This window comes from Agromyces sp. Marseille-Q5079, from assembly GCF_051016555.1.
Classification (GTDB): Bacteria; Actinomycetota; Actinomycetes; order Actinomycetales; family Microbacteriaceae; genus Agromyces.
In genome coordinates this window covers 1-55,281 of sequence record NZ_JBPEJF010000002.1, presented here as the reverse complement: position 1 = coordinate 55,281, position 55,281 = coordinate 1, and the positions used below count along the sequence as shown (strand labels likewise).

The following is a 55,281-nucleotide window of genomic DNA, read 5'->3' as shown; positions in this document are numbered from 1 at the left end:
TCGAGGAGTTCGGACTCACCGAGGCGGCCAAGCGCCCGCTGAAGAACTTCTCCGGCGGCATGCGCCGGCGCCTCGACCTCGCCGCGAGCCTCATCGCCCAGCCCCCGCTCATCTTCCTCGACGAGCCGACCACCGGCCTCGACCCGCGCACCCGGGCGCAGATGTGGGAGACCATCCGTCGCCTCGTCGCGACAGGCTCCACCGTGCTGCTCACGACGCAGTACCTCGACGAGGCCGACCAGCTCGCCGACCGCATCGCGGTCATCGACCGGGGCCGGGTCGTCGCCGAGGGCACGGGCGACGAGCTCAAGGCCTCCGTCGGCGAGTCGAGCCTCGAGCTGCGCCTCGTCAACGAGCACGACCGCGAGGACGCGCGCGTGGCCATCGAGCGGGTGCTGGGCGTCGCGCCCACGCTGTCGCCCGAGGCCGGCCGCATCACGGCCCCCATGCACGACCCCGACCTCGTCGCCGACCTGCTCATCACGCTCCGCGACGAGGGCATCCACCTGGCCGAGATGAGCGTGCAGAAGCCCACGCTCGACGAGGTGTTCCTCACCCTCACCGGCCACGGCGTCGAAGAGGAGACCACCGAGGCGAGCTTCGAGAGCGACGCCGAGCTCGAAGGGAGCCGCGCATGACCACCATCGCACCAGACCAGGCCACCGGCGCGCCGAGCGCCATCGGCACGACCACCATCACGCCGGGCGCCGAGCGCGAGCTGTCGAACAGCGTGAGCCTGCGCGAGACGATCTCGCACACGTTCACCATGGCCCACCGGGGCCTGCTGAAGATCAAGCGCACGCCAGAGCAGCTCATCGACGTGACGCTGCAGCCGATCATCTTCACGCTGATGTTCACCTACATCTTCGGCGGTGCCATCGCCGGAGACGTGCAGAACTACCTGCCGATCATCATCCCCGGCATCCTCGTGCAGACCGTCATCTCCACGTCGATCGTCACCGGCGTGCAGCTGCGGGAGGACATGGCCAAGGGCGTGTTCGACCGGTTCCGCTCGCTGCCGATCGCGCGCATCGCCCCGCTCTCGGGTGCGCTGCTCGCCGACACCGTGCGCTACCTCATCGCCACGACCCTGACCTTCGTGATGGGCTACATCATGGGACTCCGGCCCGAAGCCGGCATCGGTGGGGTCGTCGCAGCGGGCCTGCTCGTGGTCGTCTGCGCCTGGAGCCTCTCGTGGATCTTCGCGTTCTTCGGCGTCATCGCCCGCAGCGCCTCGAGCGTGCAGGGCATCTCGATGATCGTGCTCTTCCCGTTGACGTTCCTCTCGAACGCGTTCGTGCAGCCCGACACGATGCCGGCGCCGCTCGCGTGGTTCGCGAACATCAACCCGGTCTCGCACCTCGTGACCGCCGTGCGCGACCTGGTGAACGGCGTGGGCATCGGCGCGGACTTCGGCTGGTCGCTCGTCGGCGCCGCCGTCATCGTCGCGGTCTTCGCCCCGCTCACCGTGAGGGCGTACATGCGCAAGGCGTGACGCCTGCTCACACCCCCGGAACGGGCTCCGCGATCAACGCGCGAGCCCGTTCCGTGCGTTCGGAATTCGAGAGCGCGGATGCCGCGGCGCGCGCGGCGGCGAGGCGCTCGGCGCCGGCGTGGTCGGTGATGACCTCGGCGACGTTCTCGAGGCGCAGGGCGGGCATGTCCTGCCGGGAGTGCAGCACCTCGGCGAGCGCGAACGTCTCGACGGCCCGCTCCGACAGCGACGGATGCCGCACCGCCCACGCGCTCCATCCGGCGGCGACCGTGCCGAGCACCGGCCGATCCGTGAAGACGTCGCCCCGGACGCGCAGCGCCGCGACCGTGCGCCGGCGCATGAGCTCGGCCCATTCGGCGATGACGGCCTCGGGCCAGCCCGACTGCACGCCGCCCGCGACGAGCGCGGCGAGCGCGATCTGATACCACGGCGACGATCGCTGGCGCGCCTGCGTGAACTGCGCGAGCACCTTCGGCGCCCGCTGGAGCGCGAGGGCGGTCTCGCCCCGGAGCCGGGCGACCTCCACGAGCCCGAGCTGAGCGGTCATCGTCTGGGGGATCCCGTCGCCCGTGATGCGATCGTCGGCGGCCTGGATCGCCAGCCGCTCCTCGGCCTCGTCGAGGCGGCCGGCGGAGATCAGGTGGCTCGTGACCATCCAGTCGATCTGGAGCAGGTCTTGAGTCGCCTCGAGGCGCACCATGCCGGCGCGCGCCTCGGTCGCCCATTCGAGGGCTTCGTCGGAGTCGCCGCGTTGCCCGGCGAGTTCGGCGAGCATGAGCGCGGACATCGCGGAGGCCCAGGCATCGCCGACCTGCTCGGCGAGGCGGTGCGTGCGCAGGGCGTACTCGGCGGCGAGACCCGGCTCGCCCTCGTTCTCGGTGAACTGCGACTGCAGGATGTTGGCGATCAGGGCGGTCTCGGGGTCGTCGGACTCGGTCATCGACGCGATGAGGGTGCCGGCCAGTTCGAGGTCGGGCATCGCGAGGAGGAACTGCGTGATCGCGTCGATCCACGGTGCTCGCGCGAGTCCGAGCTTCGCGACGGCGCGCAGGCGGGCGAGGGCGCGCAGGCCGATGGGCGTGTCCGCGGCGAAGTTCGTCCCGGCGATGAGGATGAGGCCGAGCATCGCCGCTTCGCCGTGCGCGGCATCCGGCCGCGTGCCCCGCGTCGCCTCGAGCACGGCGTCGCTGAGGCCGAGGATCTCGGCGTGCGCGCTCCTCACGGTCCAGAAGTAGCCGAGCGCGGCGAAGACCGCAGTGACCGTCGGTGCGTCGCGGTGCTCGATCGCCGTGCGCAGCACCGCGACGAGGTTGTCCTGCTCGATCGCGATCGAGGCGAAGGTCCGCAACTGCGCCGGTCCGCGCACATGACCGAGCGAACGGCGCGAGAACTCCGAGGCCCAATCGGCCATCGCGGCGGTGACCTCCGCCCGCTCGTCGGCGTCGAGCCGCACCTGGCCGAACTCGCGCACGGTCTCGAGCATGCGGAACCTCGGTTGCCCGAGTGCGTCGTCGGCGACGGCGAGCAGCGACTGGGTGATGAGCCCGTCGAGCACCCACACGGCGTCCGCGGTGCCGAGCACGGCCTCCGCGGCATCCGCGCCGAACCCGTCGACGAACCAGGCGAGCCTCGGCAGCGCGGCCTGCTCGGCCGGCGTCAGCAGGGCCCAGCTCCACTCGATGACCGCGGCGAGCGTGCGCTGGCGTTCCGGCGCCGATCGGTCGCCGCTCGCGAGCAGCGTGAACCGGTCGGCGAGCCGCGACTCGATCTGCTCGACGCTCATCGACCGCACCCGGGCCGCGGCGAGCTCGATCGCGAGCGGCAGTCCGTCGAGGCGATCGCAGAGGCGCTTCACGACGTCGAGGGGGAGGGATGCCGCAGGGCGCGCCGACCTCGCACGCTCGAGGAAGAGACGCACCGCCGGGCCGGGCTCGGCATCCGGTCCGCCGGCCGCGAGGGTCGCGAGCGGGTACACCTGCTCGGCTCCGATGGCGAGCGGGCTGCGGCTGGTCGAGAGCACCCGCAGGGTCGGGGCGGCAGCCAGCAGGTCGGCCGTCCACCTCGCGACGCCCTCGATGATCTGCTCGCAGTTGTCGAGCACGAGCAGCGTGGGCCGCTCGGAGAGCTGCTCGATGATGCGCGAGCGGGCGTCCCGGCGCACGACGGCCGTCTCGGCGAGGCGCTGGCTCGTGCTGGCCTCGCGGATGCCGAGCGTCGAGCCGAGCGCGAGGGCCACGTCGTCGTCGGTGCGCACGCTCGCCAGCTCGACGACCACGACCGTCGGCGCCTCCGACCGCAGTGCGATCTCCTGCGCGAGGCGGGTCTTGCCGAGCCCGCCCGGTCCGAGGATGGTCACCAGCCGGTGCCGGGTCATCGCGAGTTCGACCGCGGCGACGTCGTCGTCGCGCCCGATGAGCGCGTTCGGAGCGGCCCGCACCCCGATGCGGCGACGCGGGCTCGACGCCGTCGGCGGCGCGGGATCGTCGCGCAGCAGCTCGGCGTTCACGGCCACGAGCTCGGCCGACGGCGAGACGCCGAGCTGGTCGGCGAGCCGCTCGCGGAACGCCGCGAACGCGGCCAGTGCATCGGCACGGCGCCCGGATGCCGCGAGCTCGCGCAGCCGGGCCGCGACGAGCTGCTCGTCGAGCGGGTTCATCGCGAGCAGGACGTCGAGGTCGGCCGCGGCGCCGGCGTGGTCGCCGGCGTCGGCGCGGAGGTTCGCCCGGCGCCGGAGCAGGGCCGACCTCGCGGCGGAGGCCCGATCGGCCAGCGCCTCGGCCGCCGGGGCGTCGCCGAGGTCGGTGCCGGGTTCGCCACGCCACATGGCGAGGGCATCGTCGAGCGCGGAGGCATCGGCCGAGGCATCCGCCGCGAGCGCCGCGGCCCGGGTGAGGTCGAGCCCGGCGGTGTCGACGCCGAGCGCGTAGCCGCCCGGGACCGAGCGCAGGAGTCCATCGGCCGCGACGGCACGCAACCGGCTGACGAGGGTCTGCAGGGCGGCCTTGGCATTGCGCGGCCGCACCTCGCCCCAGAGCTCGTCGATGATCGTGTCGACGGCGACGCCTCCGCCGGCCTCGCGAGGGAGTGCCGCGAGCACGGCGATGAGCGCCTTGGCCAACGATCCGGGAGGTTCGACCGGGACGCCGTTCGGGCCTTCGATCGAGATCGGGCCGAGCACCGACACGCGGGGCGGCTCGGGGGCGTTGTGCACGGCACGAGCCTACCCGGGGGGTTCCGACGGAGGCGGCCGGCTCGGCGCGTCCTCGTCCGCGGCTGTCTAGGCTGGGGTGGAGGGGGCGACATGAGGGCACATGCGGGGGCACTGATCGGACTGTCGGGCGTCTTCATGCTGACCGGATGCGTCATGCCGGGCGGTGCACCGGGCGGACACATGGACGGCGGCAGCACGCAGGTCTCGTGCGCCGAGTCCTCGAGCGTCACGCTCGACGGCCGGGGCACCAGGTACGACGTCGACGGCGACTGCGCCGAGGTCGTCGTGCGCGGCGAGGACCTGACCGTGCGGCTGGCCGGGAGCACGTCGCTCAGCATCGAGGGCCGGGACAACGACATCGAGTCCGGCGCCGGCCTCGGAGCGGTCACGATCCGGGGCGACGACAACAATGTGGAGGCGCGCACGATCGCGTCGATCACGATCGCCGGCAACGACAACGACATCGAGGCCGCCACGGTCGGCTCGGTCGAGATCGCGGGCGACGACAACGGGGTCGAAGCGGGCAACGACCCGCAGCCGGTGCGCCTCTCGGGCGAGGGCAACACCGTCGAGCGCCGCTGAGCGGGCGCGACGCGGGCACCCGCTGGCGCACGGACACTCCGCACCGTTCTGCGAGACTGGTGGGATGACGACGACTGCAGCGCCCCGCCCCGACCGCACTTCGACGGGGCGACGAGCAGTCCGCGTGATCGTCGCCGTGATCGCCGTGCTGGCCCTGGTCGTCGTGGGATTCCTGATCTGGGCGAAGACCGTCATGCAGGGCGAGCGGCCGGCGTCGCTCGAGGCATGGACCGACGACCGCGTGAGCATCACCTCGTACGACGACTCGATCGTCATGGCGCCGGTCGACGCGGCATCCGATCGCGGGCTCGTCTTCATCCCGGGCGCCAAGGTCGACCCCTACGCCTACATGGCCAAGCTCGTCGACGCGGTCGCCGAGACGGGCACCACGGTGGTCATCACCAAGCCGACGCTGAACCTCGCGTTCTTCGACCAGCGTCCGCTCGACACGTTCACGAGCCACGCGCCCGACGTGACCGAGTGGTACGTCGGCGGGCACTCCCTGGGCGGCGTGCGCGCGTGCATGATGGCGGCCGACGAGGATGTCGCGGGCATCGTGTTCTTCGGCTCGTACTGCGCCGACGACGTGAGCGACACTGACCTCGCCGTGCTCAGCATCTCGGGCAGCGACGACGGGCTCAGCACGCCCGACAAGATCGAGGGGTCCGCGCACCTGCTGCCCGCCGACGCGACCTTCGTCGAGATCGAGGGCGCGAACCACGCGAGCTTCGGCGACTACGGCGTGCAGCCCGGCGACGGCGTCGCGACGGCCTCCGACGACGAGGTGCGCGACGAGATCACGCGCGCGCTCGCCGAGTTCTGGGGCGCCCCGGGGGAGTAGCCGCGTCGTCGCGATGCGTCGCGGCCAGATTGAGCAACTTAGGTTGACAATGCGAGGTAAGCAACATAGGTTGCTTGCATGACCCCGCACATCCCAGATGCCACCGGAGCCGAGGCCGACGACCTCGCCGCCGTCGTGGCGCTGCGCGACCTCGCCGACCGACTCGAGGACGCCGCCGTCGAGCGCGCCATGAAGGCCGGCTGGAGCTGGACGCAGGTCGCCGAGGCCCTCGGCGTCACGCGCCAGGCGGTGCACAAGAAGCACCTCCGACGGCTCGAGGCCGCCGGCGTCGAACTGAGGAGGCGCAATGCCTGAGCTGCATGAAGATCTCGGCGTGACCCTGAAGTCCGTGGTCGTCCGCTCCATCGACGAGGCCGCGAGGCGCGGCGCCGCCAAGGTCGAGGCCGAGCACCTCCTCCTCGCCATCGCCGCGAGCGGCGACCTCGCGGCGGACTCCCTCGCCCAGGTCGGACTCGACCACGCGGGCGTCGAGACGGCACTGCGCGTCGAACGCGAGCACGCCCTCGCCGCCGCAGGAGTCGAACCGGTCGCGGAGGAGCGACTGCTCGCCACCCGCGACAGCCGACCGGGCTGGGGTGCGTCGGTCCGCGACGCGCTGCGGCGGGCCGACTTCCGGGCCCGCCGCGGGCGGCCTCGCGCCGAGCGCGAACGCCTCGCCGTCGCCGACGCGCTCGTCGGGGTGCTGCGCGCCGATCTCGGCACCGTGCCCCGGGCGCTCGCGTACGCCGGCGTCGATCGTGCCGCGCTCATCGCGCGGCTCGAGGCACTGCGGTGATCGAACTCGAGCAGGCACTGTCGCCGGTCCTCTGATTCCCACTCGCCGGTCGAGGCCCGCGAACGGTCATCATGTGTCGGAATGGCGCCCGCGGATACCGCAGGTATCGACCGCTCGGCGAGCGCAGGCGGCGTGTCGCGTCAGGCCTCTCCCGCAGCAGCGGTGAGGGGATGACGCGGCGAACGACGGATGCCGCGGCGAACGACGGATGCCCCGGAACCGAGCGGTTCCGGGGCATCCGGGGTTCGAGACGTGACGCGCCGCCCTACCGGATGGTCTTGCGCGCCGTGATCTGGCCGGTGTCGAAGCCGAGCAGGTGCAGGCCGCCATGGAAGCGGGCGTGCTCGACCTTGATGCAGCGGTCCATGACGACGGTGAGGCCCTGCTCCTCGCCCGAGTACGCGGCATCCTGGTTCCAGATGCCGAGCTGCACCCAGATGGTCTTCGCGCCGACGGCGACGACGTCGTCGATGACGCTCGGGATGTCGCTGCCGCGGCGGAACACCACGACGATGTCGGGCACCTCGGGCAGGTCGGCCAGGCTCGCGTAGGCGGGCTGGCCGAGGATCTCGGTCTCCATGGGGTTCACGAAGTACAGGCGGTAGTCGCTGGACTGCTGCAGGTACGTGCCGACGAAGTAGCTCGAGCGCTGCGGCTTCGGCGAGGCGCCCACGATCGCGACCGACTTCGCGGCACGGAGGATCGCGAGGCGCTGCTTGGCGTCGGGCCCGACCCACGTGCGCTGCGACTTCAGCAGCTTGGCGAGGGGCGAGCTCGCGGGCAGGTCGCACGAGAGCCCGTTGACGAGGCGGACGGTCTCGGTCGACGCGTCGCCGTCGGCGGCATCCGTCGTGGTGGTCGTGTCGGTCACGGTGCTCATCGTGCTGCTCCCGTCGCTGCGGTGAGGGCCTGGTCGAGGTCGTCGATGATGTCCTCGACGTCTTCGATGCCAACGCTAATGCGCACGACGCCCGGAAGCACGCCCGCGTCGACGAGCTGCTGCTCGGTCAGCTGCGCGTGGGTGGTCGAGGCGGGGTGGATGATGAGCGTCTTCGCGTCGCCGATGTTCGCGAGGTGGCTGGCGAGGTTCACCGACTCGATGAGCGACTGGCCGACGGCGCGGCCGCCCTTGACCTCGAAGCTGAAGACCGAGCCGGCACCCTTGGGGAGGTACTTCTGCGCACGGTCGTGGTGCGGGTGGTTGGGAAGGCCCGCCCACCAGACGTTCTCGATGCGCGGGTCGGAGTCGAGCCATTCGGCCACGGCCCGGGCGTTGTCGATGTGCGCCTGGATGCGGTACGGCAGCGTCTCGACGCCCTGGGCGAGCAGGAAGGCCGAGTGCGGCGCCAGCGCGGGGCCGATGTCACGCAGTTGCTCGGCGCGCAGGCGCGTGAGGAACGCGTACTCGCCGAAGTTGCCCGCCCACTCGAGTCCGCCGTAGCTCGGCACCGGCTGGCCGAAGAGCGGGAACTTCTCGGAGTGCCAGTGGAAGCGGCCCGACTCGACGACGACGCCGCCGAGGGTCGTGCCGTGCCCGCCGAGGAACTTCGTCGCCGAGTGGGTGACGATGTCGGCGCCCCACTCGATGGGGCGGTTGAGGTAGGGCGTGGCGATCGTCGAGTCGACGATGAACGGGATCTCGTGGGCGTGCGCGACGTCGGCGAGGCCCTCGAGGTCGGCGATCTCGCCGGACGGGTTCGCGATGGTCTCGACGAAGAGCGCCTTGGTGTTCTCCTGGATCGCGGCCGCGTAGTCGGCCGGGTCGGAGGATCGCACGAACGTCGTCTCGATGCCGAAGCGGCGGAGGGTGACGTCGAGCTGCGTGATCGAACCGCCGTAGAGGTTCGCCGACGCGACGATGTGGTCGCCGCTGCCGGCGAGGCTCGCGAAGGTGATGTACTGCGCGCTCAGGCCGGAGGCGGTCGCCACGGCGCCGAGTCCGCCCTCGAGGCTCGCCACGCGCTCCTCGAAGCTCGCCACGGTGGGGTTCGCGAGGCGCGAGTAGATGTTGCCGTACTTCTGCAGCGCGAAGCGCGCCGCGGCATCCGCGGTGTCGTCGAAGACGAACGCACTCGACTGGTAGATCGGGAGGGCGCGCGCGCCCGTCACCGGATCGGGGATGTTGCCCGCATGGATGGCGCGGGTCTTGAAGCCGTATTCGCGGTCTGCCATGCAGCAACGCTAGCCGCGCCGCGCGGGGCGGCCGCCCACGGGCGTAATGCAGTGCAATCAGACCCGGCGGTGGACCGGCGCCCGCGGCTAGGCTCGGTCCGTGATCCTCGAACATGCGGTGCTGCCCGTCGTCCCCGGCCGCGAGGCGGCGTTCGAGGCGGCCTTCGCCGAGGCGAAGCCGCTCATCGCCTCGAGGCCCGGATTCGTCGACCTGCGCCTCTCCCGGTCGCTCGAGACGCCGAACGAGTACCTGCTGCTCGTGCACTGGCAGAGCGTCGAGGCGCACGAGCAGGGCTTCCGGGGGTCGCCCGAGTACGAGCGGTGGCGGGAGCTGCTGCACGGCTTCTACGAGCCGTTCCCCGTCGTCGAGCACTTCGCGCCCGTGCACAGCGCCTGATCAGCGGGCATCGCTAGCCTGAACCGCAGGTCGCCGAGCGGCGACTCCGGACGAGGGCACCCAGTACCCGGAACGCGACAAGACTGGCTCAGGGAGTGAGCTGTCATGTCATGGATCGTCCTCATCGTCTCGGGTGTGCTCGAAGCCGTCTGGGCCACCGCGCTCGGCCGCTCGGAGGGGTTCACGAAGCTCTGGCCGTCGATCGTCTTCGGCGTCGCCCTCGTCGCGTCGATGGGCGGCCTCGCCTTCGCGATGCGCGACATCCCGACCGGCACCGCCTACGCCGTCTGGGTGGGCATCGGCGCGGCCCTCACCGTCGTGTGGGCGATGGTCACGGGTGACACGGATGTCTCGTGGGCGAAGCTCGCGCTGCTCGTCGGACTCGTCGGCTGCGTCGTCGGCCTGAAGTTCGTCGACGGCGGCGCCGGCCACTAGCCCGTCGGATGTCGCGGCCACCGGATGTCGCGGCCGCGGTCGGTCGCGGCATCCGCACGCCCCTTCGTGGGTATGTAAAAGATCATTGACATGAAGTCGAGAATCATTTACGTTTGCCGTGTAAAGAATCATTGACACAACGGAGGCGGTCATGTCCTACGAGGAGAAAGGCGTCTGGTCGTTCCTGGCCATCGCCGTGATCGGCTACGGGGTCTACCTGTGGCTCGTCCTGCCGCAGCTCGGGTCCACCCCGGTCGCCGACGTCGACTACGTCGGCCCGATGCTCTGGACCATCGGCGGAGCCATCGTGGCCGGCATCCTCGCGCGCATCGCCATCGAGATCGTCGTCCCGAGCGAGCAGCGCACGGCCGACCAGCGCGACCGCGAGATCGACCGCACCGGCGAACGGGTCGGCAACTCCTTCGTCGTGATCGGCGCGATCGGGGCGATGGTGCTCGCCTGGTTCGAGGTCGACTGGTTCTGGATCGCGAACGCGATCTACCTGTGCTTCGTCATCTCGGCCCTGCTCTCCAGCTTGACCAAGCTGGCCGCCTACCGGGTCGGGGGGTTCCAGGAATGGTGAAGCCCACCCGCGTGACGAACGCCATCCGAACCCTGAGGTTCGCCCACGGCGAGATGACCCAGGCCGACCTCGCCGGCCGCATCGGGGTCACCCGCCAGACCGTCATCGCCATCGAGCAGGGGCGGTACTCGCCGTCGCTCGAACTGGCCTTCCAGATCGCGCGGATCTTCGGGGTGCCGCTCGACGACGTCTTCCAGTACCCCGAGGGGGAGTGAACGACCATGAACGAGACGCAGCCTGAGACGGATGCCACCGGGCGGCCCACCACGACCGCCATGCGGGCGGTCGCCCAACACCGCTACGGCGGGCCAGACGTGCTCGCGCTCGAGACCGTGACGGCGCACATGCCGAAGTCTGACGAGGTGCTCGTCGCCGTGCACGCCGTCGACGTCGCCTCGGGCGACGTGCGGGTCATGCGCGGCGAGCCGAAGCTCATGCGGGCGTTCTTCGGATTCCGGAGGCCCCGCGTACCGACGGTCGGCCGCGACATCGCCGGCACGGTCGCGGCGGTCGGGTCGGCGGTGACCGGGTTCGCCGTCGGCGACCGCGTCTGCGGCGAGGTGTCGCAGGGCGGCTGGGCCGAGTACGCCGTGCTGCCCGGGCGGTTCGCGGTGCGAGTGCCCGACGGTATCCGGTTCGAGGATGCCGCGACGCTTCCGGTCTCGGCCGGCACCGCGCTGCAGGGCTTGCGGCTGGCGGGCATCGACCCCGCGCAGCCGGTCGACGCGTCGGGCGACCGCCATCGCCTCCTCGTCATCGGCGCCTCGGGCGGCGTCGGGGGATTCGCGGTGCAACTCGCCGCGCTCGCCGGCTGGGAGGTCGTGGGGGTCTGCAGCGGGGCGAAGGCCGACCACGTGCGCGCGCTCGGCGCCCACCGCGTGCTCGACCACGGCGGCCCCTGGGCGGACGCCGAGCCCGACGGAGGCTACGACGCCGTGTTCGACCTCGCGGGCGCCCAGTCGCTGAGTCGCCTCGCGCGGCTCACGCGTCGCGGCGGCACCGTCGTGCTCTCGGCCGGCGGCGGCGACGGCCTGCTCGGACCGATCCCTCGGTTGCTCGGGGCGATGCTGCGCGGGCCGTTCATGCACGCGTCGCTGAAGCCCCTCGCAGCAGCCCGCAGCGCCGAAGACCTCGAGTCGCTCGTGGCGCTGCTCGCCGACGGTCGCCTCCGCCCGATGATCGACCGCGTCGTGCCGCTCGCCGACGTCCGGAGCGCGGTGCGCGCCTACCTGGCCGGCGAGATCCGCGGCAAGCTCGTGCTCTCGGTGCGCTGAGCGAGCGGCCTCGGCGGGCAACCACCGGCATCCGTCCTTCGGCGCGATGTCGCCCTCACGGTCGAGCCGGGAGGGAGGTGACGGTCGCCGTGCCGTCAGCCGGTCACCCCCTCCGGACCTCTTCGATGACATCGTCGATCGCCGCGCTCACGAGGTCGGGCTGCTCGACCTGGATGCCATGGCCGCTGTCGGTCTCGCTCACGTGCATGGCCTGCACGGACTCGGTGAGAGCGGACTGCGCCGCCAGCCAGGCCGGCCAGGTCGACTCGCCCGGTGTCACATGCAGGTCCCAGGGCTCGTCCGACGACAGGACGACGGCCGGTACCGACGGCGAGGGGCTTGCGCCGCGGAACTCCACCATCGTCGGCTCGTATGCCGGGCTCTCGGCATCACCCGAGCGGGCGCCCTCGATGGCGGCCATCCACGCCTGCCACTGCTCGGGGCTGAGGGTCTGCTCGAGATGGATCGATGCGGAGTCCACCAGAACGAGACCCACCGTCGCATCAGGATGCGTGCGCGCGAAGAGCTGCGCGATGAGGCCGCCCCACGAGGCGCCGACCAGGACGAAGGGGCCGGTCTCGTCGGAGGCCGCGAGCACAGCGTCGAGGTCGTCGACACCCTGCTGGGCGGTCGTCGGTTGAGGCACTGGAGTGGTCGTCGTCGGCGAGCCGTCCTCGAGGGTCACGCCCGGACGGTCGTACGCGCAGACCCTGGTCGATTCGGCGACGGCGGCGAAGACCGGCACGGCGGGGTGTGTCGATTCCGGCGGACTCGACGGCGCATCGGCACCCGCACCCGGCAGGGTGCTCCATTCGTCGGCGCCGCCGCCCGTGCCTGAAATGAAGACGACGGTCGGCGACCCCGACCCGCGGCACGAGAGGAACACCTCACGACCCCCACCGATGGTGACCAGGCCGGACCGGGTGCCGTTCGGCGGTGTCGCGCGTTCCGCCGGGTCGAGGGGCGCGCCCGGCACGGCGGCGCTGCAACCGCTCAAGGCGATGGCGACCACCAGGGTGCCCGCGAGTGTCATGAAGCGCATGACTCCGCCGTCGCCGTCTTCGGAAACGTGTTCTGCGAATTCAGGCTAATGCCTCGCGGGCGGCAACAGGCCTCCACGGTGTGCTCCGGCGTCAGCCGAGCAGCACGGCCCCGTATGCGAGCGCCGCGACGAGCACCCACGAGGTGAGCCCGACGACGAGTGCGCGCCATCCGGTGGCCGCGAGGTCGGCGAAGCGGATCGAGGCGCCGAGCGCGAAGAGCGCCATGGCGAGCACGGCCGTCTGCACGGCGTCGGCCGCCGACAGCACGGCCTCGGGCAGCGGCACGAACGTCGCGACGAGCACGGCGACGACGAAGCCGGCGATGAACAGGGGCACGACCGGCGGGCGGCTGCCGCTGGTCGCGACGTGCCGGCGCCGTTCGACGGCCGCCGTGATCGCGACCATCGGGGCGAGCATGAGCACGCGCGTGAGCTTCACGACGACGGCGACGGCGAGCGCTGCCGGACCCGCGAGCTGCGCGGTCGCCACGACCTGCCCCACGTCGTGCACGCCCGCACCCACCCAGTGGCCGAACTGCACGGCATCCAGGCCGAGCGGATGCCACAGCGCGGGCAGCACCGCGATCGCGAGCGTGCCGCACAGCGTGACGAGCGCGACCGGCACGGCCTGGTCCTCGTCGCGAGCGCGGACCGTCGAGCCCATCGCGCCGATCGCGGAGGCGCCGCAGATCGCGAAGCCGCTCGCGACCAGCAGCGGCTGGTGCCCCGGCAGCCCGAGCGCGCGGCCGAGGCCGATCGTGCCGACGAAGGTGAGCACGACGACCGCGACCGTCGTGAGGATCGTCACCCACCCGAGGTCGGCGATGTCGAACAGGCTGAGCTTCAGCCCGAGCAGCACGATGCCGACCCGCAGCAGGCTGCGGGATGCGACCTTCAGCCCGGGGGCGAGGGCGCCGTCGAGCCAGCGCTGCACCGCCGGGACCTGGCCGACGACGATGCCGATCGCCACCGCGGCCGTGAGCAGCGGCAGCGCGGGAAGGGTGAGGTGCACGAGCCACGCGATGGCCGCCGCGGCTGCCGCGACCGCAAGTCCCGGCATCCGTTCTCGCACCATGTCACGGTAGCCGATCGAACCGTGAGGGCTCGATCAGCCCCAGCTGGGGAGCCAGAAGTGCAGCTGGCGGAAGTCGGGCGTGATCGGGATGCCGGTCCAGAGCGGGTAGAAGAACGCCGAGACGAGCAGTACGAGGACGAGGTAGACGCCGACCGTCGCGATGCCGCGCTCGCGACGCCACCACACGTCCTCCCTGCGCCCCAGGATCAGCCTGACCACGGCCGCGAGCGCGAGGATCATGTACGGCTCGAACGCGATCGAGTAGAACTGGAACACCGTGCGGTCCAGGTACATGAGCCACGGCAGGTAGCCCGCCCCGAGCCCGAGCAGGATCAGCCCGACCTGCCACTCGCGGTAGCGGGCCAGCCGGTACACGAGGTAGAGGCAGGCGAGTGCGGCCGCCCACCAGATGAGCGGGTTGCCGATGCCCATGATCGAGGACCAGCACGTGTCGGCGCCGCATCCGCCCGAGCCGTCCTCGGTCGAGGCGAAGTACATGTTCGTCGGCCGGCCCATCACGAGCCAGGTGAGCGGGTTCGACTGCCACGGATGCTCCGAGTGCACGCCGACGTGGTACTGGTACGCCGACTGGTGGTAGTGCCAGAGGCTCTGCAGCGCCGTGGGCACCCAGGAGAAGAACCCGGTCGCGCGGTTCGCCGGTTCCTCGGCCCAGTGCCGGTCGTAGCCGCCGTCGGTGGCGAGCCACCCGGTCCAGGAGGCGAGGTAGACGGCGAACGCGACCGGCACGGTGAGCAGGAACGTGACCGGGCCCTGCTTCAGGATCGCGGCGGTGACGTACAGCGGCACGCCGGCGCGGCGTCGCGCGAGGGCGTCGACCACGATGAGGTAGAGGCCGAAGGCGGCGAGGAACCACAGCCCCGACCACTTGACGGCCGAGGTCGCGCCGAAGGCGGCACCGGCCGCGATGAGCCACGGGCGCGACCACAGGGCCGGGCCGTAGTGCGGGTCGCGGCCGGCCGCGCGGGCGGCGGCGAGTCCGCGCTCGAGCCGCTCGCGCGCCCACGACCGGTCGATCACGACGAACCAGACGCCGAGCAGGGCGAAGACCATGACCCAGTTGTCGAGGAGCGCCACCCGCGACATGACGATCGCGTTGCCGTCGACCGCGAACAGGAGGCCGGCGATCACGGCCACGATCGTCGACGGCCAGAGGCGCCGCGCGAGCATCATGAGCACGAACACGCCGACCGTGCCCGCCAGTGCCGTGGTCGCGCGCCACCAGAACGCGCTGTCCGCCCCGAAGGCGGCCATGCCGAGCGCGATCATCCACTTGCCGAGCGGCGGGTGCACCACGTACGACGGGTCGTCGAGGTACGTGTTCACGTCGCCGTTCGCGAAGCCCTCGTCGGCGCCCTCGGGCCAGCTCGACTCGTAGCCGTGGTGCAGCAGCGTCCACGCGTCCTTCACGTAGTACGTCTCGTCGAACACGATCGCCTGCGGGTGCCCGAGGTTCCAGAACCGCAGCACCGCCGCGAGCAGCGTGACGAGGATCGGGCCGCCCCAGTACCAGAGCGCGCGCCGGCGCGGGGTCGCGAGCATGCGCGCCCACCACGCGTCGAGCCGGGTGCCCCGCGGCTCGGGCACCGCCGGTTCGTCGGGGACGTCTGATGCGTCGGGGGCGTCGGATGCCTCTGGCGCCACGTCGTTCGCGTGGTCGGGCGTCTCGGATGCCCCGGGCGCCACGGTCGCGGCGGCTGCCGTGGGGGCGGCATCCGTCTCAGCAGTCATGCGCTTCAGAGTAACCGAGGCCGGCCGGATGGGCGGCGACCCCCTGGGTGCGCGAGACTGGGGGCATGATCATCCTCGCGGCGACGCCCATCGGCAACCTCGGCGACGCGTCGGTGCGACTGCGCGAGGCCCTCGCGGGGGCGCAGGTCGTGGCCTCCGAGGACACGAGGGTGACGCAGCGCCTGCTCGCCGGGCTCGGCATCGAGAACCGCCCCCGCCTCATCGCGCTGCACGAGCACAACGAGCGGGCGAAGGCCGCCGAACTCGTCGAGCTCGCACGTGGGACCGACCTGCTCGTGCTGAGCGACGCGGGCATGCCGACCGTCTCCGACCCGGGGTACCCGCTCGTGCAGGCGGCCGTCGCGGCGGGCGTCGAGGTCACCGCGATCCCCGGCCCGAGCGCCGTCATCACCGCGCTCGCCGTCGCGGGCCTGCCCACCGACCGGTTCTCGTTCGAGGGCTTCCTCCCGCGCAAGTCCGGTGAGCGCGCGCGTCGCCTCAGCGAGCTCGCGGGCGACCGCCGAACGCTCGTCTTCTTCGAGGGGCCGTCGCGGCTGGCCGCGAGCCTCAGCGCGCTCGCCGACGCGTTCGGCGACGATCGCCGGGCCGCGGTGTGCCGCGAGCTCACGAAGCTCCACGAGGAGGTCCGTCGCGGCGGACTCCGCGAACTCGCGACCTGGGCGGCCGACGGCGTGCGCGGCGAGATCTGCATCGTCGTGCAGGGTGCCGCCGAGCAGCAGGCCGATGCCTCGACCGCGCTCGACCGCGTGCTCGAGCTCGCGGCATCCGGAACCCGCCTGAAGGACGCGGCCTCCCTCGTGGCGGCCGAGACGGGGCTCGGCAAGCGCGACCTCTACGAGGCGGCGCTCGCGTCCCGCACGCGCTGACCGCGGCAGCGGGTCCGAGCGGCGAGCATGGCGTTCGCCGCGGTGCGCGCCGCCGTGCGCGCCGCGGCGGTCGCTGAGAAAATGTCACCATTTCGGGGGGATCTGGCGGACAATGGAAGGACATGCACGAGGAGGTGCGACATGGCCCACGAAGTCAGGTTCGCAACGTTCGGCGGTCCAGAGGTGCTCGAGATCGCCGAGATCCCCACGCCGGAGCCAGGCGAGGGCGAAGTGCTCGTCGAGGTCTACTCGGCGGGGCTGAACCCGATCGAGAGCGCCATCCGGCGGGGCGAGCACCCCGATCGATGGCAGGTCGAGCCGCCGTCCAACCAGGGGCGCGACCTCGCGGGACTCGTGATCGCGACCGGCCCGGGCGCGACGAGATTCGACCGTGGCGACGAGGTCATGGGCTTCGTCGACCGAGGCGCGCAGGCGACCCACGTCGCCGTGCCCCAGTCCAACCTGCTCGAGCGCCCGCCGGCACTGTCGTGGGAGGTCGCCGGGTCGCTCTACACCGCCGGCACCACGGCCTGGTCGATCATCGAGGGACTGCACCTGGGCCCCAACGACACCGTGGTCGTCACCGCCGCGGCCGGGGGCATCGGATGCCTCGCCGCACAGCTCGCGCGACTGCGCGGCGCCACGGTCATCGGCACCGCGCCCGACATGCGCTTCGACTTCCTCCGGCAGTTCGGCGTGATCCCGCTCGCCTACGGACCGGGCCTCGCCGAGCGCGTGCGGGAGCTCGCACCGCACCCGGCGAGCGTGTTCCTCGACTTCCTCGGGGGGCAGGCGGGCGAGGCGAGGGCCCTCGGGGTGCCCGCCTCGCGCGTCTTCACGCTGACCGACTGGGACGCCGTCGAACGTGAGCAGGCCGTGCGCGCCGGAGCGGGCGACCTCGTCGCGCTGGGGCGCGTCGCCGCGCTCGTCTCCGCACGACGGCTGCGGCTTCCCATCGCCGACGTCTTCCCGCTCGAGAAGGTCGCCGACGCCTACCGCGCGCTCGAGCGCCGCGAGGCGCCGGGCAAGATCGTGCTCGGCATGCGCGTCGTCGACTACCCGATGCAGAAGATGAAGGAGCCCGACCTCAAGGAGGAGGACGTCACCATCGGGGTGCCGACCGAGCACACGCGCCTCGACGTCGAGGAGGCCGTGCCCGCCGCCGTCGGCGACGGCAGCGTGCGGCGACGCCGTCGCGAGGCCCGCGAGCACGGCGTCGAGCAGGTCTCGAGCGGCGACGGCCCCGGCCTCGCGCCCACGTCGTTCGAGTGACGCCGGCCGTCGGGTAACGCGGCGATCGGGGCATCCGCTCGCCCGTAGGATTGAACGCATGGCCGAAGGCTCCTCGTTCTATGTCACCACGCCCATCTTCTACGTCAACGACGTGCCCCACATCGGGCACGCGTACACGGAGGTGGCCGCCGACGTGCTCGCGCGGTGGCACCGCCAGGCCGGCGAGCGCACCTGGTCGCTCACCGGCACCGACGAGCACGGCCAGAAGATCCTGCGCACCGCGACCGCGAACGGCGTGACCCCGAAGCAGTGGGCCGACAAGCTCGTGGCCGAGTCGTGGATCCCGCTGCTCGACACGGTCGACATCGCCAACGACGACTTCATCCGCACGACCGACGAGCGACACGAGCGCAACGTGCAGAAGTTCCTGCAGAAGCTCTACGACGACGGCCACATCTACACGGGCGAGTACGAGGGCTACTACTGCGTGGGGTGCGAGGAGTACAAGCAGGAGTCCGACCTCGTGCCGGGCACCGGCGAGTACGAGGGCCAGCTCGTCTGCGCGATCCACTCCAAGCCGGTCGAACTGCTGCACGAGAAGAACTACTTCTTCCGCACGTCGGCCTTCGCCGAGCGCCTGCTCGCCCTCTACGAGGAGCGCCCCGACTTCGTGCAGCCCGAGTCGGCGCGCAACGAGGTGCTCGGCTGGGTGCGCTCGGGCCTGTCCGACCTCTCCATCTCGCGGTCGACGTTCGACTGGGGCGTCAAGGTCCCGTGGGACGAGTCGCACGTCGTCTACGTCTGGTTCGACGCGCTGCTGAACTACATCACCGCCGCCGGCTACGGCGACGACGACGAGGCGTTCGCGAGCCGGTGGCCCGCGCAGCACATCGTCGGCAAGGACATCCTCCGCTTCCACGCGGTGATCTGGCCGGCCATGCTCATGGCCGCGGGGCTCGAAGTGCCGCGCGGCGTGTTCGGGCACGGCTGGCTGCTCGTCGGCGGCGAGAAGATGTCCAAGTCCAAGCTCACCGGCATCCGCCCCGAGCAGATCACCGACACGTTCGGCTCCGACGCGTTCCGCTACTACTTCATGCGCGCGATCGCGTTCGGCGGCGACGGCTCGTTCTCGTGGGAGGACCTCTCGGCCCGCTACCAGGCCGAGCTCGCGAACGGCTTCGGCAACCTCGCCTCGCGCGTCATCGCGATGATCACGCGCTACTGCGACGGCGTCGTGCCGACCGCCACCGCGCCCACCGAGGCCGACGCGGCCATCGCCGAGATCGAGGCGAAGGCGACGAATGCCTCGTGGTCGGCCATCGAGCGCATCGCGATCCACGAGTCGATCGCGGCCTCGTGGGAGCTCGTCGACGCGCTCAACGGGTACATCACGTCCGAGGAGCCGTGGGTGCTCGCGAAGGACCCCGAGCAGCGCGCCCGCCTCGAGACCGTGCTCGCCACCGCGTACCACGGCCTCGGCACGCTCGCCGTGCTGCTCTCGCCGGTGCTGCCGAAGGCCGCGACCAAGCTCTGGAGTGCGCTCGGCGCGCCCGGCACCGTGCAGGAGCAGCGCATCGACCGTGCGAACGAGTGGACCGTCGGCACGCAGGTGTCGCCGCTCGAGGCGCTCTTCCCGCGCATCGAAACGGCTGAATGAGCGCCGAGCACCTCCGCACCCGCCACGACGGCGGCCGCCCCGTCGAGTACCCGCCGCTGCCCGAGGCCCTCGCGGTCGGGGTGTACGACAACCACACGCACCTCGAGATCGCCGACGGCGCCCTGCCGCTCGACGTGCACGCGCACCTCGAGCGCGCGGCATCCGTCGGCGTGGTCGGCGCGGTCCAGGTCGGCACGGATGTCGCGACGAGTCGCTGGTCGGCCGAGGTCGCCGCGCGCGAGCCGCGCCTGCTCGCCGCGGTCGCCCTCCACCCCAACGAGGCGCCCGAGCTCGAGGCGGCGGGCACGCTCGACGCCGCGCTCGCGGTCATCGACGAGCTCGCGGCGCAGCCCCGCGTGCGCGCCGTCGGCGAGACCGGGCTCGACTTCTACCGCACGGGCGACGAGGGGCGGCCCGCGCAGTTCCGCTCGTTCGAGGCGCACATCGACATCGCCAAGCGCCACGACATCGCGATGCAGATCCACGACCGCGACGCCCACGACGAGGTCGTCGCGACCCTCCGGCGCGTCGGTGCACCCGAGCGCACGGTGTTCCACTGCTTCTCGGGCGGCGACGAGCTGGCCCGGCTCGCGGCATCCGAGGGCTGGTACCTCTCGTTCGCCGGCAACGTGACGTTCAAGAACGCCGAGAACCTGCGCGATGCGCTGCGGGTCGCGCCTCGCGACCGCATCCTCGTCGAGACGGATGCCCCCTACCTCACGCCCGCCCCGCTCCGGGGTCGCCCGAACGCGCCGTACCTGGTGCCGCACACGGTGCGCTTCATGGCCGACGTGCTGGGCGCCGACCTCGACGAGCTGTGCTCGGATCTCGCGTCGAACACGCGTCGCGTGTACGGCGCGTGGGAGGATGAAGCCCGTGTGGGGGAGTGAACGGCTGAACGGTCGCGCCGTGGTGGCAGGCATCGCAGGCGAGGCCTGCCCTCGGAGCACCGCGTGAACGCGCACCGGCACGAAGCCGAGGGCGGGGCGCCGGCGATCGCGCGCCTGCTCGGGCCCGCCGAGATCCGCGACCTCGCGGAGCTGCTCGACGTCACGCCCACCAAGAAGCTCGGCCAGAACTTCGTGCACGACGGCAACACCGTGCGGCGCATCGTGCAGACGGCGGGCGTGCAGCCCGGCGAGACCGTGCTCGAGATCGGGCCGGGCCTCGGGTCGCTGACCCTCGGCCTGCTCGAGGCCGGGGCATCCGTCATCGCCGTCGAGATCGACAAGCGGCTCGCCGCGCAGCTGCCGCACACCGCCGACATCATGCAGCCCGGCACCTCGCTCACCGTCATCACCGCCGATGCGCTCCGCGTCACGGAGCTGCCGGGCGAACCCGTGCGGCTCGTCGCGAACCTGCCGTACAACATCTCGGTCCCGGTGCTGCTGCACCTGCTCGAGCACATCCCGTCGCTCAGCTCGGGCATCGTCATGGTGCAGGCCGAGGTCGGGCACCGGCTCGCGGCCGAGCCCGGCTCCAAGGTCTACGGTGCGCCCAGCCTCAAGGCGGCCTGGTACGGCACGTGGCGCACGGCCGGGCAGGTCTCGCGAATGGTCTTCTGGCCGATCCCCAACGTCGACTCCGTGCTCGTCGGCTTCGAGCGGGGCGAGCAGCCGGGCACGGTCGAAGAGCGGCGGGCCACGTTCGCGCTCATCGACGCGGCGTTCCAGCAGCGTCGCAAGATGCTCCGCCAGTCACTCTCGGGCGTGCTCGGCGGTTCGGCGGCCTCGGCCACCGAGGTGCTCGTCCGCGCGGGCGTCGACCCGCAGGCACGCGGCGAGCAGCTCGTCGTCGACGACTTCCTCCGCATCGCCCGAGCCGCCACGGGAGCGTGACGCCATGACGATCGCCTGGACCGAGGAGTCCGTGCACGTGCGCGCGCCCGGCAAGATCAACCTCTTCATGCGCGTGGGCGAGGTGCAGCCCGACGGCTACCACGACGTCGCCACGGCGTATCAGGCGGTCTCGCTCTACGAGGACGTGCGCGCCTGGCCCGACGACGAGTTCAGCGTCGCGTTCGGCGGCAGCGTCGACACGTCCGGCCTCGAGACGGATGCCTCGAACCTCGCCATCCGCGCCGCGAAGCTGCTCGCCAGGGCGACCGGCGTCCGCGGCGGCGTGCGGCTCGAGATCGACAAGCACGTCCCGATCGCGGGCGGCATGGGCGGCGGGTCGGCGGACGCCGCGGCCACCCTCGTCGCCTGCGACGCGCTCTGGGGCACCGCGATGCCGAAGGAGGAGCTGCTCGCGCTCGCGGCCCAGCTCGGCGCCGACGTGCCGTTCTCGCTCGCCGGCGGAACCGCGATCGGCACCGGTCGCGGCGACCGGCTGAGCCCGGCGCTCGCGACCGGATCGTTCCACTGGGTGCTCGCGGTGGCGGAGTTCGGGCTGTCCACGCCCGGGGTGTACGGCGAGCTCGACCTCCTCCGCGAGGAGCAGCGGCGCCACGTGCCGGCATCGCCCGTGGTCGACGCCGAGGTGCTGCAGGCGCTCCGCGCGGGCGACCCGGGGCTGCTCGCCGGCGCGCTGCACAACGACCTCCAGGAGGCTGCGCTCCGACTCGCACCCGGGCTCGGCGGCATCCTCGAGCTCGGCATGGCCAACGGCGCGCTGTCGGGCCTCGTCTCGGGGTCCGGACCCACGGTCGCGTTCCTCGCGGCCGACACCGACTCCGCGCTCGAGCTGCAGGTCGCCCTCTCGGCGGCGCGGCTCAACGCGATCCACGTGCACGGCGCCGTGCACGGGGCGCGGGTGCTCGCGCGCTGAGGCCCGGTCGGCGGCCGGTGCCCGCCCGGCGGTCATCGGCGGTCGCGCACAGGTGCGGCGGCTAGGCTCGTCGGGACATGGCACATCTTCTCGGCGCCGAGCGCCTGCACCTCGAATTCCCGACGCGCACCGTCTTCGACGAGGTCACCCTCGGCATCGACGAGGGCGCCCGCATCGGCGTCGTCGGACGCAACGGCGACGGCAAGTCCACGCTCCTGAAGCTGCTCGCGGGTCGCCTCGATCCCGACGACGGGCGCGTGACGATCCGCCGCGGCATCCGCATCGGCATGCTCGACCAGTCCGACGTGGTCGACCCGGGCAAGACGGTCGCCGAGTTCGTCGTCGGCGGCATCGAGGAGCACATCTGGGCGGGCGACCCGAAGGTGCGCGACGTCATCGGCGGCCTCCTGGCCGACGTGCCCTGGCATGGGCAGATCGCGAGCCTCTCGGGCGGCCAGCGCCGCCGCGTCGGACTCGCCGCACTCCTCGTGGGCGACTGGGACGTCGTCTTCCTCGACGAGCCGACCAACCACCTCGACGTCGAGGGCATCGCCTGGCTCGCCGGGCACCTCAAGCGGCGTTGGGCGGCCGACTCGGGCGCGCTCGTGGTCGTCACGCACGACCGGTGGTTCCTCGACGAGGTCTGCACCGACACGTGGGAGGTGCACGACGGCATCGTCGAGCCCTTCGAGGGCGGATACGCCGCCTACGTGCTGCAGCGGGTCGAGCGCGATCGCATGGCGGCGGCATCCGAGGCGAAGCGGCAGAACCTCATGCGCAAGGAGCTCGCGTGGCTGCGCCGCGGCGCGCCCGCGCGCACGTCGAAGCCGAAGTTCCGCATCGACGCCGCGAACGAGCTCATCGAGAACGAGCCGCCCGTGCGCAACAAGGTCGAGCTCGACCGACTCGCGGTCTCGCGGCTCGGCAAGGACGTCGTCGACATCATCGACGTCACGGTGCAGTACGGGCCGAAGACCGTCCTGAGCGAGGTCGAGTGGCGCATCGCGCCGGGGGAGCGCACCGGCATCCTCGGCGTCAACGGCGCCGGCAAGTCGACGCTGCTCGGGCTCGTGACGGGTGCGGTGGAGCCGACGAGCGGGCGCGTCAAGCGCGGCAAGACCGTGCGCATCGCGACCCTCAGCCAGGAGCTGGACGAGCTCGCCGAGTGGTCCGAGCAGCGCGTCTCCGCGGTCGTCGCCGAGCAGCGCACGAGCTACGAGGTCGGCGGCAAGGAGATGACGCCCGGGCAGTTGCTCGAGCGCCTCGGCTTCACGACGGCACAGCTCTCGACGCCCGTGAAGAACCTCTCGGGCGGCCAGAAGCGCCGGCTCCAGCTCCTGCTGATCCTGCTGCAGGAGCCGAACGTGCTGATCCTCGACGAGCCGACCAACGACCTCGACACCGACATGCTCGCGGCGATCGAGGACCTCCTCGACTCCTGGCCGGGCACGCTGCTCGTCGTCTCGCACGACCGGTACCTCATCGAGCGCGTCACCGACCGCCAGTTCGCGGTCCTCGACGGGCACCTCCGCGACCTGCCGCGCGGGGTCGACCAGTACCTCGAGCTCCGCAAGGCGACGGATGCCTCGCGCCGGGCGGATGCCGCGGCGATCCAGAACCCGAGCGCAGCGTCGGGTGCCGCCCCGGCGGGTCCCTCGCTCGCGGGCGCCGAGCGGCGCACGGCCGAGAAGGAGCTCGCGTCGATCGACCGCAAGCTCGAGAAGCTGGGGTCAGAGATCGCCCGGGCGCACGAGCGGCTCGCCGTGCACGACCAGGGCGATTACGTCGGCCTGGCATCGCTCGGCGACGAGTTGCGGGCGCTCGAGGGGTCTGTCGCCGACCTCGAAACCCGCTGGCTCGAAGTATCTGAGATCCTCGAAGCCTGACGTCGCAGATCCTGTGACGCAGTGTGACCATGGCGGTCGGGCTGCAAAGAATCTTCGCCTAACGTGGTCAGTGCGCCCGCGTTCGCGGCATCGAAGCCCCCACCGTGACCCACCGTGGCGGAGCCATGCCCGCTCCACAGCCATCAGCATCAGGACGCGCGCCGACGAAAGGAACCCCCATGGCACACCGCACCAAGCTCATCGCCGCACTCGCCGCGATCCCGCTCGTCCTCGGCCTCGCCTCCTGCGCCTCCGCCTCGGGTGAAGAGGGCGGCGCAGACGACGTCATCAAGATCGGCGTCGTCGGCAAGGGCGACGCCCAGTGGGACGCGTTCGAGAAGGCCGCCGACGAGGCGGGCATCGCCATCGAACTCGTCGACTTCTCCGACTACGCGCAGCCGAACCCGGCCACGACCGAGGGCGAGCTCGATCTCAACCAGTTCCAGCACATCGTCTACCTCGCCGACTACAACGTGTCGGCCGGCGAAGACCTCACGCCCATCGGCTCGACCGCGATCTACCCGCTCGGCCTGTACTCCACGAAGGTCGACGACGTCGCCGACATCAAGAAGGGCGACACCGTCGCCGTGCCGAACGACGCGTCCAACCAGGCACGTGCCTTGCTCGTTCTGCAGTCGGCCGGGCTCGTCGAACTGAAGAGTGGCGGCACGATCTTCTCCGACCTCGCCGACATCGACGAGGCGAAGTCCAAGGTCAAGGTGACGGCCCTCGAGGCCTCGCTGACGCCGACGTCGCTGCCCGACGTCGCCGCCGCGATCATCAACAACGACTACGTCGCCGACGCCGGCCTCTCGTTCGAGGACGCGATCGCGCAGGACGACCCGACCGACCCGAACGCGCTGCCGTACGTGAACATCTTCGCGACGCGTGCCGAAGACGCCGACAACGAGACCTACAACAAGCTCGTCGAGATCTTCCAGACCGACCCCGACGTGCAGGCGGGCCTCCTCGAGGCCTCCGGCAACACGGCCGTGCCGCTCGAGGTCTCCGTCGCCGACCTGCAGGACTCGCTCACCAAGGTTGAGGCCGACACGAAGGCCGCCAAGGGCTGATCGCGCCGACGTCCGCATCCGCGGATCGTCCGCACCGTGCGGGCGGCGGGAACCGTATCATCGGTCCCGCCGCCCGTTCCGGCGTTCTGGAAGGAGCACCACATGGCCCTCGTCAGCCTCACCGACGTCACCAAGTCCTATCCCTCGCCCGAGAAGGGCGGCGCCCCGATCGTCGCAGTCGACTCGGTCAGCCTCGAGGTCGAGGCCGGCGACGTCTACGGCATCATCGGCTATTCGGGCGCGGGCAAGTCCACACTCGTGCGCCTGATCAACGCCCTCGAACCCACGACGGCGGGCACGATCGAGGTCGGCGGGCGCGAGATCACGACGATGCCCGAGCGCGAGCTCCGCGGCATCCGACTCGAGATCGGCATGATCTTCCAGCAGTTCAATCTCTTCAACTCCAAGACGGTGCGGGCGAACGTCGCGTACCCGCTGCAGGTCGCCGGCGCGTCCAAGGCCGAGATCACGGCTCGCGTCGACGAGCTGCTCGCCTTCGTGGGACTCACCGACAAGGCGAAGAACTACCCCGACCAGCTCTCGGGCGGGCAGAAGCAGCGCGTGGGCATCGCCCGCGCGCTCGCGACGTCGCCGCGACTGCTCCTCGCCGACGAGGCGACGAGTGCGCTCGACCCCGAGACGACGCAGGAGGTGCTCGAGCTCCTCAAGCGCGTGAACCGGGAGTTCGGCGTCACGATCGTGATCATCACCCACGAGATGGACGTCATCCAGTCGATCGCCACCAAGGTCGCGGTCATGGACGGCGGCCGGGTCATCGAGTCGGGCGACGTGTTCGACGTCTTCTCGGCGCCGAAGAACGCCTCGTCGGCACGGTTCGTCTCGACCGTGGTCAAGGGCATCCCGTCGCCGGCCGAGGTCGTGGTGCTGCGCGAACGCCACGAGGGCCGCATCGTGACCATCTCCTTCCGCGACGGCGACGTGTCGCAGGCCGCGGTGTTCCTCGACCTCGCGAACGCGGGACTCGAGTTCGAGCTCGTCTACGGCGGCATCAACGACATTCAAGGGCGCGCGTTCGGTCACCTGACGCTCGCGATCAGAGGGGCGGATGCCGCGGTCGACGCGGTGCTCGCGAAGATCGGCGCCCGCGCCGAGGTCACGGAGGTGGCGTGATGGATCGCCTGTTCGAGCTCGGTCCGGAGTTCTGGATCGCCGCCGTCGAGACGCTCTACATGGTCGCGCTCACGCTGCTGTTCGGCGGGCTGGCCGGCCTCTTCCTCGGCATGGTGCTCTACACGACGAGGCCGGGCAGCCTGCTGTCGAACAGGCCGGTCTTCAACATCGTGAACGTCGTCATCAACTTCTTCCGGCCCATCCCGTTCATCATCTTCATCGCGGCGGTGCAGCCGCTCTCGCGCCTCGTGATCGGCACGGGCATCGGCAACGACGCGCTCATCTTCGCGCTCTCGATCGCCTCGTCGTTCGCCATCGCGCGCATCGTCGAGCAGAACCTGCTCACCGTCTCGCCCGGCGTGATCGAGGCTGCGAGGGCGATGGGTGCCGCCCCGCTTCGCATCCTCCGCACGGTCGTGCTGCCCGAGGCGCTCGGCCCGCTGATCCTCGGCTACACCTTCGTGCTCGTCGCGATCATCGACATGACCGCGGTCGCGGGCTTCATCGGCGGCGGCGGACTCGGCAACTTCGCTCAGGTGTACGGCTACCGGCAGTTCCAGCCGCTGATCACCTGGGCGGCGGTCATCCTCATCGTCGTGTTCGTGCAGGTCGCGCAGTTCCTCGGCAACTGGCTGGCCCGCAAGGTCATGCGCCGCTAGGACGGGCCGCGTCAGTCGAAGCCGAGGCTCAGCTTTCGCAGCAGGCCCGCGAGCCGCTTCTGCTCGCCCGCGGGGAGGCCCGAGAGCAGTTCGGCCTCGGCATCGACGAGGCGCGTGATCGCGGCATCCACCCTGGCGAGGCCCGCCGGGCTCATCTCCACGAGGATGCCGCGGCCGTCGTTGGGGTCGGTCTGCCGGTTCACGAGCCCGCGCTCGACGAGCCGGTCGATGCGGTTCGTCATCGTGCCGCTCGACACGAGCGTCTGCTGCAACAACTGCTTCGGTGAGAGCCGGAACGGCGAGCCCGCACGGCGCAGCGCGGAGAGCACGTCGAACTCGCTCGACTCGAGCTCGGAACGCGCGAACGCCTGACGCCGCGCGCGATCGAGGTGCTTCGACAGGCGCGCGACGCGCGAGAGGACCTGCAGGGGTGCGAAGTCGAGGTCGGGGCGTTCGCGCTCCCAGTCCTCGACGATGCGGTCGACCTCGTCGGCATGCGTCATCCCGCCATTATCGCGCGAGCGATGGGGCCTTCGCCGTGCGCGACGGGCCGGGCACGCGGATGACGCGCGCCGACGCCCGTGCGGCCCCGAACCGGTCGGCGGGTCTGGCAGACTGGATGGCGCCCGTGCGCACTCCGCCCGAGCGGTCCGCCATAGTGTAACGGCAGCACGACAGCCTTTGGAGCTGTTCGGTCCAGGTTCGAATCCTGGTGGCGGAGCCGGAACGCCGCCCGACCGCACCCCACAGGAAGACGCGAATGACCGACCAGAACCTCGCCATCATCGTTCTCGCCGCGGGGCAGGGCACCCGCATGAAGTCGGCCACGCCGAAGTTGCTGCACCCGCTCGCCGGGGCGCCCATCGTCGCGCACGTGCTCGCGACCGCCCGCAGCCTCGATGCCGCCCACGTCATCGCGGTCGTGCGCCACGAGCGCGACCAGGTCGCGGCGGCCGTCGAGGCCGAGCTGCCAGGCACGGTCATCGTCGACCAGGACGAGATCCCCGGCACCGGCCGCGCGGTCGAGCAGGCCATCGCGGCGCTGCCCGCCGGATTCGACGGCGAGGTGCTCGTGCTGAACGGCGACGTGCCGCTCCTGAACGCCGACACGCTCGCCGGGTTCCTCGAGCGCCACCGCGGCCGCGCCGCGGCGGCATCCGTGCTCTCGGCGTTCTACGACGACCCGGCCGGCTACGGCCGCATCGTGCGCGACAGCGTCGGCGTGTTCGACCGCATCGTCGAGCAGAAGGACGCGAGCGACGCCGAGCGCACCATCTCCGAGATCAACGCGGGCATCTACGCGTTCGGCGCCGCCGCGCTGCGCGACCAGCTCGCGAACCTCACCACCGAGAACTCGCAGGGCGAGAAGTACCTCACCGACGTGATCCAGCTGCTGCGCGCCGCCGGGTCCGAGGTCGAGGCCGTGCCGGTGACCGAGCCCTGGCTCGTGGCCGGCATCAACGACCGCGCCCAGCTCTCCGAGACGGCCGCTCGCCTCAACGCGCTCATCGTGCGCGGCTGGCAGCTGAACGGGGTCACGATCGAGGACCCGGCGACCACGTGGATCGACCTCACCGTGCGCATCGCGCCCGACGTGACGATCCGCCCGGGAACCCAGCTGAAGGGCGCGACGGTCATCGAGACGGGCGCGCTCATCGGCCCCGACACCACGCTCACCGACTGCGAGGTCGGCGTCGGCGCCGAGGTGCGGCGCACCGACGGCACGCTCGCCGTCGTGGGCGCCGGCGCGACGGTCGGACCGTTCAGCTTCCTGCGCCCGGGCACCGTGCTCGGCGCCGACGGCAAGATCGGCGCGTTCGTCGAGACGAAGAACGCGACCATCGGCACCGGCAGCAAGGTTCCGCACCTCAGCTACGTCGGCGACGCCACGATCGGCGAGCACTCCAACATCGGCGCGGGCTCGATCTTCGCCAACTACGACGGCATCCGCAAGCACCACTCGGAGGTCGGGTCGCACGTGCGCACCGGCTCTCACGGGGTGTTCGTCGCGCCGGTTAGGATTGGTGACGGCGCCTACACGGCAGCCGGCACCGTCGTCCGAAAAGACGTCCCGTCCGGCGCGCTCGCCGTGAACGTGGCACCGCAACGCAACATCGAGGAGTGGGTCCAGAAGCACCGGGCCGGGTCTGCGGCGGCTGACGCCGCAGAGGCCGCGCGCGAGGCATCCGTTCCCGACGCCGACTGAACACGCCGCGCCGAGCGCAGGCGGAGAGGACACAGCACATGTCGGGAATCGAGACCACCGGATCGAAGCGGCTCGTGCTCGTGTCGGGGCGGGCCCACCCCGCGCTCGCCGAGCAGATCGCGCACGAACTCGGTTCGGAGCTCGTGCCCACCGACGCGCGCACGTTCGCGAACGGCGAGATCTACGCCCGCTTCGACGAGAGCGTGCGCGGGTCGGACGCCTTCGTCATCCAGTCGCACACCGCGCCGATCAACGAGTGGCTCATGGAGCAGCTCATCATGCTCGACGCGCTGAAGCGCGCCTCCGCCAAGCGCGTCACGGTCGTCGCGCCGTTCTACCCGTACGCCCGCCAGGACAAGAAGGGCCGCGGACGCGAGCCGATCTCGGCGCGTCTCGTGGCCGACCTGTTCAAGGCCGCCGGTGCCGACCGCATCATGTCGATCGACCTGCACGCGGCGCAGATCCAGGGCTTCTTCGACGGCCCCGTCGACCACCTCTTCGCGATGCCGGTGCTGCTCGAGGAGTTCAAGAACTCGCTCGACCCGTCGACGCTCACGGTCGTCTCGCCCGACATGGGCCGCGTGCGCGTCGCCGACATCTGGAGCGACAAGCTCGGCGCGCCCCTGGCCATCATCCACAAGCGACGCGACCCGCTCGTGCCCAACCAGGTCTCCGTCCACGAGATCGTCGGCGACGTCAAGGGGCGCATCTGCCTCCTCGTCGATGACCTCATCGACACCGGGCGCACCATCGTGAAGGCCGCCGAGGCGCTGAAGGACGCGGGCGCGACGGGCGTCGTCGTGGCCGCCACGCACGCGGTGTTCTCCAACCCCGCGACCGAGATCCTGCAGTCCGAGGTCATCGACCGCGTCGTCGTCACCGACACGCTCCCGATCCCCGAAGACAAGCGCTGGGACCGGCTCACCGTCCTGCCCATCGCCCCGCTGCTCGCCCGCGCCATCCACGAGGTCTTCGAGGACGGCTCGGTCACGAGCATGTTCGACGGCGCGGCGTAGACCCCATGACCATCGAGACTCCCCGGCCGTGGCTCGCGGGCTACGCCGACGGCGTGCCCCACGACATCGAGCCGCAGACGGACTCGCTCTACGACCTCGTCCGCGGGTCGGTCGACGCCTACCCCGACAGCGTCGCCCTCGAGTTCTTCGACCGCACGACGACGTATCGCGAACTCGGCGCCCAGATCGAGCGAGCCGCCGAGGGCCTGCGGCTGCTCGGCGTGCAGCCCGGCGATCCCGTCGCGCTCGTCCTCCCGAACTGTCCGCAGCACATCGTCGCGTTCTACGCGGTGCTGCGCCTGGGCGGCATCGTCATCGAGCACAACCCGCTCTACACGCCGCGCGAGCTGCGCCACCAGTTCGAGGACCACGGCGCCGCGGTCGTCATCGCCTGGGACAAGGTGGTCGACTCCATCCAGGCGTTCCCGGCCGACGTCGCCGTCCGCGAGATCGTCTCCGTCGACGTGACGCGGGCGATGCCGTTCACGACGCGGGCGATGCTCCGGCTGCCGATCGCCAAGGCGCGCGAGTCGCGTGCGGCGCTCACCACGAAGGTGCGCGGCACCACGCCGTGGGAGAAGCTCGCGGCCTCCGACCCGGTCGACGCGCACATCCTCGCGCCGTCGGTCGACGACGTCGCCCTCATCCAGTACACGAGCGGCACCACCGGCAGCCCCAAGGGCGCCACGCTCACGCACGGCAACCTCGTCGCGAACGCGGCACAGTCCCGTGCCTGGGTGCCCCAGATCGAGCGGGGCAGCGCGGTCGTGCACGCCGTGCTGCCGATGTTCCACGCCTACGGGCTCACGCTCTGCCTCACGTTCGCGATGAGCATGGGCGCACGGCTCGTGCTGTTCCCGAAGTTCGACCCCGATCTGGTGCTGAAGTCGATCAAGCGCCGCCCGCCGACCTTCCTCCCTGCGGTGCCGCCGATCTACGACCGGCTCACGAAGGCCGCGGCCGCCGCGGGCGTCTCGCTCGACGGCATCGAGATCGCGATCTCGGGCGCCATGCCGCTCTCGGCCGCCGTCGTCGAACCGTGGGAGGCGGCATCCGGCGGGTACCTCGTCGAGGGCTACGGCCTCTCCGAGTGCTCGCCCGTGCTCATGGCCAACCCCGTCGCACCCAACCGCCGGGCCGGCACCGTGGGCCTGCCGCTGCCGTCGACCGAGGCGCGGGTCGTCGACCCCGACGACCCGCAGACGGATGTCGCGGACGGCGCCGAGGGCGAGCTCATCGTCCGCGGCCCGCAGGTGTTCTCCGGATACTGGCAGAAGCCCGACGAGACGGCGGCCGTGTTCGTGCCGGCGACCGACGGCGGTGCCGACTGGTTCCGCACGGGCGACATCGTCTCGATCGACGCCGACGGGTTCGTGCGCATCGTCGATCGCATCAAGGAGCTCATCATCACGGGCGGCTTCAACGTCGCGCCGAGCGAGGTCGAAGAGGCCGTGCTCGCGCACCCCGACGTGGTCGAGGCCGCCGTCGTCGGCGTCCCCGACGAGCACTCGGGCGAGCAGGTCGTCGCCGTCGTGGTGCTCCGCGACGGCGCTGCGCTCGACGAGCAGGGCATCCGCGACCTCGTGCGCGACGAGCTCACGCCCTACAAGGTCCCCAAGCGCGTCGTCCAGACCGACGAGCTGCCGCGATCGCTCATCGGCAAGGTCATCCGCCGCGAGGTCCGCAACCGCCTGCTGGCCGACTGACGCCCATGCCGTTCCTGTCTCCTGATTCTGCGGCCGCCCTCGCGGCGCTCGCAGCGCTGGAGGCGGGCGACGACGTCGCGCCGCTCGACCGGCTCCGAGGCATCCGCTCGCTCGTGGCGGCGCTCGAGTCCGAGCCCGCGACGCTCGTCGCGGCGCGAGATGCGCTCGGCGCCGGGGCGACCTGGGAGGAGATCGCGGATGCCGCGGGACTCAGTCCGTCGGCGGCCAAGTACCGGTGGGCCGGCGAGGACACCGAGATCCACGAACGCCAGGAGGCGAGCCGACGCCGCAAGCGCGAGCGGCCCTCGAGCGTGCCCACCGACCTTCCCGGCGAGAGCGTGTCCGAGGCCGCGAGACGGCTCGGCGTCACGCCGCAGGCGATCTACCAGCGCGTGACGCGCGGGCTCCTGGAGGCGCGCACGGTCACGCTCCCCGACGGCCGCTCCTACAAGCGCGTGTTCCTGCCGGCCGAGCCGGAGGACTGAGCCAGGCCCCGTCCCCGCAAGGGCGGAACCGGGATTCGGAAGCCGCTCGGGGGAGCGTGCGGCCGATCGCGTGGCGTCTCGGCCGCGAGACGAGGAGGCCCGCCCGGCGTCAGGTCGGCGTGCCCGGCTCGTAGCGTGGTGCGGCCGGGAAGAGGCCGAAGTTCGCGAGGTGGCGGCGGTCGCCGTTCTCGGTGGTCATGTAGCACTGCCACCCGGGGCCCCCGCCGGCGAACAGCTCGAACGGGGCATCCGTCCTGACCTCGCCACGGACGGCCGCCGTCGCGAAGGTCGCACACGCCGTTCGCGCCGTCGTGGTGGCGACCGAGAACGTCGAGAGCACGATCGGCAGGACGAGCCCGGCGAGCGCGAGGACGACGAAGACCTGGATGGCGCGCTGCCGGCCCGGGCGCCGCGGACGGTCGACGGGCTCGTAGCCCGCGAGTTCGGGATGCTCGTCGCTCATCGGGCCACCTCCACGAGGAGTGATCCTACGCCAGCGACGGCGGCGAGCACGACCGTCGCCGCGACCGCGAGGAGCGGCCAGGCCGACGGCATGACCGGCCCCTGAGCGGCGCCGAGCTCTCGCTTGCGCACGACGCCGTATGCGGCCGCCGCGGCCGAGATCGCGAAGAGCACGACCCCGGCGGCGGCGAGCGCGGGCTGGTCGGAGACGAGTCCGGAACGCAGCACGAGCACCGCGTTCACCGCGATCGCGAGCGCCGTGCGGGTCCAGGCGAGCGCGGTGCGCTCAGCCTGGAGCCCGGGATCACGGGGCGTCGGCTCGAGCGGCGCGTCGGTCATCGCCGCCTCAGGCCGTGAGGATCATGATCGCGATCACGGCGCCCGAGAGCAGCGCCACGGCGGCGAGGATCGGGATGACGATGCTGCCGGGGAGCGGGCGGCCGTGGCGCATGGCGATCTCGTTGGCCCGCCACCGCACGTACGAGAGCCCGCCGAGCACCGCCGCGACCACGGCGAGCCCGACGGCCAGGACGAGGACCAGGCCGCGGGGGCCGATCGACGGCGCGAACTCGAACAGCAGCACGCCTCCGGCGAGCAGGGCGAGGGCGGTGCGGATCCATGCGAGGAACGTGCGCTCGTTGGCGAGCGTGAACCGGTAGTCGGGTTCCTCGCCCTCGCGCCGCCACTGCGGCTGCGGCATCCGTCGCCCCTTCCCTGCTGCCGGGTCGGTCGCTAGTGCGTCGACGGGGTGGTGGCGATCTCGCTGCGGTCGCCCGACCACAGCGTGTGGAACACGCCGTCCTTGTCGATGCGCTTGTAGGTGTGCGCGCCGAAGAAGTCGCGCTGGCCCTGCACGAGCGCGGCCGGCAGGCGATCGGCGCGGAGGCCGTCGTAGTACGCGAGCGATGACGAGAACGCCGGGGCCGGGATGCCGGTCTCGACCGAGCGCACGACGACGCGGCGCCAGGCCGCCTGGGCGCGCGTGAATGCCTCGGCGAAGTACGGGGCGGAGAGCAGCAGCTCGAGGTCGGGGGTCTCGTCGTACGCGTCGGCGATGCGGTTCAGGAACTGGGCCCGGATGATGCATCCGCCGCGCCAGATCTTCGAGACCGCACCGAGGTCGATGTTCCAGTCGTATTCGGCGGCACCGGCGCGGATCGCGTCGAAGCCCTGCGAGTACGCCACGATCTTCGAGGCGTAGAGGGCGAGGCGCACGTCTTCGATGAAGGCGTCGACCTGGTCGGCCGGAATGCGCTCGGCCTCGTCGGGGCCGGCGAGGCCCTTGGCGGCGGCGCGCTGCTCGGGGTGCGACGAGAGTCCGCGGGCGAACACGGCCTCGGCGATGTTCGAGACGGGCGTGCCGAGGCTGAGCGCGGTCTGCACGGTCCAGACGCCGGTGCCCTTGGAGCCGGCCTCGTCGAGGATGACGTCGACGAGCGGTGCGCCGGTCTCGGCGTCGACCTGCTTCAGGACCTCTGCGGTGATCTCGATGAGGTAGGACTCGAGCTCGCCGCGGTTCCACTCGGCGAACACGTCGGCGATCTCGGCGGGGGACTTGCCCGTGCCGCGGCGGATGAGGTCGTACGCCTCGGCGATGAGCTGCATGTCGGCGTACTCGATGCCGTTGTGGATCATCTTGACGAAGTGGCCGGCGCCGTCGTGGCCGATGTGCGTGACGCAGGGCTCGCCCTCGGCGATCGCGGCGATCGACTTCAGGATCGGGCCGAGGGTGACCCACGACTCGTCGGATCCGCCGGGCATGATCGAGGGGCCGTTCAGGGCGCCCTCCTCGCCGCCGGAGATGCCGGCGCCGACGAAGTTGATGCCCGTCTCGCGCACCTCGCGCTCGCGGCGGATGGTGTCGGTGAAGAGCGCGTTGCCGCCGTCGACGATGATGTCGCCCGGCTCGAAGCGGCTCGCGAGCTCGGAGATGACGGCGTCGGTGCCCTTGCCGGCCTGGACCATGATGATGGCGGTGCGGGGCTTGGCGAGCGAGGCGACGAACTCGTCGTACGTCTCGGCGGCGACGAAGCCGGCTTCGGGGTGCTCGGCGATCAGCGTGCTCGTGCGCTCGAAGGAGCGGTTGAACACCGCGACGGTGTTCCCCTCGCGGCTGGCCAGGTTGCGGGCGAGGTTCGACCCCATCACCGCGAGTCCGACGACGCCGATGTTTGCTGATCCGGTTGCAGGCACGAACACTCTCCTCGAAAGATGTTTGGGGGACTTCTCAAGCGTACTGTGAGGCGGCCTCACCGTTGCACGCTGTTGCTGAGAGGTCATCGGGACCGCTCGGCGACGAACCGCCGGGTCACCGCGATGTCGCGATCGCCGAGTCCGCGCTCGACGAGTTCGTCGAACGCGGCGCGGAGGGTCGGCAGCAGCACGGGGTCGGTGCCGGTCGCCGTGGCGGCCTCGGCGGCGAAGCGCAGGTCCTTGACCATGTACTCGGCCACGCCGGAGGGGGAGTCGTCACCCGTGACGAGCTTGTCCATGCGGCTCGCGAGCAGGTTCGAACCGGCGTACCCGCCGGCGAGCAGGCCGAACAGGGCCTCCAGGTCGAGGCCCGAGCGCTCGGCGAGCACGGCGGCCTCGCCGAGCGCGAGGATCGTGGCCGAGACGATGAGCTGGTTGCACGCCTTCGCGACCTCGCCGGCGCCGAGCGGGCCGAGGTGCACGGGCGTGCCGCAGGGCGCGAGCAGGGCCGCGGCGCGGGCGGCGTCGGGCTCGTCACCGCCGAGCATGATCGAGAGGGTGCCGGCCTTCGCGCCGTCTTCACCGCCCGAGACCGGGCAGTCGACGACGCGGATGCGACCATCGGATGCCGCGGCGAGCCGCTCGGCGAGGGCGCGCACCTGCGGGGCCGACGAGGTCGAGCCGATCATGAGCAGGGTCTCGCCGTCTCGCTCGAGCACGCCGGCGAGCAGCCCGTCGGGTCCGTCGAGCACCTGTTCGAGCTGCGGCAGGTCGGGGAGCATCGCGAGCACGGCGTCGGCGCGGAGGCCGAGTTCGCGCGGCGTCGCGGCCCACTCGGCGCCGAGGCCGACGAGCTCGGGTTGCGGGCGGCGTGCGGTGATGACCACCCGGCGCCCGGCGGCGAGGAGGCGGCGGGTCATGGGCGCACCCATCGAACCCAGCCCGACGACGCCGATCACGCCGTCGTCGGGCCGGCGGCCGTGCGATCGGGAGGGCTCGGCGGCGGGCATGCGGTCGTCGTCTGCGTGATGTTCGGCGTTGGACATGCGGTCATCATATCCGAACGACAACCTGTCGTACATCGTTCAACCTGCTGAACTTCCGCTATGCTGGAGGAGCTGACCGCGCAGGAGGGGCCCGTGGGCCCGCCCCGGCTCGGTCGCCGACACCGCATTGAAGGGGAAGACCGGATGCCCGACACCCAGAACCGCCTGCGAGCCGTGGTGGCGGTGCCGCTCTCCGAGGAGCACTGCCGCCTCATCGAATCCCTCGAGCCGCGCATCGACCTCGTGCGCGACCACGCGCTGACGCGTCCGATGCGCGGGCCCGCCGACTGGTCGGGCGACCCCGACCACGTGCGCACGGCCGACGAGCAGGCGGCGTTCGACGCCATGGTGGACTCGGCCGAGGCGCTGTTCGGCATCCCCGACGTGGAGCCGGCCGCGCTCGCGCGCACGGCGAAGGAGAATCAGGCGCTCCGCTGGGTCATGACCATGGCCGCCGGCGGCGGAAGCCAGGTGAAGGCGGCCGGCCTCGACCACGAGCAGCTCGATCGCATCGCGTTCACCACGAGCGCGGGCGTGCACGGGGGGCCGCTGGCGGAGTTCGCCGTGTTCGGCGTGCTCGCCGGCGCAAAGAACCTGCCCCGCCTGATCGCCGACCAGCGGGCGCGCGAGTGGCCCGAGCGCTGGGAGATGCGCCAGGTCGACGAGATGACGGTGCTCGTCGTGGGCCTCGGCGGCATCGGCGCCGAGTGCGCGCGCCGCTTCAGCGCGCTCGGGGCCCGCGTCTGGGGCACGACGCGCAGCGGCGAACCCGTCGAGGGCGTCGACCGGCTCGTCCCCATCGACGACCTCGAGTCCGCCGTCGGCGAGGTCGACGCGATCGTCATGACACTGCCCGGCACCGAGGCGACCCACCACCTGCTCGACGACCGGATCCTCCGCGCCGTCAGGCCCGGCGTCATCGTCGCGAACGTCGGGCGCGGTACGGTGATCGACGAGGCGGCGCTCACCACGGCGCTCGACGACGGGCGGGTCGGCTTCGCCGCACTGGACGTCTTCGAGTCCGAGCCGCTCTCGGCGGCGTCGCCGCTGTGGTCGCACCCGTCGGTGCTCGTGAGTCCGCATACCGCGGCGCTCTCGCGCAAGGAGGAGGAGCGCATCGCGCGGCGCTTCGCCGACGACGCCTCCCGGTTCCTCGACGGGCTGCCGATGCGCAGCGTCGTGGATACGGTCGAGTTCTACTGATCCGCGGATGCCGCGGACGAGAGGGGTGGCATGTCCGAGGAGTCCGACGCGAAGGCCGACCGCCAGGGTCGCGACCCCGCGCCCGCCGTCACGCGCAGCATGCGCATCCTCGGGCTGCTCGCCGAGGCATCCGGACCGCTGACCCTCACCGAGATCGCGAGCGGACTCGGGCTCGCGAAGTCCTCGACCGCGAACCTCTGCCTCGCGCTCGAGGCGGCCATGATGGTGCAGCGCGTGCCGCTCGGCTACCAGCTCGGCCGCCGCACGATCGAGCTCGGCGGGGCGTTCGCCTCGCAGTTCAGCCAGGTGCGCGAGTTCTACACGGTGTGCGAGACCTCTCCGGTGCTCGTGCACGAGGTCGTGCAGGTCGCGATGCTCGACGACACCGAGGCGCTGTACCTCGCCCGCCACGAGGGGTCGCGCAGCGTGCGGTTCGGCACCCCGCTCGGGTCGCGGCTGCCTGCTGCGCTGAGCGCGACGGGCAATGCCCTCCTCATGGCGATGGACGACGCGGATGTCGCGGCGCTCCTCGCCGACCAGGCGCCGTTCCCGCGGCTCACCGACCGCAGCATCCGCGACATCCCCGACCTGCTCGTCAAGCTCGCCGCGGCCCGTGATCGCGGCTGGGCGCTCGACGACGGGGAGTCCTTCGCCGGCATCGTCGGCGTTGCCGTGCCGCTCGAGGGATGGGCGCCGAGCGACCCGAGCCTCGCGCTCGGCGTCGCGCTGCCGGTCGCCGAGGCGACGCCGGGGCGGGTCGCGTCCGTCGCGGCCGCGCTCGTCGACGCGGCCGCGAGGCTCACGAACCCGTTGAGCGCGGGGCGCAGCCGGGGCTGACGCCCGCCCGCGGCATCCGCTCGCCGCGCTCACGCCGTGCCCGCCACGGCGCGCTTCGGCGTGCCTGGAACATGCCGCCGCGGCATCCGAGCGACCGAAATGAGTTCAAAGGGTTGAACTGCGTACAACACGTTGATACAGTGGCCGTCATCGCGACTCGTGCGAGCCGATCAAAGGAGATGGCACATGACCGGTACAGCCCCCAGTCCCACCGCGGTGAACGACGATCCCGAGTACGCCGCCAACCTCAAGCGCGCGACCTACGCGTCGAGCGTCGGCAGTGCGCTGGAGTACTTCGACTTCGCGCTGTACGGCCTCTCGACGGCGCTGATCTTCAACGTGCTGTTCTTCCCGCAGGACGACCCGGCCATGGCGACGGTCGCCGCGTTCGCGACCTACGGCGTCGGCTTCCTCGCCCGCCCGTTCGGCGGCCTCTTCTTCGGGCGCTTGGGCGACCGGCTCGGCCGCAAGTGGGTGCTCGTCGTCACGATCACGCTCATGGGCGGCGCCTCGACCGCGATCGGCCTGCTGCCGACCTACGAGGCCATCGGCATCTGGGCGCCGATCCTGCTCGTCACGATGCGCCTACTGCAGGGCTTCGGGGCGGGCGCCGAACAGGCCGGCTCGACCGTGCTCATGGCCGAGTACGCGCCAGTACGGCGCCGAGGCTTCTTCTCGTCGCTGCCGTTCATCGGCATCCAGGCGGGCACCCTGCTCGCCGCGCTCGTGTTCAGCCTCATCACGCTGCTGCCCGAGGAGGCGCTGCTCAGCTGGGGCTGGCGCGTGCCCTTCCTCGCGTCGTTCCTGCTCATCATCGTCGCGCTGTTCATCCGCATGCGCCTCAAGGAGACGCCGACGTTCATTGAGCTCGAGAAGCACGAGCAGGTCGCCGAGAAGCCCGTCAAGGAGATCTTCACGAAGGGCCTGCCCGGCGTCATCGTCGGCATCGGCCTGCGCATGGCCGAGAACGGCGGCTCCTACATGTTCCAGGCGCTCGCGCTCGCGTTCTTCGTCTCGGTCGTCGGCCCCGACACCGACAAGAGCCTGCTCACCTGGGGTGTCACGTTCGGCTCGCTGCTCGGCATCTTCACGGTTCCGCTCACCGGCGCGATCTCCGACCGCGTCGGTCGACGCAAGGTCTACCGCTTCGGCGCCGTGTTCATGCTGCTCTACGCGGTGCCCGCCTGGTGGCTCATCTCGCTCGGCAGCTACCCCATCGCCATCGCGGCCGTCGCGGTCGGCATCGGCATCGCCGTGAACACCATGCTCGGCCCGCAGTGCGCCATGCTGCCCGAACTCTTCGGCAACCGTCACCGCTACCTCGGTGTCGCGATGGCCCGCGAACTCTCGGCCGTGCTGGCCGGCGGCGTCGCCGGGGTGCTCGGCGCATACCTGATCGCGGTCAGCGGCGGCAACTGGGTGCTGCTCGCGATCTACATGGTCGTGCTCGCCCTCATCACGACGGCATCGACCTTCCTCGTGCCCGAGACGCTGCGTCGCGACCTCACCCGCACCGACGACGCGATCAAGGTCTCGAGCGCCGAGTCCGGAGACGACGTCGACGCGAGCACGCTCTCCATCCGGACGATCCAGTGGTGACCGGCCTCGCCGCCTTCGACCTCACCGGGCGCACCGCGCTCGTCACGGGTTCGAGCCAGGGCATCGGGCGGGCGCTCGCCGGGGGCCTCGCGGCCGCGGGCGCGACGGTCGTCGTGCATGGTCGCGACGCGGCGAAGGCCGCACGCGCCGCCGGTGAGATCTCCGACGCGACGGGTGCGCGCACCCTCAGCGCGGTCTTCGACGTGACGGATGCCGCGGCGGTCGACGCCGGCATCGCCGCCCTCGAGGCCGAGCTCGGCACGCCCGACATCGTCGTCAACAACGCGGGCATCCAGCGCCGCGCGCCGATCGCGGAGTTCAGCGACGACGACTGGCACGAGCTCGTCGAGACGAACCTGTCGAGCGCGTTCCACCTCTCTCGGCGCGTGGCCCGCGGCATGATCGAGCGCGGCTCGGGCAAGCTCATCCAGATCGGCAGCGTGCAGTCGCAGCTCGCCCGCCCCTCGATCGCGCCGTACGCGGCGACCAAGGGCGCCGTCGTCATGCTGACCAAGGGCCTCTGCGCCGACCTCGCGCCCCACGGCGTGCAGGCCAACGCCATCGCGCCAGGGTACTTCGCGACCGAGCTCACGCAGGCGCTCGTCGCCGACGAGACGTTCTCGGCGTGGGTGCGCGGCCGAACCCCCGCAGGCCGCTGGGGCGAGGTCGACGACCTCGTCGGCGCGCTCGTCTTCCTCGCGAGCAGCGCAAGCGACTTCGTGAACGGCCAGACGATCTATGTCGACGGCGGAATGACGGCGGTGGTCTGATGCGCATCGCCAGGATCGCCACGCCCGCCGGGCCGGTGCACGTGCGGGAATCCGTCGACGGCTGGGTGCCGATCGAGGACCCGTATCCCGCGTTCGCCGAGGGGAGGCGCCCGGTCGACGCCGGGATGCCGCTCCTCGGCGAGCTCCTCCCTCCCTGCACGCCGCTCGTCGTCGTGGGCATAGCCCAGAACGGCCCCGAGCACGCGTCGCCCGTGCAGGCGTGGCTGAAGAGTCCTCGCTCGGTCGTGGCATCCGGCGTGCCCGTCACGCTCCGCCGCGACGCGGGCGTCACGGTCGCCGAGGGCGAGATCGCGCTCGTGATCGGCCGCGAGACGACCGGGCTCACCGCGGCGAACGCGCATGAGTACGTGCTGGGCGTCACCGCGGTGAACGACCTGTCGAGCCCCGACCGCGCCGCGAGCGACCCGCGCAACTTCGAGTCGAAGGCGGGGGAGGGCTACACGCCGCTCGGCCCGGTGATCGACACGGATGCCGATATCGACGACGTCGCGCTCGAGCTCCGCATCGACGGCGTGCTCGTCGGATCGACGAGCAGCCGTGCGTTGCCCGCCTCGCCTCGCGAGTGCCTCGCCTACCTCGCCGCCTGGACCACGCTCGGTCCCGGCGACGTGGTCATGACCGGCGCGCCGACCTCGCAGGCTCCCATCGACCCCGGTGCGCTCGTCGAGATCGAGGTCGCCGGCATCCGACTCGTGACGCCCACCCGCTAGCCCCACGTCGTTCTCCGGAGGACCCATGCCGAACCTCGGCGTCGTCGCCCACGCGGCCGACGACCTGCGCGTCGAAGCGCTGCCCGAACCCGAGCCCCGAGCCGACGAGGCGGTGCTCGAGGTCGCCTTCGGCGGCGTGTGCGGCTCCGACCTGCACTACTGGCGGCACGGCGCGGCCGGCGCCTCGGTGCTGCGCGAGCCCATGGTGCTCGGGCACGAGATCGCGGGCACCGTCGTGCACGCGGCCGCCGACGGATCCGGGCCGGCTGCCGGCACGCGGGTCGCGGTGCACCCGCTGACCCCGCACGGCGACGGGCGCACCCCATGGCCGGCGGACCGACCGAACCTCGCGCCCGCGTCGAGCTACCTCGGCTCGGCCATGCACCTGCCGCACACGCAGGGCGGGTTCGCGCGCCGCGTCGCGATGCCGACGCGCATGCTGCACGCCGTGCCCGACGCCCTCCCGCTCGAGGTCGCGGCGCTCGCCGAGCCCGCCGCGGTCGCGTGGCACGGGCTCGAGCGCGCCGGCGACGTGCGCGGCAAGCGGGTCGTCGTCATCGGGGCCGGGCCGATCGGCCAGCTCGTCGTCGCGGTCGCGCGCCACCACGGCGCCGCCGAGGTCATCGCGACCGACCTGCACGACCTCCCGCGACGCCTCGCCGAGCAGCACGGCGCGAGCACGCTCGCGGCGACGGATGCCGCGGCGATCGCCGCACTGCACGCCGACGTCGTCGTCGAGTCCAGCGGCACGGTGCCCGGCCTCGCGAGCGCGATCGAGGCCGCCCGCCGCGGCGGCACCGTCGTGCTGCTCGGACTGCAGCGCGCCGGCGACGTTCCCGCCGCACTCGCCACCGCGATCACCCGCGAGCTGACCATCGCCGGCTCGTTCCGGTTCGCCGACGAGTTCGACGACGTGATCGCGGCGCTCGCCGACGGCAGCCTCGACGTCTCGGGCATCGTCACGCACGTGCTGCCCGTCGAGCGATCGATCGAGGCGTTCGGCGTCGCCGCCGACGCCTCCGCCTCCTCCAAGGTGCTGCTCGACCTCGCCGGCGACGGCGCGGACGGCGACGACGGGTGAATCGCTCCCACGGGTATGCTTCGCAGGTCGTCGTCGGAGTCCAGGAGGTCGTGATGCATCCCGTCATCGTCGTCATGGGCGTCTCGGGCTCCGGCAAGTCGACCGTCGGCGCCCTGCTGGCACGCGACCTCGACGTGCCGTTCGCCGACGCCGACGACCTGCACCCGCTCGCGAACATCGAGAAGATGGCCTCGGGCGTCCCGCTCGACGACGACGACCGCCGCCCGTGGCTCGAGACCGTCGGGCTGACGCTCGCCGACGCGCATCGCACGGGCGACGGCCTCGTGATCGCGTGCTCCGCGCTGAAGCGCGCCTACCGAGACACGATCCTCGCGCAGGCCCCCACGACGCGGTTCGTGCACCTGCACGGCACCCGCGAGGTGCTCATCGCGCGCACCGAGGGCCGGAGCGGCCACTTCATGCCGGCGAGCCTGCTCGATTCCCAGCTCGACGTGCTCGAACCGCTCGGCCCCGATGAGCCGGGCATCGTGGTCGACGTCGCCGATCCGGTCGAGACGATCGTCGAGCGGCTGGCTGCTAGACTGGGCGATTGAACTTCGGCGAGGGAGGCCGGCAGCGCGAGCGATCGTGCCTGCGGCATCCGTGATCGACGCGGTGGGAGCTGGCTCCACGGCTATTCCTCACGCATCCGCGCATCTTGCATGCCGCGCGTTCGAGTTGAAGACATCAGACACACGATCTGGGCCGAGTGAGCCCGCAAGGAGAGACATCATGGCTGAAGACAACAAGGTCGTCGCGGAGAACCGCGAGACGTTCGGCAAGGGCGCTGCCCGCAAGATCCGCGCCGTCGGCAAGATCCCCGCGGTCATCTACGGCCACGGCACCGAGCCGCAGCACGTCACGCTGCCCGGCCACCAGGTGCAGCTGCTCATCCGCAAGGCGAACGCCGTGCTCGACCTGCAGATCGACGGCAAGAGCAACCTGGTGCTCGTGAAGGATGTCCAGAAGGACCCCGTGCACCAGATCATCGAGCACATGGACCTCATCGTCATCAAGAAGGGCGAGAAGGTCCAGGTCGAGATCCCCGTGCACGTCTCGGGCGACACCGCCGCCGGCACCATCGCCGACCTCGACACCCACACGCTGCTCCTCGAGGTCGAGGCGACCCACATCCCCGAGAACGTCGTCGTCTCGGTCGAGGGCCTCGAAGAGGGCTCGCAGATCCACGCCAAGGACGTCGAGCTGCCCAAGGGCGCCACGCTCATCACCGAAGACGACGTGCTCATCGTCAACGTGCACACCCCGCAGAAGGCCGACCTCGGCGAAGAGGCCGAGGCCGCAGAGGGCGAGGCCACCGAGGCCGCCGAGGCTGCCGCCGAAGAGGCTGCCGAGTAGTCTCAGCGCACGCACGCCGATCGGGCCTGCGGCATCGCATCCGGGTACGCTCGGATGCGGGCCGCGGGCCCGTTCCCGTCTCCGCACCGGTCTGGCACCGACCCCACCCCAAGTCCGAGAGGAACGGCTCACGTGGGCTTGTTCGACTTCTTCAGATCCCGTCCGAAAGGCGACCACACCGTGGCTGCGAACACCTGGCTCGTCGTGGGCCTCGGCAACCCCGGCGCGCAGTACGCGGCCAACCGGCACAACGTCGGCCAGATGGTCGTCGACGAGCTCGCCGCGCGCCTCGGCACCGCGTTCAAGACGCACAAGACCCCCTCGCGCGTCGCCGAGGGGTTCCTGCGTCCCGGCGGCCCGAAGCTCGTGCTCGCGAAGTCGAACAGCTACATGAACACCTCGGGCGGCCCGGTCTCGGCGCTGCTGAAGTTCTACGGGCTCGGGCCCGACCGGCTGATCGTCGTGCACGACGAGCTCGACATCCCGTTCGACACCGTGCGCCTGAAGGCGGGCGGCGGCCACGGAGGGCACAACGGCCTGCGGGACATCCTGAAGGCCACCGACAACGCCGACTTCACGCGCGTGCGGGTCGGGGTGGGGCGCCCGCCCGGTCGGCAGGACGCCGCCGACTTCGTCTTGAAGGACTTCTCGGGCACCGAGCGCGCGAGCCTGCCCAACCTCATCTCCGATGCGGCCGACGCGGTCGAGGCCATCGCCGACCTGGGGCTCGTCGCCGCGCAGCAGAAGTTCCACTCGCCCGCCTGACGCCGCGAGTGCGCCGCACTTCGCCGACCCGCGTCAGATCAGGCTGCGGAGGTACTCCTCGGGCGCGACCCCGGCTGCGCGGGCGAGCTGCAGCAGGCGGTCGTGCTCCTCGGTCGAGAGCTCGACCGTGAGCTGGTGCCAGGCATCGGGGGCGTCCTCGAGCGAGAACAGGGCGTCGTCGTCGGGTGCCTCGGAGGGCACCGACCCATCGATGACGGATGCCGCGTCGAGCTCGATCTCGACGGCACGGTCGGATGCCGCGGCGGAGGCTGTCGCATCCGGCGTCGTCCGGCGCTCGCCGGCGTCGCGCCAGCCCGGGCCGGACGGCACCGCCCCGCCGCGGCGATACGCCTCGGCGACGGCGCGGGCGCGCACGTCGGCCGCCTCGTTCATGGGGTGGCCGACGTGGCCCTTGACCCACTCGAACCGGTACCGCCGCCCGGCGAGCTCCTCGTCGAGCTCCTTGAGGAGCTCGACGTTCAGCACGGGCTTGCCGTCGGCCTTGCGCCAGCCCTTTCGCTTCCAGCCCTGCATCCACTTCGTGATGCAGTTGATGACGTACTGGCTGTCGCAGAGCACGAGCAGTTCGTCGTCGACGTGGGCGGTGGCGCGGAACAGCTCGAGCACGGCTCGCAGTTCGCCCTGGTTGTTCGTCGCGTGCTTCCAGCCGCCGGCGTCCCAGCGCTCGTCGTCGACGTACCAGGCCCACCCGGCGGGGCCGGGGTTCCCGAGAGCGGATCCGTCGGCGGCGGCTGTGATCACGTGGCTCCTCCAGTTGCGTCGTGCGGCGCCCATCGTATCGGGCGCGGGCGTCGACAGCCTGCAACGGTGCGGTCGGCGGCATCGCCTCGCGCGCCGGCGGATGCACCGCGGATGCACCGCGGCGGCGGTCGTGTCGGCGGCCCCGCGTAGACTCGCATGGTGATCCTGCAGGGCTTGAACACGGCGCTTTCGCGCGCCTCGACGATCGACGGCGCGCTGGCCGAGGCCCTTCGCAACGCCGACTTCTCCGCACCCGAGGGCGTCGACGCGCCCTTGCTGGCCGGTCTGCTCGCGAGGCGCGCCGAGGCCGGCCTCGCCCCGGCGCTGCTCGTCATCACGGCGACGAGCCGCGAGGGAGAGCAGGTCCGCGCCTCGATCGAGCCGTACCTCGACCAGGTCGAGGTGCTCGAGTTCCCCGCCTGGGAGACGCTTCCGCACGAGCGCCTGAGCCCGTCCACCGAGACCGTCGGGCGGCGACTGCACGCGCTCCGGCGCATGCACGACTGGCAGCACGACGGCGCGCGGCATCCGCTCGTCGTCGTCGCCTCGGTGCGCGCGGCGCTGCAGCCGCTGGCCGACAACCTCATCGAGCTCGCGCCCATCGAGCTCGTCGCCGGCGGGCGGGGCCACGACCTGCCCGCGATCGCCCGCACCCTCGTCGACCTCGCCTACGCCCGCGTCGACATGGTCTCGCGGCGCGGCGAGTTCGCCCTTCGCGGCGGCATCCTCGACGTCTTCCCGCCGACCGCCGACCACGCGGTGCGCGTGGAGTTCTTCGGCGACGAGGTCGAGGAGGTCCGCGCCTTCTCGGTGGCCGACCAGCGCTCGCTGCCCGAGGTCGTCGACCGCGTCGTGCTCGCGCCCAGTCGCGAGCTGCTGCTCACCCCCGCCGTGCGCCAGCGCGCCCGAGAGATGGTGCACGAGTTCCCGAGCCTGTCGGGCATGCTCGAGAAGGTCGCCGAGGGCATCCCGGTCGAGGGAATGGAGTCGCTCGCGCCGGCCCTGCTCGACCGCCTCGTGCCGTTCGCGCACTACCTCCCGCTCGGCGCGGCCGTGGCCGTGCTGCAGCCCGAGCGCGTCACCGGTCGCGCGGCCAGCCTCGCCGAGACCAACCGCGAGTTCCTCGGGGCGGCGTGGAGCGCCGCGACCGTCGGCGCCGACGCGCCGATCGACCTCGCCGCGGGCGACTTCCTCACGCTGCGCGAGTTCCGCGACGCGACCCTGTTCAGCGCGCCGGGCGAGCCCGACCCGCGCCGCGTGTGGTGGACCTTCTCGAACTTCGACATCGGCGACGCCGCGGCCGTCGTCGCGGCGGCGGCCGGCGGAGAGGCCGCCGACCTCGCGGCGAGCGTGGCCGGCGACTACGTGCGCGTGGCCGCGACGGCCATGCCGACCTTCGCGGGCAACGTCGCCGGGGCGGTCGACCACATCTCCGAACGCCTGCGCGACGGGTGGAGCCTCGTCGTGGCATCCGCCGGTCATGGGCTCGTCGAGCGCGCGCGCGACGTGCTCTCCGAGGCCGGACTCGCCGCCCGCATCGTCGACGCCGTGCCGGCCGACCTCGAACCGGGGGTCGCCTACCTCGTGCAGGCCGGAGCCGCCCGCGGGTTCGAGGTGCCCGAGGTCAAGATCGGCCTCCTCTCCGAATCCGAGTTCTACGGGCGAGCCGCGGGCTACGACACGCGCCGCAACACGAAGCTCGCGTCACGCCGGCGCAACGTCGTCGACCCGCTGCAGCTCAAGGCCGGCGACTTCGTCGTGCACCAGACCCACGGCATCGGCCGATTCGTCGAGATGATGCAGCGCGAGGTCGCGACCGGCTCCCGCCCCACGGGGCCGAGCCGACGGGCGGGCATCGCCCAGCAGCCCAAGGCCGTGCGCGAGTACCTCGTCATCGAGTACGCGCCGTCCAAGCGCGGGCAGGCGGGCGACCGCCTCTTCGTGCCGACCGACCAGCTCGACCTCCTGAGCCGGTACGTCGGCGGCGAGGCGCCGTCGCTGTCCAAGATGGGCGGCAGCGACTGGGCCCAGGCCAAGGGGCGGGCGCGCAAGGCCGTGCGCGACATCGCGGTCGAGCTCGTCAAGCTCTACTCGGCGCGCATGGCGGCGAAGGGCCACGCGTTCGGGCCCGACACCCCGTGGCAGCACGAGCTCGAGGAGGCCTTCCCGTTCGTCGAGACGCCCGACCAGGTGCAGACGATCGACGAGATCAAGGCCGACATGGAGCGGTCGATCCCCATGGACCGCCTGCTCGCGGGCGACGTCGGCTTCGGCAAGACCGAGGTCGCCGTGCGCGCCGCGTTCAAGGCCATCCAGGACGGCAAGCAGGTCGCCATGCTCGTTCCGACGACCCTGCTCGTCAAGCAGCACCTCGAGACGTTCACCGAGCGCTTCGCCGGGTTCCCGGTGCACGTTCGCGCCCTCAGCCGCTTCCAGACCGACAAGGAGGCGCGCGAGACCATCGCGGGCCTCTCCGACGGCACGGTCGACATGGTCATCGGCACGCACCGCATCCTCACCGAGAAGGTCACCTTCAAAGACGTCGGGCTCGTCATCATCGACGAGGAGCAGCGGTTCGGCGTCGAGCACAAGGACGCGCTGAAGAGGCTCAAGACGAACGTCGACATCCTCGCCATGAGCGCGACGCCGATCCCTCGGTCGCTCGAGATGGCGGTCACCGGCATCCGCGAGATGTCCACGCTCGCGACGCCGCCCGAAGACCGGCACCCGATCCTCACCTACGTCGGCCCCTACTCCGAACAGCAGGTCGGGGCCGCGATCCGCCGCGAGATGCTGCGCGAGGGCCAGGTGTTCTTCGTGCACAACCGGGTCTCCTCGATCAACCGCGTCGCGGCGCAGCTCGCCGAGCTCGTGCCCGAGGCGCGCATCGCCGTCGCGCACGGCCAGCTCAACGAGCACGTGCTCGAGCAGATCGTCAACGACTTCTGGGAGCGCAAGTTCGACGTGCTCGTCTCGACGACCATCATCGAGACCGGCCTCGACATCAGCAACGCGAACACGATCATCATCGACCGCGCCGACAAGTACGGGCTGTCGCAGCTGCACCAGCTCCGAGGCCGTGTCGGCCGCGGACGCGAGCGCGCGTACGCGTACTTCCTCTGGGATCCCGCCAAGCCGCTCAGCGAGACCGCCCACGACCGGCTCGCGACCATCGCCGCGAACAACGACCTCGGCTCCGGCATGCAGGTCGCGCTGAAGGACCTCGAGATCCGCGGTGCGGGCAACCTGCTCGGCGCCGAACAGGCCGGCCACATCGCCGGGGTCGGGTTCGACCTGTACCTCCGCATGATCGGCGAGGCGGTCTCCGCGTTCCGCGGCGACGTCGCCGAGGGACAGACCGAGCTCCGGCTCGAGCTGCCCATCGACGCGCACATCCCCGAGGACTACGTCGACTCCGAGCGACTGCGGCTCGAGGCCTACCAGAAGCTCTCGGCCGCGAGCGGCCCCGCCGCCAAGGAGGGGCAGATCGACCTCGTCGTCGACGAGCTCGCCGACCGGTACGGCACGCCGCCCGAGGCGGTCGAGAACCTCGTCGCGGTGTCGCGGCTGCGTCGCCAGGCGCAGCGCGCCGGGCTCTCCGACGTCATCGCCACGGGCTCCAAGCTCCGCATCGCGCCCGCGAACATCCCCGACTCGCGTCGCGTGCGCCTCGAGCGCATGTACCCGGGCGCGAAGCACTTCGCGCAGAACGACGTCATCCTCGTGCCGTTCCCGACGCCCGGAGGAGAAGCCCCCGGCGACGCCGACCTCATCGAGTGGGTGTCGCGGCTCGTCGCGAACATCTTCCCGCTGCCTGAGGCGAGCGTCGAGGCTGCGGCATCCGAAGCGGGGTGACCGCGGCGGGCGCGCACCGGCCGCCGCATCGCCGTCATCCGACGACGGTCGCGGCATCCGCTCGCGGTGACGTGCGGCGTCAGCGCGAGAACGGACCGCCGGGGCCGGATGCCGCGCCCTGGCGCCGGTACTGACGCGAACGCGCCGTGACGGCGATGCCCGAGAGCACGATCGCCACGCCCGACCCGAGCAGCACGGCGAGCACGCCCTCGTTCGCGACGTCGACGTCACCGGCGAAGGCGAGCTCGTTCATGAGCAACGACACCGTGAAGCCGATGCCGCCGAGGGTGCCGACCATCGCCAGGTCGCCGATCGTGATCGGCGCGCCCGTGCGCCGTCGCACGATGAGCGCGCCGAGGCCGCCGATGAGCGTGATGCCGATGATCTTGCCGACGGGCAGTCCGACGAGGATGCCCCAGAACGCGGGGTCGAGCTCGCTGGGCGTGACCTGCGGCACGGGCACCATCGCCGCCGACAGGGCGAACAGCGGCAGGATGACGCCGTTCGAGAACGGCTCGAGCGCGTGCACCGAGCGACCGCCGGGACGTCGTGCCATGACGAACCCGAGCGCGACGCCCGCGATCGTGGCGTGCACGCCGGATTGGTAGATGAAGTACCACGCGAGCGCGGCGAGCACCCAGAGCACGAGCGCGATCGGCCACTGGGGCCGACGCGAGAGGATCCACGCCGAGCGGGGCTTCAGCAGACGGCTGAAGGCGCCGAAGAGGGCGATCGCGATCGCGCCGAAGCCGATGAACGCGAGGTTCGCGTCGGTGGTGAAGAAGAACGCGATGATGAGGATGGCGATCAGGTCGTCGAGCACCGCGAGGGCGAGCAGGAAGACCCGCACGCGCGTCGGGATGAACTTGCCGAACACCGCGAGCACGCCGAGCGCGAATGCGATGTCGGTCGCGGTCGGGATCGGCCACCCGTCGACGGTGTCGCCGCCCGCGGTGAAGGCGATGTAGATCAGCGCCGGCACGACGACGCCGCCGATGGCCGCGATCGCCGGGAGCATCGCCTTGGACACGCTGTTCAGCTCGCCGATGACGAGCTCGCGCTTGAGCTCCACCGCGACGATGAAGAAGAAGACGGCCAGGGCCCCGTCGCTGGCCCAGTGGCCGAGGGAGAGATCCAGGCCAAGCCACGGGATGTCGAGGTGCGCGTTCTTCATCTCGACGAGCTCCGGCCCGAACGAGACGTTGGCGAGCACGAGGCCGAGGACCGCGGCGACCAGCAGCAGCACGGCGGACCAGCGCTCGGACCTGAGGAAGTTCATGGGCACTCCATTCGTGAGTGCGACGTGTTGCGGCGGGCCGCAGGCGTCGACGGGGCGGTGACGGCGGTCTCCCGCCGGCCGACCAGACTTCCCGGCACCCCTCCCGGAATCCTAACGGGCGCCCGGCTCGCAGCGGGGAGCGACGCCTCGTAGGCTGGCCCGATGACGAGCAGTGCAGGCCTCGGCGGGTCGCCGCATCCCGGACTCGACGAACTCATCGACACGGTGGCGCTGCTGCGGGCGCCCGGCGGCTGCCCGTGGGACGCCGACCAGACGCACGAGAGCCTCGTGCAGTACCTCGTCGAGGAGAGCTGGGAGCTCATCGACGCGATCGAGTCCGGCGATCGCGCCGAGATGATCGAGGAGCTCGGCGACGTGCTCTACCAGGTGCTCTTCCACGCCGACATCGCCGCGCACACCGATGGCGAGCGTTTCGACATCGACGACGTCGCACGGCACATGACGGCCAAGATGGTGTCGCGGCATCCGCACGTCTTCGGCGATCGCGAGGCCGAGACGGCCGAGGACGTCGTCGCGTTCTGGGAGGACCTGAAGGCCGACGAGAAGCCGCACCGCACGAGCGTGCTCGACGGCGTGCCGCGCGGCATGCCGGCGCTCGCGCTCGCGCAGAAGATGCTCGGCAAGGCCGAGAAGGTCGGCGTCGGCGTCGAGGTCGTCGGGGCGACGACGGATGCCGCGGTGTCGCCGCCCACCGAGGGTGAACTCGGTCGGCTGCTGTTCGAGCTCGCGGCATCCGCCCGCGCGCAGGGACTCGACGCCGAGCGGGCCCTCCGCGCGACCCTGCGCGGATTCGAGGACGACGTGCGCGCGGCCGAGCGAGCGGATGCCGCGTCCGTGGAGGCGGATCGCGGCTGACCTGCACGGCCGGCCCGGCCGTCACGGGCGGACTGACGGCGTCCGCGGGCCGACGCGTGCTGGAAGAATGGTCGGCATGGCTGCATCCGTCACCCCTCCGCGCGGCATGCGCGACTTCCTCCCGGCCGAGAAGGCCCGTCGCGAGCACGCGCTCGGCGTGATCCGGGGCGTCTACGCCTCCCACGGTTTCGACGAGATCGAGACGCCCGTCATGGAGGACGCCTCGCGCCTGCACGCCGGCCTCGGCGGCGACAACGAGAAGCTCGCGTTCGCCGTGATGAAGCGCGGCATCACGCCCGACGACCTCGCCGCGGCCGCGGCATCCGGCGATGCACTCTCGCTGGCCGACCTCGGCCTGCGCTACGACCTGACCGTGCCGCTCGCGCGGTTCTACGCGACCCACCGCGCGGCGCTGCCCCCGGTGTTCCGGTCGATCCAGATCGCGCCCGTGTGGCGTGCCGAGCGCCCGCAGAAGGGCCGGTACCGCCAGTTCGTGCAGTGCGACATCGACATCATCGGCGAGGCGGGCCCGCTGGCCGAACTCGAGCTGCTCACCGCGACCGTCGCCGCGCTCGACGCGCTCGGCCTCGGCGACTGCACGATCCGCCTCAACGACCGGCGCGTGCTGGCCGGCATCCTCGCCTCGTGGGGCGTGCCCGACGACCTGCGCGAGCGCGCCCTCATCACGATCGACAAGCTCGACAAGATCGGCACCACTGGAGTGGCCGCCGAGCTGCGCGACCTCGGCATCGTCTCCGAGGGGGCGGATGTCGCGGCCGAGCTCGAGGCGCTCACCAGCGCCGACTGGCACCTCGGCGACGGGGTCGCCCCGCCGCCCTCGTGGCTCGACCTCGACGCGTACGCCGACCTGCTCGCCCTGCGCGAGACGCTGCCCGACGCGTCGATCGAGTTCGACCCGACGCTCGTGCGCGGTATGGGCTACTACACGGGCACGATCTTCGAGATCGCCCACCCCGACTTCGGGTACTCGCTCGGCGGCGGCGGTCGCTACGACGGCATGATCGGGCGCTTCCTCGGCCAGGACGTCCCCGCGTGCGGGTTCTCCATCGGCTTCGAGCGCATCGTCGACCTGCTCGCCGTGCGCGACGAGGGCCGCCCTCGCGCCGTGGTGCTCGTGTACGACCCCGCCGTGGAACCCGCGACCCTGCTGAAGCTGAAGCACGAGCTCGTGGCATCCGGAACGCGGGTGCGCTTCGAGCGCCGCGTGAAGAACGCGCGCGCCCTGTTCGAACGCGTCACGGCCGACGGGTTCGACGCCGTCGCCAACGTGACCCTCGAGACCACGGATGCCGCGTCGCTGAGCTTCCGCGACCTCGGCGCCTGACGCGCGGCGGCCGTGGCGGCGGCGAGCGCCTCCTCGCGCCCCCCATCGCCTAGCCATTTCTGAGCGCTCGGCCCCACGCGAGAGGTCGCAGATGGCGACCTCACTTCCTCTGAGTCCGCGATCTGCGACTTCTCGACGCAGACCTGTGGACAGTGGACCGCGCGAGTGGCCGCGCAGGGCCAGAGTCGATCGCGTGCGCACGCGATCGACTCTCCCGAGTCACCTGACCGGAATGGCCTTCCACGTCGGGGACGTGGCGCTGCACGGATCGACGCGGAGTCGGCTCCGGGCCGTCGACGTGCAGCGTCCGTTCACGGCTGTACGGTCGGTGGGACTCGACCCACGCTCACTGCTCGATCGGTGCCGCGCGTACGAGCCGCTGCTGCGCCCCGGAGAGGCGTTCAGCCACGAGACCGCCGCGCTGCTGCTCGGAGCACCCTTGCCCACGGCCGGCTCGCTGCTGCACGTGGTCTCTCCGTCCGGAACTGCGAGGGCTCGCACCCGGGGCGTGCACGGTCACACGAGTCGCGACCCGATACCGATCGTGCTGCGTCATGTCCTGCCCGTCGTCGATCCTGCGCTCGCGTGGTGCCAACTCGCGGGGGCGCTCGATCGCAACGACCTCGTCGCAGTCGGTGATGCGTTCGTGACCGGGCCGCGTCGCGGGAGCGAGCGTGGGCCGGCGCTCACGACCTACGAAGGACTCGCATGTGCCGTCGGTCGCTGGGCTGGTCGACGCGGTGCGCGAAGCCTCGCATGGGCGCTCCCACGGGTCCGGGTGGGAGCCGAGTCGCGACCGGAATCCCTCACTCGGCTCCTGCTCGTCGAACACGGCCTCCCCGAGCCCGTGCTGAACGATTCCACCCCGGTGGCGGACGCGTCAGTGCTGCATCCAGACCTGAAGTGGCCGCGATGGCGGATCGTGTTCGAGTACGAGGGCGATGGCCACCGAACGAGCCGCGCGACATGGCAGCGGGACATCCGTCGTGCGCGCGACTTCCAGGCCGCAGGATGGGTGGTGATTCGTGTCACCTCCGACGACCTGTTCGTCGACCCGGCGCGCTTCATCGGGCGTGTGCGCGCGATGATCGCGATTGCAGAGGCCCGCAAGGCCCGCGAGGCCCGGTGAGTCCGGCCGAGTGGAGCGAAGGTGCGCACACGGCGACGTTCATGGCACGCGTGGTCGCCGTGATCGACTTCTCGCGCGAGTGGATGTCGTAGTCCGGCCGGTGCGTGTCACGAGTGTCGGGACGCGAGTCATGAGCATCACTAGACTTGCCTGCGGATCACGACGGAGTCGTCCAACGCACCCACCCATCACAGAGGAGTTCACTGTGGCATTCATCGAAGCTGTAGGCGCACGCGAGATCCTGGATTCTCGCGGCAACCCGACTGTCGAGGTCGAGGTGCTCCTCGACGACGGCTCCCTCGCCCGCGCCGCGGTGCCCTCCGGCGCCTCCACCGGTGCATTCGAGGCGTACGAGCTGCGCGACGGCGACAACGACCGGTACCTCGGCAAGGGCGTCCAGAAGGCCGTCGACGCCGTGCTCGACGACCTCGGCCCCGCGATCGAGGACCTCGACGCGAGCGACCAGCGCCTCGTCGACGCCGCGCTGATCGAGGCCGACGGCACCGACAACAAGAGCCGCCTCGGCGCCAACGCCATCCTCGGCGTCAGCCTCGCGGTCGCCAAGGCCGCGGCCGACTCGGCCGACCTGCCGCTGTTCCGCTACCTCGGCGGACCGAACGCGCATGTGCTGCCCGTTCCCATGATGAACATCATCAACGGCGGCGCGCACGCCGACACCGGCGTCGACATCCAGGAGTTCATGGTGCTGCCGATCGGCGCGCCCACGTACTCCGAGGGCCTCCGCTGGGGCGTCGAGACGTACCACGCGCTGAAGAGCCTGCTGAAGTCGAAGGGCCTCTCGACCGGCCTCGGGGACGAGGGCGGCTTCGCCCCCGACTTCGAGCACAACCGGGCGGCGCTCGACTTCATCTCCGAGGCGATCGGCAAGGCCGGCTTCACGCTCGGCACCGACATCGCGCTCGGCCTCGACGTCGCGGCATCCGAGTTCTACGAGAACGGCGTCTACCGCTTCGAGGGCAAGGACCGCACGTCCGACGAGATGAACGCGTACTACGCCGAGCTCGCCGCCGCCTACCCGCTCATCTCGATCGAGGACCCCCTCGACGAGGACGACTGGGAGGGCTGGGCCGCGCTCACCGCGAACCTCGGCAGCAAGCTGCAGCTCGTCGGCGACGACCTGTTCGTCACCAACCCGAAGCGCCTCGCCGACGGCATCGCCAAGGGCGCGGGCAACTCGATCCTCGTCAAGGTCAACCAGATCGGCACGCTCACCGAGACGCTCGACGCGGTCACGCTGGCGCAGCGCTCCGGCTACACCGCCGTGCTCTCGCACCGCTCCGGCGAGACCGAGGACACGACGATCGCCGACCTCGCGGTCGCGACCGACGCGGGTCAGATCAAGACGGGCGCGCCCGCCCGCAGCGAGCGCGTCGCCAAGTACAATCAGCTCCTGAGGATCGAAGAAGAACTCGGCGAGGCCGCGGTCTACGCGGGTCGCTCGGCGTTCCCCCGGTTCACGGCCTGATCGGCTCGAGCCGGTTGCGACTGGCGGGGGGGGGCGGTTGGGCCGGCCCCCCCGGTTTTGCTCGGGGCGGGGCTCCCCGGGGGGGGGGAAGGGAGGGGGGGTGGACCAGGGAAAACCCCCCCCACGTCCCCCCCCCCAATCCGCCC

The 55,281-nt window shown here is 71.6% G+C and carries 53 protein-coding genes, 1 tRNA gene and 1 riboswitch (1 of these 55 only partly in view); of the genes, 40 read left to right on the top strand and 14 right to left on the bottom strand.

All coding sequences use genetic code 11. The features are described from left to right. A protein-coding gene (locus ACR3IO_RS04020) for an ATP-binding cassette domain-containing protein (protein WP_434069889.1) crosses the window boundary here: on the top strand, positions 1-638 show its 3' portion. It extends 394 nt beyond the left edge of the window; only the last 638 of its 1,032 coding nucleotides appear in the window; its start codon lies off the left edge, out of view; the stop codon is at positions 636-638. After that, positions 635-1,495, top strand: a complete 861-nt coding sequence (locus tag ACR3IO_RS04015) for an ABC transporter permease (RefSeq protein WP_434069888.1) — start codon at positions 635-637, stop codon at positions 1,493-1,495. The genes ACR3IO_RS04020 and ACR3IO_RS04015 overlap by 4 nt, the downstream gene beginning before the upstream one ends. A gap of 7 nt (positions 1,496-1,502) precedes the next feature. On the opposite strand, the gene ACR3IO_RS04010 is transcribed toward ACR3IO_RS04015, so the two are convergent. After that, positions 1,503-4,706 carry an AfsR/SARP family transcriptional regulator gene (locus tag ACR3IO_RS04010; protein WP_434069887.1) on the bottom strand — a complete coding sequence of 1,068 codons (3,204 nt, stop codon included), beginning with the start codon at positions 4,704-4,706 and terminating at the stop codon, positions 1,503-1,505. Positions 4,707-4,796: 90 nt separating this feature from the next. Here ACR3IO_RS04010 and ACR3IO_RS04005 point away from each other — a divergent pair, with 90 nt between their 5' ends. The 4 genes from ACR3IO_RS04005 (at position 4,797) to ACR3IO_RS03990 (ending at position 6,925) form a co-directional block, all read left to right on the top strand. Continuing rightward, entirely contained in the window at positions 4,797-5,288 is a 492-nt protein-coding gene (locus ACR3IO_RS04005; protein ID WP_434069886.1) for a DUF3060 domain-containing protein, read from the top strand. 64 nt (positions 5,289-5,352) lie between these two features. Further along, on the top strand, positions 5,353-6,129 hold the full coding sequence (locus ACR3IO_RS04000) for an alpha/beta hydrolase (protein WP_434069885.1): 777 nt from the start codon (positions 5,353-5,355) through the stop codon (positions 6,127-6,129). A gap of 78 nt (positions 6,130-6,207) precedes the next feature. After that, positions 6,208-6,444, top strand: coding sequence for a helix-turn-helix domain-containing protein (locus tag ACR3IO_RS03995; RefSeq protein WP_434069884.1), 237 nt, complete (start codon positions 6,208-6,210; stop codon positions 6,442-6,444). Next, positions 6,437-6,925: a Clp protease N-terminal domain-containing protein gene (locus ACR3IO_RS03990; protein WP_434069883.1), complete on the top strand. Its 489-nt coding sequence runs from the start codon at positions 6,437-6,439 to the stop codon at positions 6,923-6,925. The genes ACR3IO_RS03995 and ACR3IO_RS03990 overlap by 8 nt, the downstream gene beginning before the upstream one ends. Positions 6,926-7,190: 265 nt before the next feature. Here the strand turns inward: ACR3IO_RS03990 and ACR3IO_RS03985 are convergent, their stop codons facing one another. Beyond that, complete coding sequence (locus tag ACR3IO_RS03985) at positions 7,191-7,805, bottom strand: CoA-binding protein (RefSeq protein WP_434069882.1); 615 nt, start codon at positions 7,803-7,805, stop codon at positions 7,191-7,193. Continuing rightward, positions 7,802-9,097 carry an O-acetylhomoserine aminocarboxypropyltransferase/cysteine synthase family protein gene (locus tag ACR3IO_RS03980; protein WP_434069881.1) on the bottom strand — a complete coding sequence of 432 codons (1,296 nt, stop codon included), beginning with the start codon at positions 9,095-9,097 and terminating at the stop codon, positions 7,802-7,804. Before ACR3IO_RS03980 ends, ACR3IO_RS03985 begins: the two co-directional genes overlap by 4 nt. 100 nt (positions 9,098-9,197) lie before the next feature. On the opposite strand from ACR3IO_RS03980, the gene ACR3IO_RS03975 reads away from it, so the two are divergent. The 5 genes from ACR3IO_RS03975 to ACR3IO_RS03955 all read left to right on the top strand — a co-directional run bounded on the left by ACR3IO_RS03975 (position 9,198) and on the right by ACR3IO_RS03955 (position 11,786). Further along, on the top strand, positions 9,198-9,494 hold the full coding sequence (locus tag ACR3IO_RS03975; RefSeq protein WP_434069880.1) for an antibiotic biosynthesis monooxygenase family protein: 297 nt from the start codon (positions 9,198-9,200) through the stop codon (positions 9,492-9,494). A 25-nt stretch (positions 9,495-9,519) separates the two neighbouring features. Then, positions 9,520-9,585: riboswitch (guanidine-III (ykkC-III) riboswitch) on the top strand. A 14-nt stretch (positions 9,586-9,599) separates the two neighbouring features. Beyond that, positions 9,600-9,929 carry a DMT family transporter gene (locus tag ACR3IO_RS03970; RefSeq protein WP_434069879.1) on the top strand — a complete coding sequence of 110 codons (330 nt, stop codon included), beginning with the start codon at positions 9,600-9,602 and terminating at the stop codon, positions 9,927-9,929. Positions 9,930-10,080: 151 nt separating this feature from the next. Continuing rightward, complete coding sequence (locus ACR3IO_RS03965; protein WP_434069878.1) at positions 10,081-10,512, top strand: hypothetical protein; 432 nt, start codon at positions 10,081-10,083, stop codon at positions 10,510-10,512. Further along, entirely contained in the window at positions 10,506-10,727 is a 222-nt protein-coding gene (locus ACR3IO_RS03960) for a helix-turn-helix transcriptional regulator (protein WP_434069877.1), read from the top strand. Before ACR3IO_RS03965 ends, ACR3IO_RS03960 begins: the two co-directional genes overlap by 7 nt. A 6-nt stretch (positions 10,728-10,733) precedes the next feature. Then, positions 10,734-11,786: a quinone oxidoreductase family protein gene (locus tag ACR3IO_RS03955; RefSeq protein ID WP_434069876.1), complete on the top strand. Its 1,053-nt coding sequence runs from the start codon at positions 10,734-10,736 to the stop codon at positions 11,784-11,786. 103 nt (positions 11,787-11,889) lie between these two features. Here ACR3IO_RS03955 and ACR3IO_RS03950 read toward each other — a convergent pair whose 3' ends face one another. From ACR3IO_RS03950 to ACR3IO_RS03940, 3 genes are all read right to left on the bottom strand, one after another. Next, the gene (locus ACR3IO_RS03950) at positions 11,890-12,828 is read right to left on the bottom strand and encodes an alpha/beta fold hydrolase (protein WP_434069875.1); all 939 of its coding nucleotides are present in this window, start codon (positions 12,826-12,828) and stop codon (positions 11,890-11,892) included. 91 nt (positions 12,829-12,919) lie between these two features. After that, positions 12,920-13,903 (bottom strand): YeiH family protein, encoded by a 984-nt coding sequence (locus tag ACR3IO_RS03945; protein WP_434069874.1) that lies wholly within the window; start codon positions 13,901-13,903, stop codon positions 12,920-12,922. 33 nt (positions 13,904-13,936) lie between these two features. Beyond that, complete coding sequence (locus ACR3IO_RS03940; protein ID WP_434069873.1) at positions 13,937-15,652, bottom strand: dolichyl-phosphate-mannose--protein mannosyltransferase; 1,716 nt, start codon at positions 15,650-15,652, stop codon at positions 13,937-13,939. A 65-nt stretch (positions 15,653-15,717) separates the two neighbouring features. Between ACR3IO_RS03940 and rsmI the strand changes: the two genes are divergently transcribed. From rsmI to ACR3IO_RS03890, 10 genes are all read left to right on the top strand, one after another. Beyond that, positions 15,718-16,539 carry a 16S rRNA (cytidine(1402)-2'-O)-methyltransferase gene (gene rsmI / locus ACR3IO_RS03935; protein WP_434069872.1) on the top strand — a complete coding sequence of 274 codons (822 nt, stop codon included), beginning with the start codon at positions 15,718-15,720 and terminating at the stop codon, positions 16,537-16,539. 141 nt (positions 16,540-16,680) lie between these two features. Beyond that, entirely contained in the window at positions 16,681-17,811 is a 1,131-nt protein-coding gene (locus tag ACR3IO_RS03930; protein WP_434069871.1) for an NADP-dependent oxidoreductase, read from the top strand. A 58-nt stretch (positions 17,812-17,869) separates the two neighbouring features. After that, positions 17,870-19,429 carry a methionine--tRNA ligase gene (metG, locus tag ACR3IO_RS03925; protein WP_434069870.1) on the top strand — a complete coding sequence of 520 codons (1,560 nt, stop codon included), beginning with the start codon at positions 17,870-17,872 and terminating at the stop codon, positions 19,427-19,429. Next, positions 19,426-20,319 (top strand): TatD family hydrolase, encoded by an 894-nt coding sequence (locus ACR3IO_RS03920; RefSeq protein ID WP_434069869.1) that lies wholly within the window; start codon positions 19,426-19,428, stop codon positions 20,317-20,319. The genes metG and ACR3IO_RS03920 overlap by 4 nt, the downstream gene beginning before the upstream one ends. A gap of 105 nt (positions 20,320-20,424) precedes the next feature. Then, entirely contained in the window at positions 20,425-21,267 is an 843-nt protein-coding gene (gene rsmA, locus ACR3IO_RS03915) for a 16S rRNA (adenine(1518)-N(6)/adenine(1519)-N(6))-dimethyltransferase RsmA (RefSeq protein ID WP_434070560.1), read from the top strand. Positions 21,268-21,271: 4 nt separating this feature from the next. Further along, a complete protein-coding gene (locus ACR3IO_RS03910) occupies positions 21,272-22,198 on the top strand; it encodes a 4-(cytidine 5'-diphospho)-2-C-methyl-D-erythritol kinase (RefSeq protein WP_434069868.1) in 927 nt (308 codons plus the stop codon). A gap of 77 nt (positions 22,199-22,275) precedes the next feature. After that, positions 22,276-24,084, top strand: coding sequence for an ABC-F family ATP-binding cassette domain-containing protein (locus tag ACR3IO_RS03905; protein ID WP_434069867.1), 1,809 nt, complete (start codon positions 22,276-22,278; stop codon positions 24,082-24,084). A gap of 179 nt (positions 24,085-24,263) precedes the next feature. Continuing rightward, complete coding sequence (locus ACR3IO_RS03900; RefSeq protein WP_434069866.1) at positions 24,264-25,157, top strand: MetQ/NlpA family ABC transporter substrate-binding protein; 894 nt, start codon at positions 24,264-24,266, stop codon at positions 25,155-25,157. 102 nt (positions 25,158-25,259) lie between these two features. After that, entirely contained in the window at positions 25,260-26,288 is a 1,029-nt protein-coding gene (locus ACR3IO_RS03895; RefSeq protein WP_434069865.1) for a methionine ABC transporter ATP-binding protein, read from the top strand. Then, positions 26,288-26,947, top strand: coding sequence for a methionine ABC transporter permease (locus tag ACR3IO_RS03890; protein ID WP_434069864.1), 660 nt, complete (start codon positions 26,288-26,290; stop codon positions 26,945-26,947). The genes ACR3IO_RS03895 and ACR3IO_RS03890 overlap by 1 nt, the downstream gene beginning before the upstream one ends. A gap of 11 nt (positions 26,948-26,958) precedes the next feature. Here ACR3IO_RS03890 and ACR3IO_RS03885 read toward each other — a convergent pair whose 3' ends face one another. Then, a complete protein-coding gene (locus ACR3IO_RS03885; RefSeq protein ID WP_434069863.1) occupies positions 26,959-27,450 on the bottom strand; it encodes a MarR family winged helix-turn-helix transcriptional regulator in 492 nt (163 codons plus the stop codon). Positions 27,451-27,596: 146 nt separating this feature from the next. Between ACR3IO_RS03885 and ACR3IO_RS03880 the strand changes: the two genes are divergently transcribed. The 5 genes from ACR3IO_RS03880 (at position 27,597) to ACR3IO_RS03860 (ending at position 32,360) form a co-directional block, all read left to right on the top strand. Further along, positions 27,597-27,668 (top strand) — tRNA-Gln (locus ACR3IO_RS03880). 39 nt (positions 27,669-27,707) lie between these two features. After that, on the top strand, positions 27,708-29,153 hold the full coding sequence (gene glmU / locus ACR3IO_RS03875; RefSeq protein ID WP_434069862.1) for a bifunctional UDP-N-acetylglucosamine diphosphorylase/glucosamine-1-phosphate N-acetyltransferase GlmU: 1,446 nt from the start codon (positions 27,708-27,710) through the stop codon (positions 29,151-29,153). A gap of 38 nt (positions 29,154-29,191) precedes the next feature. Beyond that, the gene (locus ACR3IO_RS03870) at positions 29,192-30,169 is read left to right on the top strand and encodes a ribose-phosphate diphosphokinase (RefSeq protein WP_434069861.1); all 978 of its coding nucleotides are present in this window, start codon (positions 29,192-29,194) and stop codon (positions 30,167-30,169) included. Between the two features lie 5 nt (positions 30,170-30,174). Beyond that, positions 30,175-31,875, top strand: coding sequence for a long-chain-fatty-acid--CoA ligase (locus tag ACR3IO_RS03865; RefSeq protein ID WP_434069860.1), 1,701 nt, complete (start codon positions 30,175-30,177; stop codon positions 31,873-31,875). 5 nt (positions 31,876-31,880) lie between these two features. After that, positions 31,881-32,360, top strand: coding sequence for a hypothetical protein (locus ACR3IO_RS03860; RefSeq protein WP_434069859.1), 480 nt, complete (start codon positions 31,881-31,883; stop codon positions 32,358-32,360). Positions 32,361-32,469: 109 nt separating this feature from the next. On the opposite strand, the gene ACR3IO_RS03855 is transcribed toward ACR3IO_RS03860, so the two are convergent. The 5 genes from ACR3IO_RS03855 to ACR3IO_RS03835 all read right to left on the bottom strand — a co-directional run bounded on the left by ACR3IO_RS03855 (position 32,470) and on the right by ACR3IO_RS03835 (position 36,025). After that, entirely contained in the window at positions 32,470-32,823 is a 354-nt protein-coding gene (locus tag ACR3IO_RS03855) for a hypothetical protein (protein WP_434069858.1), read from the bottom strand. Then, positions 32,820-33,161, bottom strand: a complete 342-nt coding sequence (locus tag ACR3IO_RS03850; protein ID WP_434069857.1) for a DUF202 domain-containing protein — start codon at positions 33,159-33,161, stop codon at positions 32,820-32,822. The genes ACR3IO_RS03855 and ACR3IO_RS03850 overlap by 4 nt, the downstream gene beginning before the upstream one ends. 7 nt (positions 33,162-33,168) lie before the next feature. After that, positions 33,169-33,522 (bottom strand): YidH family protein, encoded by a 354-nt coding sequence (locus tag ACR3IO_RS03845; RefSeq protein ID WP_434069856.1) that lies wholly within the window; start codon positions 33,520-33,522, stop codon positions 33,169-33,171. A 32-nt stretch (positions 33,523-33,554) separates the two neighbouring features. Then, entirely contained in the window at positions 33,555-35,015 is a 1,461-nt protein-coding gene (gene gndA, locus ACR3IO_RS03840; protein ID WP_434069855.1) for an NADP-dependent phosphogluconate dehydrogenase, read from the bottom strand. Between the two features lie 83 nt (positions 35,016-35,098). Next, positions 35,099-36,025 (bottom strand): NAD(P)-dependent oxidoreductase, encoded by a 927-nt coding sequence (locus ACR3IO_RS03835; RefSeq protein WP_434070559.1) that lies wholly within the window; start codon positions 36,023-36,025, stop codon positions 35,099-35,101. A gap of 180 nt (positions 36,026-36,205) precedes the next feature. On the opposite strand from ACR3IO_RS03835, the gene ACR3IO_RS03830 reads away from it, so the two are divergent. From ACR3IO_RS03830 to pth, 9 genes are all read left to right on the top strand, one after another. Then, positions 36,206-37,264, top strand: a complete 1,059-nt coding sequence (locus ACR3IO_RS03830; RefSeq protein WP_434069854.1) for a D-2-hydroxyacid dehydrogenase — start codon at positions 36,206-36,208, stop codon at positions 37,262-37,264. A gap of 30 nt (positions 37,265-37,294) precedes the next feature. Further along, on the top strand, positions 37,295-38,101 hold the full coding sequence (locus ACR3IO_RS03825; protein WP_434069853.1) for an IclR family transcriptional regulator: 807 nt from the start codon (positions 37,295-37,297) through the stop codon (positions 38,099-38,101). A 186-nt stretch (positions 38,102-38,287) separates the two neighbouring features. Beyond that, entirely contained in the window at positions 38,288-39,700 is a 1,413-nt protein-coding gene (locus ACR3IO_RS03820; RefSeq protein ID WP_434069852.1) for an MFS transporter, read from the top strand. Further along, positions 39,697-40,470: an SDR family oxidoreductase gene (locus tag ACR3IO_RS03815; protein ID WP_434069851.1), complete on the top strand. Its 774-nt coding sequence runs from the start codon at positions 39,697-39,699 to the stop codon at positions 40,468-40,470. Before ACR3IO_RS03820 ends, ACR3IO_RS03815 begins: the two co-directional genes overlap by 4 nt. Beyond that, positions 40,470-41,201 carry a fumarylacetoacetate hydrolase family protein gene (locus tag ACR3IO_RS03810; RefSeq protein ID WP_434069850.1) on the top strand — a complete coding sequence of 244 codons (732 nt, stop codon included), beginning with the start codon at positions 40,470-40,472 and terminating at the stop codon, positions 41,199-41,201. Before ACR3IO_RS03815 ends, ACR3IO_RS03810 begins: the two co-directional genes overlap by 1 nt. Before the next feature lie 25 nt (positions 41,202-41,226). Then, positions 41,227-42,282: a zinc-binding dehydrogenase gene (locus ACR3IO_RS03805; RefSeq protein ID WP_434069849.1), complete on the top strand. Its 1,056-nt coding sequence runs from the start codon at positions 41,227-41,229 to the stop codon at positions 42,280-42,282. 53 nt (positions 42,283-42,335) lie between these two features. After that, complete coding sequence (locus tag ACR3IO_RS03800; protein WP_434069848.1) at positions 42,336-42,836, top strand: gluconokinase; 501 nt, start codon at positions 42,336-42,338, stop codon at positions 42,834-42,836. A 178-nt stretch (positions 42,837-43,014) separates the two neighbouring features. Further along, on the top strand, positions 43,015-43,638 hold the full coding sequence (locus tag ACR3IO_RS03795) for a 50S ribosomal protein L25/general stress protein Ctc (RefSeq protein WP_434069847.1): 624 nt from the start codon (positions 43,015-43,017) through the stop codon (positions 43,636-43,638). 180 nt (positions 43,639-43,818) lie between these two features. Next, entirely contained in the window at positions 43,819-44,403 is a 585-nt protein-coding gene (pth, locus tag ACR3IO_RS03790; RefSeq protein WP_434069846.1) for an aminoacyl-tRNA hydrolase, read from the top strand. 33 nt (positions 44,404-44,436) lie between these two features. Here the strand turns inward: pth and ACR3IO_RS03785 are convergent, their stop codons facing one another. Continuing rightward, positions 44,437-45,165: an RNase H family protein gene (locus ACR3IO_RS03785; protein ID WP_434069845.1), complete on the bottom strand. Its 729-nt coding sequence runs from the start codon at positions 45,163-45,165 to the stop codon at positions 44,437-44,439. A 159-nt stretch (positions 45,166-45,324) separates the two neighbouring features. Between ACR3IO_RS03785 and mfd the strand changes: the two genes are divergently transcribed. Then, positions 45,325-49,020, top strand: coding sequence for a transcription-repair coupling factor (mfd, locus tag ACR3IO_RS03780; protein WP_434070558.1), 3,696 nt, complete (start codon positions 45,325-45,327; stop codon positions 49,018-49,020). 79 nt (positions 49,021-49,099) lie between these two features. Here the strand turns inward: mfd and ACR3IO_RS03775 are convergent, their stop codons facing one another. Next, on the bottom strand, positions 49,100-50,299 hold the full coding sequence (locus ACR3IO_RS03775) for a Na+/H+ antiporter NhaA (protein ID WP_434069844.1): 1,200 nt from the start codon (positions 50,297-50,299) through the stop codon (positions 49,100-49,102). Positions 50,300-50,461: 162 nt separating this feature from the next. On the opposite strand from ACR3IO_RS03775, the gene ACR3IO_RS03770 reads away from it, so the two are divergent. The 4 genes from ACR3IO_RS03770 (at position 50,462) to eno (ending at position 55,135) form a co-directional block, all read left to right on the top strand. Beyond that, positions 50,462-51,175: a MazG family protein gene (locus ACR3IO_RS03770; RefSeq protein ID WP_434069843.1), complete on the top strand. Its 714-nt coding sequence runs from the start codon at positions 50,462-50,464 to the stop codon at positions 51,173-51,175. Between the two features lie 76 nt (positions 51,176-51,251). After that, positions 51,252-52,520 carry a histidine--tRNA ligase gene (hisS, locus tag ACR3IO_RS03765; protein ID WP_434069842.1) on the top strand — a complete coding sequence of 423 codons (1,269 nt, stop codon included), beginning with the start codon at positions 51,252-51,254 and terminating at the stop codon, positions 52,518-52,520. Between the two features lie 847 nt (positions 52,521-53,367). Then, a complete protein-coding gene (locus ACR3IO_RS03760) occupies positions 53,368-53,649 on the top strand; it encodes a hypothetical protein (RefSeq protein ID WP_434069841.1) in 282 nt (93 codons plus the stop codon). Between the two features lie 205 nt (positions 53,650-53,854). Continuing rightward, positions 53,855-55,135 carry a phosphopyruvate hydratase gene (gene eno, locus ACR3IO_RS03755; RefSeq protein ID WP_434069840.1) on the top strand — a complete coding sequence of 427 codons (1,281 nt, stop codon included), beginning with the start codon at positions 53,855-53,857 and terminating at the stop codon, positions 55,133-55,135. Positions 55,136-55,281 lie beyond the last annotated feature (146 nt).

What these genes read in the sequence shown, in the direction of transcription:
- ACR3IO_RS04015 (WP_434069888.1), top strand. Translation starts at nt 635, where the DNA reads ATGACCACCATCGCACCAGACCAGGCCACCGGCGCGCCGAGCGCCATC.
- ACR3IO_RS04005 (WP_434069886.1), top strand. Translation starts at nt 4,797, where the DNA reads ATGAGGGCACATGCGGGGGCACTGATCGGACTGTCGGGCGTCTTCATG.
- ACR3IO_RS04000 (WP_434069885.1), top strand. Translation starts at nt 5,353, where the DNA reads ATGACGACGACTGCAGCGCCCCGCCCCGACCGCACTTCGACGGGGCGA.
- ACR3IO_RS03995 (WP_434069884.1), top strand. Translation starts at nt 6,208, where the DNA reads ATGACCCCGCACATCCCAGATGCCACCGGAGCCGAGGCCGACGACCTC.
- ACR3IO_RS03990 (WP_434069883.1), top strand. Translation starts at nt 6,437, where the DNA reads ATGCCTGAGCTGCATGAAGATCTCGGCGTGACCCTGAAGTCCGTGGTC.
- ACR3IO_RS03985 (WP_434069882.1), bottom strand. Translation starts at nt 7,805, where the DNA reads ATGAGCACCGTGACCGACACGACCACCACGACGGATGCCGCCGACGGC.
- ACR3IO_RS03980 (WP_434069881.1), bottom strand. Translation starts at nt 9,097, where the DNA reads ATGGCAGACCGCGAATACGGCTTCAAGACCCGCGCCATCCATGCGGGC.
- ACR3IO_RS03970 (WP_434069879.1), top strand. Translation starts at nt 9,600, where the DNA reads ATGTCATGGATCGTCCTCATCGTCTCGGGTGTGCTCGAAGCCGTCTGG.
- ACR3IO_RS03965 (WP_434069878.1), top strand. Translation starts at nt 10,081, where the DNA reads ATGTCCTACGAGGAGAAAGGCGTCTGGTCGTTCCTGGCCATCGCCGTG.
- ACR3IO_RS03960 (WP_434069877.1), top strand. Translation starts at nt 10,506, where the DNA reads ATGGTGAAGCCCACCCGCGTGACGAACGCCATCCGAACCCTGAGGTTC.
- ACR3IO_RS03955 (WP_434069876.1), top strand. Translation starts at nt 10,734, where the DNA reads ATGAACGAGACGCAGCCTGAGACGGATGCCACCGGGCGGCCCACCACG.
- ACR3IO_RS03950 (WP_434069875.1), bottom strand. Translation starts at nt 12,828, where the DNA reads ATGCGCTTCATGACACTCGCGGGCACCCTGGTGGTCGCCATCGCCTTG.
- ACR3IO_RS03945 (WP_434069874.1), bottom strand. Translation starts at nt 13,903, where the DNA reads ATGGTGCGAGAACGGATGCCGGGACTTGCGGTCGCGGCAGCCGCGGCG.
- ACR3IO_RS03940 (WP_434069873.1), bottom strand. Translation starts at nt 15,652, where the DNA reads ATGACTGCTGAGACGGATGCCGCCCCCACGGCAGCCGCCGCGACCGTG.
- rsmI (WP_434069872.1), top strand. Translation starts at nt 15,718, where the DNA reads ATGATCATCCTCGCGGCGACGCCCATCGGCAACCTCGGCGACGCGTCG.
- ACR3IO_RS03930 (WP_434069871.1), top strand. Translation starts at nt 16,681, where the DNA reads ATGGCCCACGAAGTCAGGTTCGCAACGTTCGGCGGTCCAGAGGTGCTC.
- metG (WP_434069870.1), top strand. Translation starts at nt 17,870, where the DNA reads ATGGCCGAAGGCTCCTCGTTCTATGTCACCACGCCCATCTTCTACGTC.
- ACR3IO_RS03920 (WP_434069869.1), top strand. Translation starts at nt 19,426, where the DNA reads ATGAGCGCCGAGCACCTCCGCACCCGCCACGACGGCGGCCGCCCCGTC.
- ACR3IO_RS03910 (WP_434069868.1), top strand. Translation starts at nt 21,272, where the DNA reads ATGACGATCGCCTGGACCGAGGAGTCCGTGCACGTGCGCGCGCCCGGC.
- ACR3IO_RS03905 (WP_434069867.1), top strand. Translation starts at nt 22,276, where the DNA reads ATGGCACATCTTCTCGGCGCCGAGCGCCTGCACCTCGAATTCCCGACG.
- ACR3IO_RS03900 (WP_434069866.1), top strand. Translation starts at nt 24,264, where the DNA reads ATGGCACACCGCACCAAGCTCATCGCCGCACTCGCCGCGATCCCGCTC.
- ACR3IO_RS03895 (WP_434069865.1), top strand. Translation starts at nt 25,260, where the DNA reads ATGGCCCTCGTCAGCCTCACCGACGTCACCAAGTCCTATCCCTCGCCC.
- ACR3IO_RS03890 (WP_434069864.1), top strand. Translation starts at nt 26,288, where the DNA reads ATGGATCGCCTGTTCGAGCTCGGTCCGGAGTTCTGGATCGCCGCCGTC.
- ACR3IO_RS03885 (WP_434069863.1), bottom strand. Translation starts at nt 27,450, where the DNA reads ATGACGCATGCCGACGAGGTCGACCGCATCGTCGAGGACTGGGAGCGC.
- glmU (WP_434069862.1), top strand. Translation starts at nt 27,708, where the DNA reads ATGACCGACCAGAACCTCGCCATCATCGTTCTCGCCGCGGGGCAGGGC.
- ACR3IO_RS03870 (WP_434069861.1), top strand. Translation starts at nt 29,192, where the DNA reads ATGTCGGGAATCGAGACCACCGGATCGAAGCGGCTCGTGCTCGTGTCG.
- ACR3IO_RS03865 (WP_434069860.1), top strand. Translation starts at nt 30,175, where the DNA reads ATGACCATCGAGACTCCCCGGCCGTGGCTCGCGGGCTACGCCGACGGC.
- ACR3IO_RS03860 (WP_434069859.1), top strand. Translation starts at nt 31,881, where the DNA reads ATGCCGTTCCTGTCTCCTGATTCTGCGGCCGCCCTCGCGGCGCTCGCA.
- ACR3IO_RS03855 (WP_434069858.1), bottom strand. Translation starts at nt 32,823, where the DNA reads ATGAGCGACGAGCATCCCGAACTCGCGGGCTACGAGCCCGTCGACCGT.
- ACR3IO_RS03850 (WP_434069857.1), bottom strand. Translation starts at nt 33,161, where the DNA reads ATGACCGACGCGCCGCTCGAGCCGACGCCCCGTGATCCCGGGCTCCAG.
- ACR3IO_RS03845 (WP_434069856.1), bottom strand. Translation starts at nt 33,522, where the DNA reads ATGCCGCAGCCGCAGTGGCGGCGCGAGGGCGAGGAACCCGACTACCGG.
- ACR3IO_RS03835 (WP_434070559.1), bottom strand. Translation starts at nt 36,025, where the DNA reads ATGCCCGCCGCCGAGCCCTCCCGATCGCACGGCCGCCGGCCCGACGAC.
- ACR3IO_RS03830 (WP_434069854.1), top strand. Translation starts at nt 36,206, where the DNA reads ATGCCCGACACCCAGAACCGCCTGCGAGCCGTGGTGGCGGTGCCGCTC.
- ACR3IO_RS03825 (WP_434069853.1), top strand. Translation starts at nt 37,295, where the DNA reads ATGTCCGAGGAGTCCGACGCGAAGGCCGACCGCCAGGGTCGCGACCCC.
- ACR3IO_RS03820 (WP_434069852.1), top strand. Translation starts at nt 38,288, where the DNA reads ATGACCGGTACAGCCCCCAGTCCCACCGCGGTGAACGACGATCCCGAG.
- ACR3IO_RS03810 (WP_434069850.1), top strand. Translation starts at nt 40,470, where the DNA reads ATGCGCATCGCCAGGATCGCCACGCCCGCCGGGCCGGTGCACGTGCGG.
- ACR3IO_RS03805 (WP_434069849.1), top strand. Translation starts at nt 41,227, where the DNA reads ATGCCGAACCTCGGCGTCGTCGCCCACGCGGCCGACGACCTGCGCGTC.
- ACR3IO_RS03800 (WP_434069848.1), top strand. Translation starts at nt 42,336, where the DNA reads ATGCATCCCGTCATCGTCGTCATGGGCGTCTCGGGCTCCGGCAAGTCG.
- ACR3IO_RS03795 (WP_434069847.1), top strand. Translation starts at nt 43,015, where the DNA reads ATGGCTGAAGACAACAAGGTCGTCGCGGAGAACCGCGAGACGTTCGGC.
- ACR3IO_RS03775 (WP_434069844.1), bottom strand. Translation starts at nt 50,299, where the DNA reads ATGAACTTCCTCAGGTCCGAGCGCTGGTCCGCCGTGCTGCTGCTGGTC.
- ACR3IO_RS03770 (WP_434069843.1), top strand. Translation starts at nt 50,462, where the DNA reads ATGACGAGCAGTGCAGGCCTCGGCGGGTCGCCGCATCCCGGACTCGAC.
- hisS (WP_434069842.1), top strand. Translation starts at nt 51,252, where the DNA reads ATGGCTGCATCCGTCACCCCTCCGCGCGGCATGCGCGACTTCCTCCCG.